44 protein-coding genes and 1 pseudogene are annotated in these 56,442 nt (G+C 64.9%); 33 read left to right on the top strand and 12 right to left on the bottom strand.

Annotated features, from left to right (window positions below; all coding sequences use genetic code 11):
• The 3 genes and pseudogenes from U4Y90_RS32730 to U4Y90_RS32720 form a co-directional block, all read right to left on the bottom strand.
• A pseudogene (locus U4Y90_RS32730) lies at window positions 1–123 on the bottom strand (peptidase M19); the annotation flags it as partial.
• A 40-nt stretch (window positions 124–163) separates the two neighbouring features.
• Window positions 164–1,525: an MFS transporter gene (locus U4Y90_RS32725; RefSeq protein ID WP_321800946.1), complete on the bottom strand. Its 1,362-nt coding sequence runs from the start codon at window positions 1,523–1,525 to the stop codon at window positions 164–166.
• A gap of 149 nt (window positions 1,526–1,674) precedes the next feature.
• A complete protein-coding gene (locus tag U4Y90_RS32720) occupies window positions 1,675–2,550 on the bottom strand; it encodes a glycine betaine ABC transporter substrate-binding protein (protein WP_321800945.1) in 876 nt (291 codons plus the stop codon).
• Between U4Y90_RS32720 and U4Y90_RS32715 the strand changes: the two genes are divergently transcribed.
• The 5 genes from U4Y90_RS32715 (at window position 2,519) to U4Y90_RS32695 (ending at window position 6,705) form a co-directional block, all read left to right on the top strand.
• A complete protein-coding gene (locus U4Y90_RS32715) occupies window positions 2,519–2,719 on the top strand; it encodes a hypothetical protein (protein WP_321800947.1) in 201 nt (66 codons plus the stop codon). The genes U4Y90_RS32720 and U4Y90_RS32715 overlap by 32 nt on opposite strands.
• Window positions 2,720–2,946: 227 nt before the next feature.
• Entirely contained in the window at window positions 2,947–3,867 is a 921-nt protein-coding gene (locus U4Y90_RS32710; protein ID WP_321800944.1) for a hypothetical protein, read from the top strand.
• Window positions 3,868–3,912: 45 nt separating this feature from the next.
• Window positions 3,913–5,916, top strand: a complete 2,004-nt coding sequence (locus tag U4Y90_RS32705) for a SpoIIE family protein phosphatase (protein ID WP_321800942.1) — start codon at window positions 3,913–3,915, stop codon at window positions 5,914–5,916.
• Window positions 5,913–6,341, top strand: a complete 429-nt coding sequence (locus tag U4Y90_RS32700; RefSeq protein ID WP_321800940.1) for an ATP-binding protein — start codon at window positions 5,913–5,915, stop codon at window positions 6,339–6,341. Before U4Y90_RS32705 ends, U4Y90_RS32700 begins: the two co-directional genes overlap by 4 nt.
• A gap of 28 nt (window positions 6,342–6,369) precedes the next feature.
• Entirely contained in the window at window positions 6,370–6,705 is a 336-nt protein-coding gene (locus U4Y90_RS32695; RefSeq protein ID WP_321800939.1) for an STAS domain-containing protein, read from the top strand.
• A 4-nt stretch (window positions 6,706–6,709) separates the two neighbouring features.
• Here U4Y90_RS32695 and U4Y90_RS32690 read toward each other — a convergent pair whose 3' ends face one another.
• Complete coding sequence (locus U4Y90_RS32690) at window positions 6,710–7,240, bottom strand: hypothetical protein (RefSeq protein ID WP_321800938.1); 531 nt, start codon at window positions 7,238–7,240, stop codon at window positions 6,710–6,712.
• Between the two features lie 478 nt (window positions 7,241–7,718).
• On the opposite strand from U4Y90_RS32690, the gene U4Y90_RS32685 reads away from it, so the two are divergent.
• The 5 genes from U4Y90_RS32685 to U4Y90_RS32665 all read left to right on the top strand — a co-directional run bounded on the left by U4Y90_RS32685 (window position 7,719) and on the right by U4Y90_RS32665 (window position 18,425).
• Window positions 7,719–8,573 carry a lipase family protein gene (locus U4Y90_RS32685; protein ID WP_321800937.1) on the top strand — a complete coding sequence of 285 codons (855 nt, stop codon included), beginning with the start codon at window positions 7,719–7,721 and terminating at the stop codon, window positions 8,571–8,573.
• A gap of 340 nt (window positions 8,574–8,913) precedes the next feature.
• A complete protein-coding gene (locus U4Y90_RS32680; RefSeq protein ID WP_321800936.1) occupies window positions 8,914–10,239 on the top strand; it encodes a metallophosphoesterase family protein in 1,326 nt (441 codons plus the stop codon).
• A complete protein-coding gene (locus tag U4Y90_RS32675; protein WP_321800935.1) occupies window positions 10,236–12,149 on the top strand; it encodes a CHAT domain-containing protein in 1,914 nt (637 codons plus the stop codon). Before U4Y90_RS32680 ends, U4Y90_RS32675 begins: the two co-directional genes overlap by 4 nt.
• A 55-nt stretch (window positions 12,150–12,204) precedes the next feature.
• The gene (locus U4Y90_RS32670; RefSeq protein WP_321800934.1) at window positions 12,205–17,025 is read left to right on the top strand and encodes a hypothetical protein; all 4,821 of its coding nucleotides are present in this window, start codon (window positions 12,205–12,207) and stop codon (window positions 17,023–17,025) included.
• The gene (locus tag U4Y90_RS32665) at window positions 17,022–18,425 is read left to right on the top strand and encodes a hypothetical protein (RefSeq protein WP_321800932.1); all 1,404 of its coding nucleotides are present in this window, start codon (window positions 17,022–17,024) and stop codon (window positions 18,423–18,425) included. The genes U4Y90_RS32670 and U4Y90_RS32665 overlap by 4 nt, the downstream gene beginning before the upstream one ends.
• A 12-nt stretch (window positions 18,426–18,437) precedes the next feature.
• On the opposite strand, the gene U4Y90_RS32660 is transcribed toward U4Y90_RS32665, so the two are convergent.
• Complete coding sequence (locus tag U4Y90_RS32660) at window positions 18,438–18,926, bottom strand: Hcp family type VI secretion system effector (RefSeq protein ID WP_321800931.1); 489 nt, start codon at window positions 18,924–18,926, stop codon at window positions 18,438–18,440.
• A gap of 118 nt (window positions 18,927–19,044) precedes the next feature.
• A complete protein-coding gene (locus tag U4Y90_RS32655; RefSeq protein ID WP_321800930.1) occupies window positions 19,045–19,389 on the bottom strand; it encodes an STAS domain-containing protein in 345 nt (114 codons plus the stop codon).
• 449 nt (window positions 19,390–19,838) lie between these two features.
• Here U4Y90_RS32655 and tssB point away from each other — a divergent pair, with 449 nt between their 5' ends.
• From tssB to U4Y90_RS32570, 17 genes are all read left to right on the top strand, one after another.
• Window positions 19,839–20,333, top strand: a complete 495-nt coding sequence (gene tssB / locus U4Y90_RS32650) for a type VI secretion system contractile sheath small subunit (protein ID WP_321800929.1) — start codon at window positions 19,839–19,841, stop codon at window positions 20,331–20,333.
• 1 nt (window position 20,334) lies between these two features.
• Window positions 20,335–21,822, top strand: a complete 1,488-nt coding sequence (gene tssC / locus U4Y90_RS32645) for a type VI secretion system contractile sheath large subunit (protein WP_321800928.1) — start codon at window positions 20,335–20,337, stop codon at window positions 21,820–21,822.
• Between the two features lie 198 nt (window positions 21,823–22,020).
• On the top strand, window positions 22,021–22,509 hold the full coding sequence (locus U4Y90_RS32640) for an Hcp family type VI secretion system effector (RefSeq protein ID WP_321800926.1): 489 nt from the start codon (window positions 22,021–22,023) through the stop codon (window positions 22,507–22,509).
• A 20-nt stretch (window positions 22,510–22,529) separates the two neighbouring features.
• Window positions 22,530–22,946: a type VI secretion system baseplate subunit TssE gene (gene tssE / locus U4Y90_RS32635; RefSeq protein WP_321800925.1), complete on the top strand. Its 417-nt coding sequence runs from the start codon at window positions 22,530–22,532 to the stop codon at window positions 22,944–22,946.
• Between the two features lie 51 nt (window positions 22,947–22,997).
• Window positions 22,998–24,716, top strand: coding sequence for a type VI secretion system baseplate subunit TssF (gene tssF, locus U4Y90_RS32630; protein ID WP_321800923.1), 1,719 nt, complete (start codon window positions 22,998–23,000; stop codon window positions 24,714–24,716).
• Window positions 24,713–25,663 (top strand): type VI secretion system baseplate subunit TssG, encoded by a 951-nt coding sequence (tssG, locus tag U4Y90_RS32625; protein ID WP_321800922.1) that lies wholly within the window; start codon window positions 24,713–24,715, stop codon window positions 25,661–25,663. Before tssF ends, tssG begins: the two co-directional genes overlap by 4 nt.
• Before the next feature lie 42 nt (window positions 25,664–25,705).
• Window positions 25,706–28,345 carry a type VI secretion system ATPase TssH gene (gene tssH, locus U4Y90_RS32620; RefSeq protein WP_321800920.1) on the top strand — a complete coding sequence of 880 codons (2,640 nt, stop codon included), beginning with the start codon at window positions 25,706–25,708 and terminating at the stop codon, window positions 28,343–28,345.
• Between the two features lie 114 nt (window positions 28,346–28,459).
• Complete coding sequence (locus U4Y90_RS32615; protein WP_321800918.1) at window positions 28,460–29,452, top strand: pentapeptide repeat-containing protein; 993 nt, start codon at window positions 28,460–28,462, stop codon at window positions 29,450–29,452.
• A gap of 36 nt (window positions 29,453–29,488) precedes the next feature.
• Window positions 29,489–30,163 carry a DUF3540 domain-containing protein gene (locus tag U4Y90_RS32610; protein ID WP_321800917.1) on the top strand — a complete coding sequence of 225 codons (675 nt, stop codon included), beginning with the start codon at window positions 29,489–29,491 and terminating at the stop codon, window positions 30,161–30,163.
• Between the two features lie 17 nt (window positions 30,164–30,180).
• Entirely contained in the window at window positions 30,181–30,576 is a 396-nt protein-coding gene (locus tag U4Y90_RS32605; RefSeq protein WP_321800915.1) for a PAAR-like domain-containing protein, read from the top strand.
• A 36-nt stretch (window positions 30,577–30,612) separates the two neighbouring features.
• Window positions 30,613–33,369 (top strand): type VI secretion system tip protein TssI/VgrG, encoded by a 2,757-nt coding sequence (gene tssI, locus U4Y90_RS32600; RefSeq protein ID WP_321800914.1) that lies wholly within the window; start codon window positions 30,613–30,615, stop codon window positions 33,367–33,369.
• A gap of 4 nt (window positions 33,370–33,373) precedes the next feature.
• Window positions 33,374–36,058 (top strand): DUF2169 domain-containing protein, encoded by a 2,685-nt coding sequence (locus tag U4Y90_RS32595; protein WP_321800912.1) that lies wholly within the window; start codon window positions 33,374–33,376, stop codon window positions 36,056–36,058.
• Window positions 36,059–36,084: 26 nt separating this feature from the next.
• Window positions 36,085–36,867 carry a hypothetical protein gene (locus U4Y90_RS32590; protein ID WP_321800910.1) on the top strand — a complete coding sequence of 261 codons (783 nt, stop codon included), beginning with the start codon at window positions 36,085–36,087 and terminating at the stop codon, window positions 36,865–36,867.
• 189 nt (window positions 36,868–37,056) lie between these two features.
• A complete protein-coding gene (gene tssJ, locus U4Y90_RS32585) occupies window positions 37,057–37,770 on the top strand; it encodes a type VI secretion system lipoprotein TssJ (protein WP_321800909.1) in 714 nt (237 codons plus the stop codon).
• A 17-nt stretch (window positions 37,771–37,787) separates the two neighbouring features.
• The gene (gene tssK / locus U4Y90_RS32580) at window positions 37,788–39,176 is read left to right on the top strand and encodes a type VI secretion system baseplate subunit TssK (protein ID WP_321800907.1); all 1,389 of its coding nucleotides are present in this window, start codon (window positions 37,788–37,790) and stop codon (window positions 39,174–39,176) included.
• Between the two features lies 1 nt (window position 39,177).
• Window positions 39,178–39,867, top strand: coding sequence for a DotU family type IV/VI secretion system protein (locus tag U4Y90_RS32575; protein ID WP_321800906.1), 690 nt, complete (start codon window positions 39,178–39,180; stop codon window positions 39,865–39,867).
• Window positions 39,864–43,724, top strand: coding sequence for a type VI secretion protein IcmF/TssM N-terminal domain-containing protein (locus tag U4Y90_RS32570; protein WP_321800904.1), 3,861 nt, complete (start codon window positions 39,864–39,866; stop codon window positions 43,722–43,724). The genes U4Y90_RS32575 and U4Y90_RS32570 overlap by 4 nt, the downstream gene beginning before the upstream one ends.
• Window positions 43,725–43,743: 19 nt before the next feature.
• On the opposite strand, the gene tssA is transcribed toward U4Y90_RS32570, so the two are convergent.
• From tssA to U4Y90_RS32550, 4 genes are all read right to left on the bottom strand, one after another.
• A complete protein-coding gene (gene tssA / locus U4Y90_RS32565) occupies window positions 43,744–45,348 on the bottom strand; it encodes a type VI secretion system protein TssA (RefSeq protein WP_321800903.1) in 1,605 nt (534 codons plus the stop codon).
• A 17-nt stretch (window positions 45,349–45,365) separates the two neighbouring features.
• On the bottom strand, window positions 45,366–46,100 hold the full coding sequence (locus tag U4Y90_RS32560) for a response regulator transcription factor (RefSeq protein ID WP_321800902.1): 735 nt from the start codon (window positions 46,098–46,100) through the stop codon (window positions 45,366–45,368).
• Entirely contained in the window at window positions 46,097–48,127 is a 2,031-nt protein-coding gene (locus tag U4Y90_RS32555) for an ATP-binding protein (protein WP_321800901.1), read from the bottom strand. The genes U4Y90_RS32560 and U4Y90_RS32555 overlap by 4 nt, the downstream gene beginning before the upstream one ends.
• 135 nt (window positions 48,128–48,262) lie before the next feature.
• Window positions 48,263–48,880, bottom strand: coding sequence for a VC0807 family protein (locus U4Y90_RS32550; protein ID WP_321800899.1), 618 nt, complete (start codon window positions 48,878–48,880; stop codon window positions 48,263–48,265).
• A 150-nt stretch (window positions 48,881–49,030) separates the two neighbouring features.
• Between U4Y90_RS32550 and U4Y90_RS32545 the strand changes: the two genes are divergently transcribed.
• From U4Y90_RS32545 to U4Y90_RS32525, 5 genes are all read left to right on the top strand, one after another.
• Window positions 49,031–49,477, top strand: a complete 447-nt coding sequence (locus U4Y90_RS32545) for an SRPBCC family protein (protein ID WP_321800897.1) — start codon at window positions 49,031–49,033, stop codon at window positions 49,475–49,477.
• A gap of 71 nt (window positions 49,478–49,548) precedes the next feature.
• The gene (locus U4Y90_RS32540; RefSeq protein ID WP_321800895.1) at window positions 49,549–49,881 is read left to right on the top strand and encodes a DUF2322 family protein; all 333 of its coding nucleotides are present in this window, start codon (window positions 49,549–49,551) and stop codon (window positions 49,879–49,881) included.
• A gap of 269 nt (window positions 49,882–50,150) precedes the next feature.
• A complete protein-coding gene (locus U4Y90_RS32535; protein ID WP_321800894.1) occupies window positions 50,151–50,780 on the top strand; it encodes a hypothetical protein in 630 nt (209 codons plus the stop codon).
• The gene (locus U4Y90_RS32530; protein WP_321800893.1) at window positions 50,781–51,581 is read left to right on the top strand and encodes a hypothetical protein; all 801 of its coding nucleotides are present in this window, start codon (window positions 50,781–50,783) and stop codon (window positions 51,579–51,581) included.
• A gap of 7 nt (window positions 51,582–51,588) precedes the next feature.
• Window positions 51,589–51,972, top strand: coding sequence for a hypothetical protein (locus U4Y90_RS32525; protein ID WP_321800891.1), 384 nt, complete (start codon window positions 51,589–51,591; stop codon window positions 51,970–51,972).
• 194 nt (window positions 51,973–52,166) lie between these two features.
• On the opposite strand, the gene U4Y90_RS32520 is transcribed toward U4Y90_RS32525, so the two are convergent.
• Both U4Y90_RS32520 and kdgD read right to left on the bottom strand, forming a co-directional pair.
• Window positions 52,167–53,534, bottom strand: coding sequence for an MFS transporter (locus U4Y90_RS32520; protein ID WP_321800889.1), 1,368 nt, complete (start codon window positions 53,532–53,534; stop codon window positions 52,167–52,169).
• 138 nt (window positions 53,535–53,672) lie between these two features.
• A complete protein-coding gene (kdgD, locus tag U4Y90_RS32515) occupies window positions 53,673–54,590 on the bottom strand; it encodes a 5-dehydro-4-deoxyglucarate dehydratase (RefSeq protein WP_321800887.1) in 918 nt (305 codons plus the stop codon).
• Window positions 54,591–54,793: 203 nt separating this feature from the next.
• On the opposite strand from kdgD, the gene garD reads away from it, so the two are divergent.
• A complete protein-coding gene (gene garD, locus U4Y90_RS32510; RefSeq protein ID WP_321800886.1) occupies window positions 54,794–56,386 on the top strand; it encodes a galactarate dehydratase in 1,593 nt (530 codons plus the stop codon).
• The last annotated feature ends 56 nt before the right edge of the window (window positions 56,387–56,442 follow it).

The following is a 56,442-nucleotide window of genomic DNA, read 5'->3' as shown; positions in this document are numbered from 1 at the left end:
CACCGACACCGTGCAGTTCACGGCGGTGACGCCGCCCTTTCTCATGTCTTCGAACACGGAGCGCTCGAACTTCGATATGTTCAGTCCGTCGATGATGATGCTCGAATCGTGGAGGCTGCTCATTGCTTGTATCCGCTCGGTATCGTGGTGAGGAGGCGCGTGTTCAGATGGTTCTCTTGATCGCGCGTTCGACGGCCGGACGATCGCTCGCGCCTTTGATCGAAGAGCCCGCTTCCTCCAGCGCGGTCTTCGACGTTTCGCGCAGCGAGAGGCCGCCGATCATCGCGAAGATCGACACTGCGATCAGGTAATACGCCGGCGACAGATTCGTTCCGGTCTCGGAGATCAGCCAGGTCGCGACGAGCGGCGCGGTGCCGCCGAAGATGGTGTATGCGAGGTTGTACGTGATCGCGGAGGCGGTGTATCGCGTCTTGGTGGCGAACACTTCCGACAGCAGCGGAGCCGTGACGACGCCCGACAGCACCGCGCCCACCGCGAGCAGCGCGACGCCGAGCAAGGACCGGGACAGGTCGCCCGATCCGCCGAGCGCGAAGGCCGGATACACCGAGACGATGATGAAGACGCCTGTCGTCGCGATCGTCCTGCGGCGGCCGACCCGGTCCGAGAAGAACCCGGCGAGCGGGCACAGCGCCGCGGCGAAGAAGAGCGCGAGCACGGTCACGAGCAGCGAGGTCGCGCGAGACAGATGCCCGGCGACCTGCATATAGGTCGCGAAATACGTCGTGAACGTGTAGAAGGACAGCGCCGTCACCGAGACGAAGGCGCCGAGCTTCAGGATGTTCCAGGACTGCGAATGCAGGGTTTCCATGAGCGGTGCATGCGCGACTTCATGCTTGCCTTCGAGCGCCTGGAACGCAGGGGTTTCGTGCAGATTCACGCGCAGATACACGCCGATGAGACCGACGGGAGCCGCGATCAGAAACGGCACGCGCCAGCCCCATTCGACCATCGCCGCGGGCGACAGCGACGATTCGAGCGCATAGGCGACCACGGCGGCGCAGGCGAACGACGAGAAGGTCGAGACCGGCACGAAGCTGCCGAAGAACGCGCGGCGACGGCGCGGCGCATGCTCCATCACATAGGCGCAGGCGCCTGCATATTCGCCGCCGGCGGAGAACCCCTGCACGCAACGGATGATCGTGAGGAAGAGCGGCGCCCAATAGCCGATGCTCGCGTAGGTCGGCAGCAAGCCGATCAGGGTCGTGGCGCCCGCCATCATCAGGATGGTGAAAGCGAGCGTGCGCTTGCGACCGATCCGGTCTCCGATGACCCCGAAAAAGAGGCCGCCGAGCGGACGAAATGCAAAGGCAACCGCGAAGACCGCGAAGGTCTTCAGAAGACCGACGGTAGGATCGCCGCTAGGAAAGAACTCGCGCGTCAGGATGGTCGCGAGAAATCCGTAGGCGGCGAAATCGAACCATTCGACGAAGTTTCCAATGGACGCCGCCGCGATGACACGTCGGAGCGTCCTGGTATCCACCTCTCGGGCTGCTTGATCTGGCATGGTCCTGTACCCCTTTCACATGTCGGTTTCGGTCCGGATTGAAAGGAGCGTAAGTGCTCAAATTACTTAGGTCCATACGTGTCGATTACCTAGGTAATCAGGCCGTTTCGCAGATACGAAACGGCCTGCCTGCCGGGGCGGTCCGGCGTCTATTGCTGAAGCCAGGCCTGCACTTTCTCGGGATGGCTGTCGACGAATTTCTTCGCCGCGGCATTCCAGTCGTTCGTCGCGTTGCCGTCGAGTTCGATCGATTCGACATCGGCGAGCGTCAGCTTGAAGTGCCGGACAAACACGTTCGCGCGAGGATATTTCGCCGCGAACTGCTTCGAGGCGAAGCCATGAATCTGCTCGTCGCCGCCCAGGACGCCCTTGGGATCTTTCAGATATCGCATCTTGTACTTCTGCCAGAGCCAGTGCGGGCTCCACACCGTCGCGACGATCCAGCTCTTCGACTGATAGGCGCGCGCAACCGCTGTCAGCATGCCGGCCTCGCTCGCCCGGATCAGGTTGTATCCGGCGAGGTCATATTCCTTCAGCGCCTTCTCCGAGGCGACCATCTCGCCGGCGCCCGGCTCGATGCCTTGAATCGTGCTGTTCAGCTTGGTCTTGACATCGGGCTTGTTCAGATCGGCGATCGACGACACTTCGTTCTCCGGCACGTAGTCCGGAACCGCCCAGCCGATCTTCGCGCCCGAGTAGATGACGCCGAGATCCTCCATGTCGTTCTTGTAGCGGGCGTAGTAGCTTGCGTGCGTGACCGGAAGCCATGCGCCCAGCATCAGATCCACGTCGCCGCGAGCGATGCCCTGGAACTCGATGCCGATGTCCGCGTTGACCAGCGTAACGGGCTGCTGCAGCTTCGTTTCGAGAACGTACTTCGCGGTATAGACGACCGCCTGAGTATCAGCCCAGTTGGCCAGTGTGATCTTGATCGGGTCGGCGGCATGGGCGCTCAACGCGATCGTGACGGCGGAGACTGCAACGGCAGTCTTCATGACGAAGCTTACGGACAAGGCATTCTTCATTGCACGTTCCTTGTATCGGGATGGTTTGATGAAGACCGGCGCGATCGATTCTCCTGATCTATGGTCACGTTCCTCTGCGACAGGCAGCACACTGCAGAGCGCAGTATTCGAGGGCATCGAGACGCCGTCAATGTTCTTCGCTTTTGCTGACGGGTTGAATCCCCGATGATCGCGAGAGGGTTTACGCCTAGCGCAACAGGTCGATGCATTGCTTCGCGTCATGCCTGCCTCGTCGTGCACGAGACAGGTGCGCCTTCGGGAAAGCCTGCTGTAACCGCGCGGCAAAGCCACGAATAGTCGCCTCTTTGGCGCTCTCTTCGGGCTTTTGACCGCGCCGGCCATCGATACACTCTCCGACGTATTCAACCCGGTTTAAAGCAAAAACAAGGAACGGCGATGGCCGACGCTGTGGACCATTACTTCGTTGGCTTGACGCAGCAGGCTTCGGCCGGCGGGCTCGCGCGCCTGCGCGGTCATGGCGCGACGACGATGCCGGCATCGCGCGTGTATCCGGTCGGTGCGCGCTTCAAGGCGTTCGTGCATCCGCTCGTCGCGTTGCTCAACGAGGACGATCGCGTGCGCGATGTCGTCTTGCGTCCCGTGCTCGGGCGTTATGGATCGAGTCAGGAGTTGTCGGTCGGTCTCGAAGTGAAGGCGGCGATCGGCTTCGATGCGGCGGCGCTCGCCGCGGCCGTGTTCTCGCTCGCCGATGCCGCCGCGCAAACCGATGCGTTCGTCGGCCGCGTGCTGCCGCCCGGCGAATGGACCGATAACGCGCGCCCCGGTCTCACCGTGATGTTCCGCGAGCCGAGACGCATCGCGGACACGGTCGAGCTGGTGCGCCAGATCGTCGAGTTTCCGGGCGAAGGCTGGGCCATCGACGGCTTCACGATGATTCCTTCGGCGCAGAGCCGGATCGGCATCGTGCAGGGGCTGCGCTACATCTTTCTTCCCGAGATCAGCATTCGCTGGGACCTCGGCTTGCGTGAACGGCTCGGCGCGAACGAGCACGAGATCGACGTGATCCTGCTCGATCAGGCGACGCGCATCGGACGGCTTTGCAAGACGCTTCAGCAGGACCCGACGATCTCGGCCGCGTGGCTGAGCTGGTTCGACATCATGGTCGCGGGCATCGAGGACTATCGCGAGGTGATCGGCGTGCTGGCGGCGGAGCAGGGCGCGCGCATCGCCGATCCGAAATCGATGACGCGCATGGTCTTCTCCGAAATCCTTCAATTGACGAGCGCAGGCGTGCTGCAAAAGCGCCTGGATCATCTCGGCTTCGTCGGCGCGGGCGTGACGGGCGTTGCAGCCTGAGCGGATGGTCGAACGTGAATGAACCTTCATTGAGCGAAACGAAGTATGTCTGATCTGACGGCGGCCTTGTTCGCCCGCTACAACCGCGTCATGCGCATCGCGTTCGTCGGCGTGCTCATCGTCGCGTGCGCGATCGTCTTCTTGCGCTACCGGCTGACGCTCGACGCGCAAACCTCGAGCGTGAGCCAGCGCATGAACGAGCAGGCGATCGCCCTCGACGCGCTCGTGCGAAGCAGCACCGACGCCGTCAACTCGCTGCGCATCCAGGGGCAGACGTGGTTTCGCCTGCATCCGCAAGGCACGACGGACACGCCGTTGCTCGACGCGCTGCGTCCCGGCAAGCAGCCCGACAGCATTCAGCTCGACGCGCTGCCGCCGCCCTATACGACCGCGGACGCAGGCAATCTGACGGGGCTCGTCGGACCGCGCACGCCGGCGCTCGATCGCGAGCTGGAGATGGCGCTCAGCCTGAACAGCACGTTCAAAACGATCATCGCCAATTTGCCGGGCGCAACGTGGGTCTATTACACGTCCGAGCGGCGCTTCATCAACATTTATCCGTGGGTTGCATCGAGCGATTTCTTTTATGCGGACTCGCTGAAGCAGAAGGATTTCTTCACCGGCGTGCAGCCCTCCGCCGATTCGAAGCACGAGATCATCTGGACCCCGGCTTACGTCGATGAAGCCGGCAAAGGCGTCATGGTGACCGCATCGGCGGGCGTGTACGACGGCGAGCAGTTTCGCGGCGCGGTGTCGCTCGACCTCACGCTCGGCTGGCTCAATCAGTTCGTGCGAAGCTGGCCGGAAGGACTGGGCACGGTGTTCATCGTGAACGATCATGACCAGTTGCTCGCGCATCCGACGCTGGTGCGCGAAGGCACGCATGAAGTGCTGACGGCGGCCGATGCCTTTCCGCAAGCGCTGCGCCCTGACCTGAGCGCGGTGCTGAAGGACGCCGACGGCCGCCTCACGCTGCACGACGATTACTACGTCGAAGCGATCGGCATTCCGCATGCGCCGTTTCGCGTCGTGCTACTGCTGCCGCGCTGGAACATGGTGCGCATGGCGGTGGGAACCGGCGTGCCGAGCATGCTCCTGCTGGTCGTGGCGCTGACGCTGATCCTCTTGATCGCGAGCCGGATGACGTATCGCGACGCCATCGTGCCCGCGCAAAAGCTGGTGCGCTATATCCAGGACGAAGACCGCGGCTCGGTCAAATCGATTCCGGATATTCCGCAGGCCTGGCGTCCGTGGTTCCTCACCATTCAGAACGTGTTCAACGCGCACACGAAGCTCGTGTCGATCCAGCAGGAACTCGACGTCGCGCGCCGCATGCAGCAGTCGATCGTGCCGACGCGCTTTCCGTCGCGCCCGGACTTGCAGATGTTCGCGCGCATGATTCCGGCGCGTGAAGTCGGCGGCGACTTCTACGATTACTTCTGGCTCTCCGACCAGAAGATCGGCATGGTGATCGCCGACGTGTCGGGCAAAGGCGTGCCGGCCGCATTGTTCATGGCGGTGGCGCGCACCTTGCTGCGCGCGATCGCGCCGAGCGCCGCGAGCCCGGGCGCGTGTCTCGCGCTCGCCAACGATCTGCTCGCGCAGGACAATGAAGCGACCATGTTCGTCACCTTGTTCTACGGCATACTCGACACGGCCACGGGCGAGCTCGAATACGCGAATGGCGGCCACAATCCGCCTTATCTGATCGGCCCGGACGGCGAGGTGTCGCAATTGCCGGGCACGGGCGGCATGGCGCTCGGCGTCATGGAAGGCACGCCGTTCAAGGAGGGGCGCACGCGTCTCGAAGCGGGCTCGACGCTGCTGCTCTATACCGATGGCGTCACCGAGGCGTTCAATCCCGCCGACGAGGAATACGGTGAATTGCGTCTCGCGCGGCACCTGGCCGGATCGACGCTCGCCGATGTCGAAGTGCTGCTGAAGCGCATTTTCGACAGCGTCAATCAGTTCGCCGATGGCGCGCCCCAGTCCGACGACATCACCTGCCTCGCGATTCACTACGGCGCGTCAGCGTCGACGACAGCATGAACGTGACCGACAACCTCGACACGCAACTGGATGCGAAAGCGCCGGACATCGACGAGCTGGTGAATCGTTTGCAGGCGCTTTTCGACGCGCGCGGCATGCCGCCCGCAGTGTTCCAGAGCTTCGCGATGGCTTTCGACGAAGTCATCTCGAACATCGCGGCCTATGGCTCCGCGCACGATCCGATCCGCGTCCGCGTGACGATCGGCGCGGACGAAGTGCGTGCCGAAGTCATCGATGACGGCGTGGCGTTCGATCCGCTCCAGTTGCCTGAGCCCGATGTGACGAGCGAACTCGATGATCGCGCGGTCGGCGGGCTGGGCGTTTATCTCGTGCGCAAGATGATGGATGGCGTGGCCTACGAACGCCGCGACCGTTTCAACTGTTTGAACTTTTACAAGCGCGTCGTCGCGAAGCCGGGCGCGTGAGCGCGTTCGAAGATCTATCGAGGAAGAAATGAATATCAACGAAATCCGCGAAGGCGAGGTGCTGGTGATCGCCGTGGAGGGACGCATCGACAGCACGACGTCCCGCCAGCTCGAAGACGTTTTGCCCGAACGCGTGCAGGTGAGCCCGCGCGTGCTGCTCGACATGAGCGAAGTGCAATACGTCAGTTCGGCCGGGCTGCGTGTGCTGTTGAAGGCGGCGAAGATCGCGCGCAGCACGGGGCATGAACTGGTGCTGACGGGCCTCTTGCCGCAGGTTCACGAGGTGTTTCAGGTTATCGGCTTCGATTCGCTGTTCCGCATTCTTCCCGATCGCGCCGCCGCGATGGCGGCGCTGGCGGCGTGAGGATTCAGCGTTCGGCGAGCATGCGCTTGACGATCAGCGCGAGCGGCACCGTGAAGCAGAAATGCGACATGAATCCGCCGATGATGACCACGGGATCGAAATAGTCCGGATGATTGTTCGACGCGATCATGATGGCGGCGTGCATCACGATCCACGCGACGATTGCGTAAAAGAGCGCGACGAAGGTCGCTTCGTAGCCGCGCCGGCGGAAGTGCGGCCAGATCATCGCGAAGAGCACGCCCCATGCGATCGCGAACACGAAGTGAATGCCGGTGCCGATGACGTATGCCCAGATGCCGATCGACTCCTGAAACGCCTTGCCGAACACGAGGCCCGTCGCGTTGCGCGGGATGCCCGCGAGCGGCATCAGATGTTGCGCGCCGACCCATATCAAGGCCTCGTAAACCCAGATGATCAACGCGCCCGCAAGGCCGCCCGCGATGCCGGCGCGCAGCGTCGCCTGCAGCGAGGCCTTCGACGCGGGCGTCGTCCCGCTTGTGAATGATTCGGTGCTGACGTGCGTGTTGGTTCCCATGTTCGCGTCTCCGGATGCGCAAGTAGGTGGCGTCGGAGAAGCAGGTTAGGACGCGACGCATAGTCACGAAAAGCATCGGGTTAACCAGATGCGATGCGCCTGGTTTCCAGTTTCAGTGGCGGCACGCGTGCGACGGCATCGCCGAATCGCGCTTCCCTGCTGCCTTTGAGCGTGCGATCGGCAGCCCGGGCGCACGAGCGTCTGCCATCGAAGGCGATAAACAAATTAGATAGGCCGCGAATACATTCGCATAGCCGCGCAGATTACAGAATTGCAGGAATTGCGTCGTGCGCCGGGGAAGCCGCGACGTGGGTGCTGCGTTGCGATAAGCCATCCGAATCGATCGGGAACCTCCGTCTGCTATGCCACACAACCGCGCCGGTTCTTGTTCCGTATCGTCTGAGCGCCGTCTATCCTGAAGCGTTCCGAAGCCGCGCTTCCTGAGCGCCGGCACGGCGTGACGAAGCGGGAGATGCGCATGCCCACCATTGCCTACGATGCGAGACGTGACGCGCTGTACTCGCCCCAAGACGATGAAACGATCTTCGACGATCGTGTGGAGTACAAGATTCCGGCGATTGCCGCGGAATTCGCACGACTCGCCTATGTCCACGCCGAAGACGCCGGGCCTCAGTTCGACCGGCTCACGCAGGCGCTCGCCAGGGTGCGTTTCGGCGAGCCCGTGCTGTTCGGTAACCCGGACACCGACACTCAGGGTTTCGGCGCGCTCCGCGCAGACGACGGGCTGGCGATCGTATCGTTTCGCGGCACGGAGCCTGGGAAACTGACGGATATCGCTGTCGATCTGAAGGCCAGCCTTACACCCTGGAACGAGAGCGCCGGGCGTGTTCACGATGGCTTCGCGACCGCGACGAGAAGTGTTCTTCCCGGCGTGACGCAATGGCTGGAAGCGACGAAGAACGGGCGAAGGCGGCTCGTGCTGACGGGTCATAGTCTCGGCGCCGCGATCGCGACGTTGGCCGCGAGCGTGTGCCGACCGAACGAGCTCGTTACGATCGGGTCGCCGCGCGTCGGGAATGCGGATTTCGTCGCGACCCTGGCCGGGGTCGCCATCACGCGATTGGTCGATTGCTGTGACCTCGTCACCGAATTGCCCCCCGAACTGGGCGGATACGTCCATGCGGGTTCCATGACCTTCATCGACGCCGACGGCACGCTCGATCCTTCACCCGATCCGGCGTTCGTGCAAGCCGACCGCGAGGCGGCGCGCATCGCTTATCTGCGCGCGTATGCATGGAAGATCGGCAATGTCATGATCCGGGATCTCGCCGACCATGCGGCGATGAACTACATCAGAAGTCTCGTTCCGTGATGAGCCGGCTGGCATGGTGCGGGCGCCGCCGCTCGCGGACCGATGGAGTCCGCGCCGAACGACCGGTTGATTCTTCGCAGGAAAGCGCCGTTCGCCGTTCGATCCGGTGCGCCGCGCTCGCACGTCCCCGACGACATGTTCCGGCGGGACCGTCCGGTGGTCAGGCCAACAGAAACCGAATGACAGGGATGACAAATAAGAATTACAGAATATTATTAGAAACGTCTCGCTGCCATGCGAGGCGAGCCGGCGTGCGGCCCGGTCACGCATCGCGCGGCGATGGGTCCGGCACGGACCAGGTCACGGCAAGCGGAATCTGATTGCTTCCAGGAGGCGTCGAATGATTCTCGAGATCCTGCAGCGACAGTACATGGCTCAGGCCTGCGATTACTTCTCCCGGCAACTCGGCTCATTCTGCGAAACGGCGCGGCGCGACGCTCAGTTGCGCGCGCAACTGGAGCACGAGAGCGTCAGTCTGCAGGACTTGCTCAACCTCGACGCGCAGGTGCAGAACACGGCGGCGTCCGTCGCGGCCCATTCGAATGCCGACGCATGCTACCTTCCCCGCGACGGCGCGGCTTCGTTGATGCAATCGCTCTTTCAGCGGTATTGCATCACCCATCGCCTGGTCGACCAGAGCGGCGTCCAGAATGCGAGCGAAGCGGATCATCCGATCAGCGATGTCAGTCTCGGTGAGAACGGGCTCGGCACGGCCGGCGAGGGTCTCTTCGAACGCATGGGACAAACCGACATCCGATGGCTGGCTTGCGTCGGCGCGAAGGTATTCAGTTCGTTCGGCGGCAAGCGGCCTTTTCCGCCGGATGCCGCGCCGCCTCGCACGATCGCTGCGAACGCGCGGGTATTTCTGGTGGGCGACTGGGGCAGCGGAGTCAGCCGGGCGCGCAAGATCGCAAGCCGGATCGCGACGATGCTGGAAAGCGAGCCCCAGCGCGATCAGCACGTCATTCATCTGGGCGACGTCTACTACTCGGGTTGGCCGGAGGAGTACGACGATCACTTCCTGCAGTTCTGGCCCGTGCGGCCAGGCAACGAGGGCCGCGTCGGGTCATGGTCGCTCAACGCGAATCACGACATGTTTTCGCAAGGCGCTGGCTACTTCGGGCATCTTCTCAAGGACGCGCGATTCAGCGGGCATCGGGGCAGCAGCTACTTCTCCCTGGAGTCGGACCATTGGCAGTTGCTCGGGCTGGATTCCGCGTTCGAGGATGGCACGCTGGCGGGCGAGCAGTTCGAGTGGGTGGAGCATCGACAGAAGACGCTGCCGAACAAGAAGCTCATCCTGTTGACCCATCATCAGCCCTTCAGCGCTTTCGAGAGCGAGTACACCGCTCTGCAGCGACTCTACGAGCGCAACGAGGTGACGGCGTGGTTCTGGGGGCATGAGCATCGCTTCGCGGTCTACGACCCGCGCCCGCGCCTGCCGTTCGGCCGCCTCGTGGGGCACGGCGGGGTGCCGGTCTATGCGCGCCCGGCGGCGGCATCCACTCCCGACGGCGTGCGTCACGTAGGAAACGGATTCTTCCGGAGCGGGCTCGACCGTTTCGCGTTGTTCGGCTTCGCTGTGCTGAATTTCGACGGACCTCGGATCGGCGTCGAATACATCGACGAGCACGGCAATATCGAGTTCTCGGAAACACTGTCATGAGCGATACCTTCGTATTGCAGATACGCGCGCTGGAGGACGCTGGCAGCTATCACGTTTGTCTGATGCACCGCGACGCGCAAGGACAGGTGCACACGCTGGAGCACGGTATCCCTTGCGTGATGACGCTGCCGGAAACCGAGGTGGCGCGCCTCGAAAAGGTGCTTCCGGATACCGGGGTTTCGCCCAGCGGTTTGCCGAAAGAGGGATTGCAGCTCTATGAACGGCTGCCCGCGGCGATCCGGGGCAGGATCGAGCCGTTTCTCATCAAGCGACAGACCACGATTCTGCTCGACATCGCCGATCGGGCCATGCAGCGTATTCCCTGGGAAATCATGATGTGGCGCCGGCCGCTCGCCGACGGCGAGCAGTGCGAGTCCATCGCCCGGGCAAACCATATTTCCAGAGCGTTCAAGCCGGACTGGAGCTGGTCATCGCCGCTGACGCGCGGCCCGTTGCGCGTGCTGATCGCCATAGGCGCGGCGAACGACGTGAAGGTGGAGGCGAAGGCGGAAGAGGAGGCCATACGCCGTGTGGTCCAGCCCGTGCAGCGCACGATCGATCTCGAACCGATTACGCCGGCGACGCGCGAGGAACTCTACGCCAAGATAGTAGAGTTCAAACCGCATGTGTTCCACTTCATCGGACACGGCTCGAATGACCCGTCCTATCTCAAGTTCGACAACTTCATATGGGATGGCGGTCTGATCAGTTCGGATATCGGCAACGTCGAGACGGATGGCTGGCTTCCCTATCTGGTTTTCCTCAACGGGTGCCGGACTGCCAATCCCGCGGGAAAGAATGCCTCACTCGCGGCGGCGTTCATGGACAGCGCCCGCGCCGTCATCGCCATGCAGGGCGACATCAAGGGCGAAGCGGCCGGCAACCTCGCCGGCGCGTTCTACAAGCGCATCGCCGAAGGCATGCCCGTGAACGAGGCGCTTTCCGCGGCGCGCAACGGCATCGGTTACATAGGCGGGGCAAATGGGAAACAGGCATCGTTCCCGGCGCTCACGACCCGCTGTCTTCCGGCCGTGGTCCTGCCGCAATTCTTTTCACCCGACGCGTCGTACAGCAATCGCGCCAAGAACTGCCGCCTCCTGTCGTCGCTTCCGGCATTCGTCAACCAGACGTCGAACCGGCGGGCGCTGTGCCGCAGTTTCTGGCCATTCCAGGAGCGCGAGAACGAGGATCACTTCGTCGTCGTGCGCGGCAGCCCCGGTTACGGCAAGTCGCTCCTGTGCGCGTGGCTGCTGGATCTCGCCTTGCGGGTGGGACATCGCGTTCGCTACGTGCAACTCGCCGATGAGCCCGGCGGTGTAAGTTGCGCGCGCGTCCTCGAGTTGATCTGGAAGTTCAAGTTCGCGGGCGTCGGCTCTCCGCTGGCCGACCCGTTGCCACCGCTTCCCGGCCATCTCGACGCGCTCGTGACAGACGAGCAACCGCTGGATGCCGGAAGCTATCGGGAGTTTCTGCTTCAGTTGCAGGAGATTTCCGCGAATACGCCCGTCACCATCGTGCTGGATCAGCTCCGGCAGAAACTGGACTTCGGCGGATTCTGGATGCTTTGGGAGCACCTCTTCGTTCCACTGTCGAATGGCGACTTGCCGAACGTGCATCTGATTCTCGCCCTGAGCGACGAGGACTTCGAGCATTACGACATCCCCAGGGAACCTGTCCGCCGGCCCGCGCTGGACATTCCATACGGTCAGGTGAACTTGCAAGCGATCGCGCGCAGGGAGTTCCTCGACCGCTTTCCCGAATACGTGCTTCACCGAAGCAATGACGTGGAACTTTCCAGGATGGCCGGGGATTGGGTCCACAAGATCGCGGGCAATGAGCCTTCGTTCCCGATTTCCTATTTCAACATCAAGTACAAGCAGTTGCACGAGCTTGTCACCCCGCATTCCTGAATTCATGGAACTCAATCCAGTCGGCGAGGGGCGCCTTGCCTTGCTCAGAGCCCGGATGGCAAGCGGGCAAAGCTTCGAAGATCTCGTCAGAGAGTTTTCGCCGGTATCGGAGGCCCATCTCAAGTTGATGCAGCGCGCGTCGGCGGCTTCGGTGTTCGATCGCGAACTGTATGAGCGGGTGATCTGCCCGGAAGGCTCGGAGTCTTTCGAGCGCTTCGTCGAGGACGACGACATCGCCATGATCGGCACGGAGAAAGAGGTGTATCGCGTGACCGACCTCGCCGTCGTGCGTCATATGGAAGCATGGCTGGCGGGTGGAGGGCGGCGCGGCGACGTGATTGCTTTCATGTCCGAAGTCCACAAGTTCCTGGAGCGCGCGGACGATGCACATTTCGATGCGCTGCACCGACTGCGGTTTCATCTTGTGGCGGAGCCGGAAGCAGGCCTCGCCGAATTCATGCGCCAGTTCCGCGCGGCGGACGACGAATTCCGGCTGGCGACGTGCAACGTGCTGCTGCTCGTGCTGCGCGATCTGGATCTGCTGAGCGCGGGCGCGAAGCAGATCGAACTCAGGCTGCTCAGCCAGGAACAGCGCGACAAGCTCGGCGAGCTCGGTCCGTATGTCGCCATTCGCGGCCGCTTTGCCGATGAGTTCGTGAAGTCGGCCCCGTACCTTCAGCGCGGCGAGATCGAGAGACGTCTCGAAGGCTGCCTGACGGATCCGGCGCAATGGATGTTTCCTGTTTTCGGCGCCGGCGGACACGGCAAGACCATGTTCGTTCGCTGGCTGATCGCGAGGCGATGTCTGCCCTATACAAAGCGTTTGCCGGTCGCGAAGCTGGACTTCGATGATGTCAACACGGCGAGGCTCGTGCAGTTCCCGTGGCTCATTCTTCTGACGCTCGCGGAGCAGATCAACCGGCAGGTCGCCGGGGCGCCGTACGGCGAATTTCTCGATAACTATCTGGTCTTCATGCCGCTGCTGCTGCCGAATTCCCGCTTGCCGCACGCGTTGTTGATCGACAGCGTCGAGGATCGCCTCGCCGGTCCGTCCTCGCCGGGGAGGGCCATCGTCCAGGAATTCGCGCTCAAGCTGGGCAGTGCGCCCGTCGTCGTGGTGCTCGACACGATAGAAGAACCCGTGCTGCATTTTCCGGGCGCACTGGATGGCGTGCTGGACATGTTCCGCGAGATCCGGGCCATCGGCAAGGGCGATCTCAAGAACGATCTCAAGCTCGTCATATGCGGGCGCTACGATCTGCGCGAGCGCAAATGCCTGAAGCCGGATGAACCCGACCCTGTCCAGGTGGGCCCGTTTTCGCCCGACGAGTCGCGGCAATATCTGTCCGAGCGCAGGCGCGTCAACCCGCTCCTCATCGACGCCATCGTCCAGAAAGCAAACGGCAATCCCTTCATTCTGGCGCTGATAGCGGATCTGGCCAACTCGAACCCGAACACCACGGTCGAAGACGTGAACGCGTTGCGGCCCGAGTACGAATATCTGATCGACCGCGTGATCAGGCGCATTCCGGAGTTTCAGTGGATGGTCCGATGGGTCGTCCGCTATGGCGTGGTTCCGCGGCGCTTGACGCGCAGCTTTCTCGAAGCCGTCATGAAGTCGCATATCCGCCGCGAGATCACGTCCGAGACCGAGGCCGAAGCCGAGCATCTCGACGAGCTCACGCTGTATGCCAGGGACTTTCCTCGCTCGGGCGGCATGGAAAGGGAAATCGATATCGGGCTGCTGTGGACGCAGTTGCGCGCTTACGCGGACTCCGTCGGCTGGCTGCGCGCGGGCGATGACGAGATTCGCTTCCAGCCCGATATCGTGGGGCCGATGCATGACCTGCTCAAGCGCGAGCGCATTTATCGCCGGCTTCACGAAGAAGCATGCCGATGGTTCGAGGAACTCGCCAGCGCGAAGAGCGCTGAGCCGGCCGCCTGGGCGAGCAGCGAAGCCGAGGTGTTCTACCACATGCTCAGGCTGCAGCGGCAGGACATACAGGAATGGTTCACCGCGCTGCTGGAGCGCCCCGAGGCACAAGATCCGCAGGCGCGCCACGCGCTGATCGAGATCGTCGTGATGCTGCTGCCCACGCCGGAGTCCGTGAAGGACGACCAGGGCCAGAGCCTCGTCTCGTATCGCTTCGTGTGGCAGGCGCACTTCGAGCTGGCGCGCCAGGCCGCGGGCATCGGATGGGGACCGTGCCGGCTTCAGCAGCCGCCGGCATCGGTGCGAAGACTTCTCGATTCCATGCGCTCGTTCGCCGAGGCCGACGGCGCGCTTTCGGTCTCCGAAGCCGACCGGCGCGCGGTGCTGCTCATCGAACTCGCGCTCGATGTTCACGAGCGCGATCACGCCCGCGCCATGCTCCGCTGGCAAAAGATCGAGCGCATGGGCATTGCCGGATTCGCGGACGCCGATGCGTACGCGTACTACCTGCTGCGGGCCAGAACGCTGATCGGACTGAACGATGATCGCGCGCTGGAGGGGTATCGCGATGCAATGACCCTCTCCTTGCGTGACGGCACGTCGAATTGGGACATCCTCAACGAGTGCTGCGTCCGGTTGATGATGTCCGGACGGGTCGACGCGAGCCTGGGACTGATCTCCAGCACGCTGCGCGAGTCGGCGTATGTCTCGCCGGAATTCCGGACCAGCGCTGCCGAGCTCTATCTTCGGGCCGGCGATTTCGCGCTCGCGGAAAGTCTTCTGCTGCAGCCCTACGTCGACGGGACCGGGCCTTCGTCCGCCAGCGCGCGGCTGGATGCCCGCGCGCAGCGAGTGCTGTCGCTTTGCTCGGTCGCGCAGGGATTCGCGCCGCGGCTGCCCGAAGCGCCGGAGATGCTGGCGGACGATCCGCTGTTCGATCCGGCGCGCCTGGACGAACTGAACGGCCGGCTGCTCGCCTTCGACTATCAACTCGACGAAGCCTGCACCTTGCTGCTGCGCGCGGCGCATCGTTATGCGGGCGCCGGCGACCGCGCCGGCGCGGCCGACTGCCTGTTGCAAGCGGTGCGTATCAGCAAGGAGCTGCGCGGCGATCTGACTGGCGCGCTGCAAATGCTCGATCGCTCCACCGCCGTGGACTCCGGGCCGCTGACGATCGAGCGCTGCCATCTCGCTTTCCTGTGCGACCGCCAGCCTCATTCGCAGCAGCCGTCCGATGAGTCCCGGCTCGCCTGGCACGAGCACGTGCTTGCGCTGCTCACCATCATGGACCGTCGCGCGGACGGATTTCATCTGGCTGCATGGATCGACTATGTCGCGTCCATCGAACATGTGCCGTTGCGCTACGCCGCGCTGCACTGGTTCCGCTGGCTGCCGCGGCTCGAAGGGGTATCGCATTTCGAGGACGAGCTGTTGAGACTCGCGCCACTGCCGCAGCCGGGCACGCGCGACTACTTCGTCCGGGTGCTGGTTTGCATCGACATGTTGCGCTGTCTCGGTTCGACGCGTACCGCGACCCTGATCCAGGACGCGATCAAGGAAGCGCTCGCCGTCGGCGCACAGGTGATCGAGCGCCTCATCGATGCGGGCTATCGCGCGGGCCATGTCCCGCAGGAGCTTGCGCCCCTCCTCGAACGATGCCGGGATGACGCGAGCGCACGCGATGTCGCCACCCGCATCCGCCTCGCTCATGCGCTCCTCGAGCGCGGAAAAGGCCGCTTGCTGGACAAGATGCAACCCGTGCCGCCGTCATTGCCCAAGGGGCTGCCCGGCTCCTACTTCGAGGCGCTCGCGGCGCACAACCGCTGGCTGTCCGGCCGCGACGAAGCTCAGGCGCGGGCGGCGCTGCGAATCCTGCTTGCGCTGGGACGCGAATCGGAGGCCCGCAGAATCGCAACGGGGGTCAGCACCGGCTTGACAGAAGTGGCCCCGGGCGCCGACGACCGGTACTCCGTCTACATGGACGGCTTGCCCGATCCCGTGGAAGATCTTCGCGGGAGCGAAGCGGGTTCGATCGCCGTGGCGCGCCATCTGATCGGCGAGAGCAGGGAGCAGTTCATACGCCGGATGCGCGAGGCGGTGCCTCTTCCCGCGCTTTCCTCGCCGGTAGTGGAAATGATCACGGGCCGCGAGGCGACTCAGTCGATTCCGTGGGAACTCGCTTTGCCGCGCGACAGCGTATGTTTTCGCTCGACCCGCGATTTTCGGCCCACGGCGCGTACGCACTGGGGCGAACAGGTGATCGACGTGATGCCGCAAAAGCTGCGGCGCATGATGAATTATTTCGCGCCCCTGTCCGTCGTCATCCTTCGGCCTCCATCCGTACTGCAACGCAAGAATCAGCGCGGCTTCGACGTGCTGGCGAGCCGCACGCTGGCGGAGATCCTGCGCGCGCATGGCTCGAAGGCGTACGAGCCGGACGAGCTCACCCTGGAAGCCGCGCTCGCGTTGCTCGAAAAGACGCGTCCGAGTCTCGTCGTCATCCAGGCGTCGATCGTCGAGCGTCGCGGGCAACTCTGGATCGATCTGCCGCTTTCCGACAGCGGCGCCACCGGATCGCCCATGCTCGACGCGGACCGGTGCGCGAGCCTGCTGCGCCATGCGCGCACGGAAAGGGAGCCCGTCGTGATGCTCGCGCCGCCACGGCCTTCGACGGAAATCGAGACGGCCCGCCAACTGCTCCTGCGCAACCAGTTCGCGGCCGATCTCGCCCGCAAGGCGCATATTCGCGCGGTCCTGGGTGCGGGACTCTTCAAGCCGAACTACGTCGAGCTCGCGGCGGAGCGCCTGGCCTTCATGATCGCCGGGCGTCCCCGGCTGAAGGATATGTTGATGCTGTATCGCAAGGAGCTGCGCGGCGTAGACGTGTTCTGCACCGAAGCGGCGATGCTGCTCACGTCCGATCCGGAGTTCGTGCTGAAATGACGACCGGACTCGCGGAGCGCCGGATCATCGCGCTGGAGCAAAAGATTCAGGCGTTGAAGGCCGAATTCGATGCGTGGCTCGACGAAAGCGCGAAATCGGGCATATTCGCCCGCCATCGCTCGCAGATCGTCGCGTTGACGGGCCACCTCGCCGGCCTGTCGTCGCAAACGCAGCAGGTTTTCGACGAGGCCAGAAGAGAAGGCAGCGTTCTGGCGGAGGGCCGGAATATCGAGTCGCTCGTATTGGGTATCCGGCGGATCTGGGAGTTCTTCCGCGCGAAGCTCATACAGCGCCGCGATCTTTCGATGTGCGCTTTTCTGCAAGCCGCCGACGAAATCGCGTGGTACTGCTACAAGCCGATGCTCGATCGAAATCCGGAAGCGCGTCGACAACCGCCGCTCGTTTTTCTGAACGGCGGCCTGTCGCCGTATGCGCTGAGCCGCGATCACGCATTCAGCGCCGAGGCGGTGCCGGGGCAGGGGCTCACCGGCCCCTCGTATGACGCGATTCTGCAAAGCCTGCCGATTCCGGTGATCGGCGTGCCCTGGTCGCAACTCGCGCATCTGCCGGATCTGCCCGTGGTCGCGCATGAAACGGGCCACGCGGTCGAACACGACTTCGGGCTCCGCCCGGCGGTTCTGCGCAACCTGGAGGGGGCGCTGGCCGAGGCGCCGTTGCGTCTTCGCGCGTGGCTCGCCTGGTCGGACGAAGTATTCGCGGACCTGTGGGGCTGTCTGACACTGGGGCCGGCGTACGTGAGCTCGCTGGTGGATTTTCTCGCGACCGACCGCTCCCGGATTCAGCACGAGATTCCTGACAGCCACGGCCGTTATCCGACCCATCGTTTGCGCATCTCGCTGGCGGCCGAGGCGCTCAGGCGCATGGACTTCACGGACGATGCGCAATCGATCCTCGGCTTGTGGGCCGCGGAATACGACCCCGCGCAGCCGGGCGATTACGAACGCGACGTCGCCGGCGTGGTCGATGCGATCATCGGACAGCCGCTGTCCGGCGCCGGCTCAACCGTGACCTTGCTGGAACTCGGATCGGCGCGGCTCAACGCGGACGATTGGGATTACGCCCGGCAGGGCGCGAGAGAGATCACGCAATTCGGCGAAGCGCCCCATTCGGCGAATCAGATTCTTCGTTGGGTGGCGGCGGCGCGCTATCTCTACGATCTCTCGCCGTCGGACTACGCACTCAACGGCTATGGAAAGATTCTGCTCGATCACAGCGCCGAGCTGATCGATCCGAGAACACGCCACGCCGAAGCCGCCCTCGACGAGGCAGACGAGGAGAAGCTGACCTCGGATTCGCAACTCGACGCGCAACGGTCGTTCGACGCATTCGTGCGCTGGTCCACCGCCGATGGCGAGGACCAGCGCCGACAAGCCGGCTGAGCCCGCCGCCGATTACGACTTCGGCGCAAGCCACGAATCTTCGGCTTCGATGCCGTCCGGCTCATACGTCCACGTGATCTTCTCGTACGTGAACGACACGTCTTCCATATGCCCCATCTGCTTGTTGTCGGGCGACAGGCAGTTCGGCGTCCACGACTTCATGTTCGTCAGGATCGCGTTCGACAGGTTCACGGTGTAGTACTTCTCTTCCGTGCCCTTCGGCGAGATGCGATAGAACTCGAGCGAGACAGTCTTCATCTGCTCACCGGACGTCAGCGCCTGATACAGCTTGGGCGACGACTTGTCGATTTCCTTGGTGAGCGTCATCGCCTGATGCACGCGCTTGCCGGTCGGCAGGCCCGTCTGCGGGCTCTTCGGAATCTCGATGGTGTGATCGACAGCCTGAACGAGGATCTTTCCTTCATGACCCTGAACCTTGGTCGAGCCTTCGATCTTTCCCTGGTTCTGGCCTTCGAGTGAGAGGTAGCACGGCATCGGCATGATTTTGTTCTCCGGTTGTCTTGCGCAGTTCGTTCTGCGCATGGGATGAATTCTGTGCGCGCGCCGTTACGGCCGCGTTTCAGAAAAGCGGGCTCGGGTTACGAATGAAATACGAGGCTCACGCCACTTCGTCGAAGCGTTCGAGCGCCGACGCGCGCGTATCGGTGACGTTGAGAATGTTGAGAAATCCGCTGACTTCGAACACTTCGCGGATCTGGTCGTGCATGCCGCACAGGACGAGCCGTCCCGCGGATTGCTTGAGGCGCTTTGCCGCGATCAGGACGACGCGCAATCCCGCGCTCGAGATATAGCCGAGTGCGCTCAGGTCGAACAACACCTGATTGGTGCCCTGGTCGAGACGGCGCTGGATTTCGGCCTCGACCTGCGCCGAGTTCGTGCTGTTCAGCGCGCCTTCGAGACTCACGACGAGCACGTCGCCCTGGACTTCATACTGGTTTGCCACGATGGTCTCTCACGCAATGGCGATGTCGTTGTGCCGCATGTCCCGCAGGCCGGTTCATGCGGCGTGCTTCGAAGCGTTAACGGCAGAAATCGAAGGAACCTTATGGCGTGTTGCATCGCCTTGCCGCGATCCGCGCGCCGAAAAATCAGCTTCAAGAATCCGGACGCGGTGTCGTTAATGTCCTGAGCGACAGGAAAGCCAGCGTATCACCAGGGTCGTGCGCCTAAGCCACGAATAGAGCCCGGAACCCGGCTCTACTTGCGGCAATGACCGGCGATGCCGCGTGAGATCGTTCCCTGTCGCCAGCAGCATGCGATGACACCAGCGTGACGGCATTCGCGCACGATCGTGCCGAAGCGGATGCATGACTGTGTGCCGCCATGCTGCGACGCTATCGAAGCGGCCTGATTTTTTCATCAACACTTTTGGTATTGGGTTAGGGGGTAGGCATGGCATCTGACGGTTCAGTCGCTCCTAAGGAGCGGGTCAATATTGTGTATCGTCCGGCCACCGGAGATGCCAAGGCGGAAGTCGAATTGCCGCTGAAACTGCTCGTGCTCGGCGACTTCACGTTGCGTGACGACGATACGCCGATCGAAGACATGAAGCCGGTCAACGTCGACAAGGACAACTTCAACGAAGTGCTCAAGGGCCAGAAGCTCTCGCTCGATCTCGCGGTGCCGAACCGCCTCGAAGCGAACGCCGATCCGGAAGCGCAGATCGCGATGAACCTGAAGTTCGAGTCCGTCGACGATTTCTCGCCCGACGCGATCGTCGAGAAGGTGCCCGAGCTGCGCCAGATGATCGCGCTGCGCGACGCGCTCAAGGCGCTGAAAGGTCCGCTCGGCAACATTCCGGATTTCCGCAAGCGGGTTCAGGAACTGATCGAAGACGAAGGCGTGCGCGCGCGTCTGATGAGCGAACTCGGCATCGAGGACAAGTGACATGAGCGACATGGAAAAACAACAGACGGCGACCGCCGCGCCCGAGGCCGACGCAAGCCTCTCGCTGCTCGACTCCCTGATCGAGTCGGCGCGCATCAAGCCGGGCGACGAAGCGTATTCGATCACGCGCCAGGGCATTCAGGCCTTCATTTCGCAGTTGCTCGAGCCGCAGAACGCGGTGGAGCGCATCACGCAGGCGACGGTCGACAGCATGATCGCCGACCTCGACCAGAAGCTGTGCGCGCAGGTCGACGCGATCCTGCATCACGCCGACTTCCAGAAAATGGAATCGGCATGGCGTTCGCTGAAGTTCCTCGTGGACCGCACGAACTTCCGCGAGAACGTCAAGATTCAACTGCTGAGCGTGAGCAAGGGCAAGCTGCTCGAAGACTTCGAGGATGCAGCCGACATCACCAAGTCCGGCCTCTACAAGAATCTCTATACCGCTGAATACGGCCAGTTCGGCGGCCAGCCGTTCGGCGCCATCGTCGCGAATTACGAGTTCGGCCCGGGCACGCAGGACGTGAAGCTGCTGCAAAACGTGGCGAGCGTCTCGGCCATGAGCCACGCGCCGTTCATCGCGGCGGCGGGTCCGCATTTCTTCGGCGTCGATACCTACGATCAACTGCCGAACCTGAAAGACCTCTCGTCGATTTTCGAAGGCCCGCAGTTCGTCAAGTGGAACGCTTTCCGCGAGTCCGAAGACGCGCGTTACGTCGGTCTCACGTTGCCGCATTTCCTGCTGCGCGTGCCCTACGGGGCGGATACCGTGCCGGCGAAGAAGTTCAACTACAAGGAAGACGTGTCGGGCGGCAACGGCCAGTTCCTGTGGGGCAACGCGGCGTTCGCGTTCGCTTCGCGCCTCACGTCGAGCTTCGCCGATTACCGCTGGTGCGCCAACGTGATCGGCCCGCAAGGCGGCGGCACGGTCGGCGATCTGCCGGTGTACACGTACGAGTCGATGGGCGAGCTCCAGAACAAGATCCCGACCGAAGTGCTCATCTCCGAGCGCCGCGAGTTCGAGCTTGCGGAGCAGGGCTTCATCGCGCTGACGATGCGCAAGAACAGCGACAACGCCGCGTTCTTCTCGGCGAACTCCGCGCAGAAGCCGAAGTTCTTCGGCAACACGAAGGAAGGCAAGGAAGCCGAGCTCAACTACAAGCTCAGCACGCAACTGCCGTACATGTTCGTCGTGAGCCGTCTCGCGCATTACATCAAGGTGATCCAGCGCGAGAACATCGGCACGTGGAAAGAGCGCGTCGATCTGGAAAGCGAGCTCAACACGTGGATCCGCCAGTACGTCGCGGACATGGACAACCCCGCCGAAGGCGTGCGCAGCCGTCGTCCGCTGCGTCAGGCGGAGATCGTCGTGGCCGATGTGGAAGGCGATCCGGGCTGGTATCGCGTGGATCTGAAAGTGCGTCCGCACTTCAAGTACATGGGCGCGTCGTTCACGTTGTCCCTGGTTGGCAAGCTGGACAAGAAATAAGCAATACGTCGTCGAAGAGCGGGCCGTGTTTCATCTGTAACGCAGCGCGGGAAAACTGAAACCGGCCGGTAACGGGCCTCCCGCAACATGTGAAACATGCGCAGCGCACACAAGAGCTGAGCGACACCGCCGGGGTCGAAAGACCTCGGCGAAACGACCGAAACCCAACACAGTTTGCTACCCAACAGGGGACTTATCATGCCGATGCCGTGCTACCTCACTCTCGAAGGCCAGAACCAGGGAAAGATCGAAGGCTCGACCAAGGTTCAGGGTCATGAAGGAAAGATTCTCGTCCAGGCCGTCGATCACACCATCGAAATTCCGAAGAGCCCGCAAACGGGCCTGCCGACCGGCAAGCGCGTGCATCTGCCGATGACGCTCACCAAGGAAATCGACAAGTCGTCGCCCAAGCTGTTCCAGGCGCTGACCTCGGGCGAGCAGATGAAGAACGTGACGCTGGAGTTCTACCGCATCTCGCCGAAGGGCACGGAAGAGAAGTACTACACCGTGAAGCTGTCGAACGCGATCCTGACCAACATGAAGTCGTGGACGCCGAACTGCCTGTCGCCGGACAACAAGCAGATGGGTCACATGGAAGATATCTCGTTCACCTACGAGAAGATCACGTGGACCTTCGATCCGGACGGCATCGAAGCCGAAGATTCGTGGCTCGCGCCGAAGTCCTGATGCGCGTCTGAGCGGGAGCAATGGTGAGAGAGCGCCGGCTGCTGGAGCGAATCGCGAGTTGGGGCACGGGTGAAGCGCGCTCCAACGAGACCCGGGTGGATGTCCTCGTCAACTCGGTGATGAGTCATCTCAGCCGGCTGCTCAACACGCGGCAAGGCAGCGTGCAGATCGATCCGCTATTCGGCGTGCCCGATTTCACGAACCTTGCCGGCACCACCGCGATGGGTTCCACGCGCGAGATCGAAGAAGAGATCCGTCGCATGGTGCTGCGCTACGAGCCCCGCATCAAGTCGCCGCGCGTCACGCTCAATCGCGAGGAGACCGACGTGCTGTCGATCCGCTTCGCGCTCGAAGGCTCGCTCGAAGTGGACGACCGCGAGATCCCGCTGCGCATATCGACGACCGTGGGCGCGAATGGCCGCGTGAGCGTCGACTGATTCAACGTTTGCACATCCTCATTCACTTCCGGATTCAGCCGAGTCGGCCGCATGTTCAATCGATACTATCAGGATGAGCTGAACAAGCTGAAAGGCCTGGGCGCCGAGTTCGCGCGTGCGAATCCGGCGATCGCGCCGATGCTCTCGGGCACCTCCGCCGATCCGGACGTCGAGCGTCTGCTCGAAGGCGTCGCGTTTCTCACGGGCCTCACGCGCCAGAAGCTCGACGACCAGTTTCCCGAGTTCATCCAGGAACTCACGAATCTGCTGTTTCCGCACTATCTGCGGCCGGTGCCGGCGTCGACGCTGATCGGCTTCTCGACGAAGGGACAGCGGCCGCAATCGGCGCGTGTCGCCGCGGGCACCGAGCTCGCGTCGGTGCCGGTGGACGGCACGTCGTGCCGCTTTCGCACGACCTGCGATCTCGACGTCGAGCCGTTGCGCATCGCCGAAGTCAATCTGCTGAGTCATGCGGGCGCCGCGCCCGTGCTGATGATCGATTTCGACATGGACGGCGCGACCATCGCGCAATGGAACGGCGATTCCGTCCGCCTGTTTCTGAGCGGCGGGCAGGTCGACGCATCGAAGCTGCTGTTGCTGTTGATGAACCACGTCACGGACGTGCGCGTGTCGAGCGGCGGCGAGCGGCTGTCGCTGGGCGCGAAATGCCTGCGCACGAGCGGATTCGATGCCGATCTGCTCACCTATCCGGGCCATGCGCCGAGCGGGTATCGCACGATCCAGGAATTCTTCGCGCAGCCCGAGAAGTTTCTGTTCGTCGATATCACCGGGCTCGGGCGCTGGACCGCGAACGCGCAAGGTTCGAGCTTCAGCATCGTGATGACGCTCGACGCGCTGCACGACTGGATGCCGGAAATCGGCGCGCAAAGCTTCATGCTCAATGTCGTGCCGGCGATCAACGTGTTCTCGCATGTCGCCGATCCGATCACGCACGATCATCGCGCGACGGAATATCGCGTGAATCCCGAAGGACGGGACCGTCGCCACTATCAGGTCTATTCGGTCGATCAGGTGCTCGGCTATCAGCAGGGCAGCGCGCAGGAACGCCTCTATCAGCCGTTCAGCATGTTCCGTCACGACGGACGCGGCGCGCAACTGAGCTATCGCACGACGCTCAGGAGCGCGAACGTCGAGCGCGGCAGCGATGTGTATCTCTCGCTGAACTATCCGCCGTCCGAGACGCCGCTGCCGGAGACGCTGTCGATCCGCGTCACGTGCACCAACCGCGCGCTGCCGGAAGGCCTGAAACCGGGCGATATCAACGTGCCGACCAGCACGTCGCCCGATCAGATGAGCTACACCAATATCCGCGCGATCACGCCCGCGCAGGACCCGCCGGCGGGCGAGGAACTGCTGTGGTCGCTGCTCTCGCACGTCTCGCTGAATCTGTTGTCGCTCGCGAGCGCCGATAACCTGCGCAAGCTGCTCGGCCTCTATGTGTTCGCCGGGCGGCAAGGGCAGGAGCTGTCGAATCGCCGGCGCATCGAAGGCATCGTCGACGTGACGGCGACGCGCGAGACGCGTCTCGTCGGCCGCGGCGGCATGCAGCGCGGCCAGTCGATCCGAATCCGCTGTCGTGAGGACCATTACGCCGGCATCGGCGATCTGTATCTCTTCGGTTGCATGCTCGAGCGATTTTTCGGCGATTACGCCGGCATCAATTCCTATACGCGCGTCGAGCTCGAAGACACGCTTTCGGGCAAAGTATTCAAATGGCCGCCGAGACTCGGACAACGACCGATGCTGTGAAGGCGCTGCTTCTCACCAACGGTGAGAAGTACTCGTACTTCCAGGCGATCCGGCTGCTGCGGCTGTACGACCGTCACACGGGCCTGAATCAGGAAAACCTGCGCGTGCGGCCGCGGCTCGGGCTCGGCTTTCCCGAGAACGACATCGACCGCATCGAGGCGACGCCCGAGGGCGGCTATCGCATCACGGCGAACTTCTTCGGCCTGTACGGCGTGGCCTCGCCGCTGCCGACGTACTACACCGAAGATCTCTTCGAGGAAGAGCGCGAAGGGCATCACGTCACGCGCGATTTCCTCGATATCGTGCATCACGCGCTGTATCCGCTGCTCTTCGATGCATGGGCGAAATACCGCGTCGAGCAGCGCATCGTCGAGGACCGGCACGAGGCGTCGCTCGATCAGCTCTACGCGTTCGTCGGCCTGCACGATCCGGCGTTGCGCGTCGACCTGCTGCCGGGCAGCGCGGAACTGTTGCGTTATGCGGGACTGTTCAATCAGCGGCCGCGTTCCGCGCTCGGCTTGAAGACCCTGCTCGCCGATGCCTTCGCGCCCGCCGAAGTCGAGGTCGTGTGCGGCGTGCCGCGCGCCGTGCCGATCCCTCACGATCAACGCTGGCAGCTCGGGCAGCAGCAAAGCTGCCTCGGCGAGGACGCGTGGCTCGGCTCGGAGATCGACGACTACGAAGGCAGCATCCGCATCGAATTCGCCGGGCTGCCGCACACGCTGTTTCAACACATGCTGCCGGGCGGAAGCGCCCATGCGCGCCTCGCCTTTTTCACGCGCTTTTATTTGACCGATCCGCTCGATGTCGAAGTCGAGTTGCAACTGCGCCACGACGAAGCGGGCGCCGCGCGCACCGGACGCGGGTCGTGGTCGCGCCTCGGCTTCGATACGTGGCTCAACCCCGGCGAGGCGGATCGGCCGACCCGGGTCAAATACGCTCTTTAACCATTGCTGGCCGTTGCTGGAAAGACTAAGAGGAAAACATACATGCTGCTGGTCGAACTGAAGCCCCTGGTGGGCCGCCTCAACGGCTTTTGCAAACAGGCGCTGGAAGACGGCGTCGGGTTGTGCGTGTCGCGCGGTCATTACGAGATCACGGTCGAGCATCTGCTCGCGAAGCTGTTCGGCGATCAACAGGCTGATATCGCGCTCTTGCTGCGACAGCAGGACGTCGAGGCGGCGCTCGTGCAACGTTCGATCAACCTGTCGCTCGAACAGATGAAGACCGGCAACGCGGGCCGTCCCGCGTTCTCGCCGCTGCTGCTCGAACTGCTGCAGGACGCGTGGCTGATCGCATCGGTGGATCTGCAGGAGCCGCGCATCCGCTCGGGCGCGGTGCTGCTCGCGTTCCTCGCGCGCCCGACGTACTACGCGACCGGCGACTATGCCGCGCCGTTGCGCGCGCTCAACCGCGAAACGCTGATCCGTTCGTTCGATGCCGTGTGCGGCGGCTCGGTCGAAGCAGGCACGCGCGAAGCGATCGGCGAGCACGGTTCCGATTCCACCGCGCCCGCCGGCGGCGACGGCAGCGCGATTGCGCGCTTCTGCGAGAACTTCACCGAGAAGGCGCGCGCCGGCAAGCTCGATCCGGTGTTCGGCCGCGATGCCGAGATTCGCCAGATGGTCGATATCCTCGCGCGACGCCGCAAGAACAACCCGATCTGCGTCGGCGATCCGGGCGTCGGCAAGACGGCGGTCGTCGAAGGGCTGGCGCTGCGCGTGGTCGAAGGCGACGTGCCCGACTCGCTCAGGGACGTGACGATCCTCGGCCTCGACATGGGCCTGCTGCAAGCGGGCGCGAGCGTGAAGGGCGAGTTCGAGAACCGCCTGAAAGGCGTCATCACGGAAGTGAAGGCATCGGCGAAACCGATCATCCTGTTCATCGACGAAGCGCACACGCTGATCGGCGCGGGCGGTCAGGCGGGCACGTCGGACGCCGCCAATCTGCTGAAGCCGGCGCTCGCGCGCGGCGAGCTGCGCACCATCGCCGCGACGACGTGGGCCGAATACAAGAAGTACTTCGAGAAGGACGCGGCGCTCGCGCGGCGCTTCCAGCTCGTCAAGCTCGACGAGCCGGATCTCGACACCGCCGTGCTGATCCTGCGCGGCCTGAAGGAAAAATACGAGGACGTGCACAAGGTCGTGCTGCGCGACGACGCGATCGTGGCCGCCGCCGAATTGTCGAGCCGCTACATCATGGGCCGGCAACTGCCGGACAAGGCCGTCGATCTGCTCGATACCGCCTGCGCGCGCGTGAAGGTGCTGCAAAGCGCGAAGCCGGACGTGCTGGAGAACACCGAGCGCCGCATTCAGGCATTGCAGCGCGAGAAGAGCGGACTGGAACGCGACGCGGACAACCAGCAGCCGGTCGATCTGGCGCGTCTTCGCGAGATCGATGAGGAACTGCCGAAGCTCGACGCACAAGCCGAAGCGCTGCGCGCGTTCTGGCAGAAGCAGCGCGACGCGGCCCGCGTGCTGCTCGACGCGCGCACCGCGCGCCACGAAGCGAAGGCGAACAACGCGTCCGAAGACACATTGCAGGCGCTGTCGCGGGACATCGCGGTTGCGGCGCAAGCCTTCAAGGCGGCGCAGGGCGACGAGCCGCTGGTTCATATCGACGTCGATCCGGATGTGGTCGCCCGCGTGATCTCGGACTGGACCGGCATCCCGGCCGGCAAGATGCTGCGCGATCAGGCGCAGAGCGTGATGCGCATGGCCGACACGCTGAAGGCGCGCATCCGGGGTCAGGATCACGCGATGGAGCAGATCGCCGAAGTGCTCAAGACCGCCAAGTCGGGCCTGAAGGACCCCGAGCAGCCGATGGGCGTGTTCCTGCTCGCGGGGCCGTCGGGCGTCGGCAAGACGGAGACCGCGCTGTCGGTGGCGGACATTCTGTTCGGCGACGAGAAGTCGACCACCGTCATCAACATGAGCGAGTTTCAGGAGAAGCACAACGTGAGTCGCCTGATCGGTTCGCCGCCGGGATATGTCGGCTACGGCGAAGGCGGCGTGCTGACCGAAGCGGTGCGCCAGCGCCCGTATTCGGTCGTGCTGCTCGACGAAGTGGAAAAAGCCCACCTCGACGTGATGAACCTGTTCTATCAGGTGTTCGACAAGGGCATGTTGTCGGACGGCGAAGGCAAGGAGATCGACTTCTCGAACACGGTGATCTTCCTCACGTCGAATCTCGCGACCGATGTCATCACCGAAATGACCGCGGGCGAAGAGAAGCCCGACGCGGCGACGCTGCTCTCCGCCGTCAGGCCGATTCTGTCGAATCACTTCAAGCCCGCGCTGCTCGCGCGCATGACGGTGATTCCGTACTTCGCGCTCGCCACCGATGCGCTCGCGGGCATCGTGCGCCTGAAGCTCGACAAGATCGTGCGGCGCGTCGCGCACAACAACAAGATGCGCTTCACCTACAGCGATGCCGTGGTCGCGCAGATCGCCGCGCGCTGCACGGAAGTGGAGACGGGCGCGCGCAACATCGACTTCATTCTGCGCGGCACGGTGTTGCCGCTGATGTCGCAGGAGATCCTCACGCGCATGGGTGAAGGCGCGGCGCTGCCGGAAGTGGCGCTCGACGTGAACCAGAGCGGCGATTTCGTCGTGAGCTTTCCGGGCTGAAGGTTACATCGGTAACGCGTGGACAGCCGGCTGAAACATGGCGGAAGCCGGCCGCCCGCACACTGGCTTCAAGGCAGCAGCGACGAAGCGTGAAGACGCAACGAGGGAGACACGGTGAGCACGGAACAACTGGCGACGGCGCTGGCGGGCGGCAGGATGATCGTCGGCGCGGATCTGTCGGGCATCGATCTGTCCGGGCGGGATTTGTCGGCATGCCGGTTTCGCGGCGTGAAGTTCACCGGCGCGAATCTGGCAGGCGCGAATCTGGCGGATGCGGACTTCGAGCAGAGCGATTTGTCGGGCGCGAATCTCGCGCGCGCGAACGCCGGCGGCGCGTCGTTCGCCGATGTGTCGTTCGCCGGCGCGACGGCGCAAGCCATGGATTGCTCGAAGGCGTATTTCACCGCGTGCGATTTCACGAAGACCGTGTTCGCGCAGGCGCGATTCGTCCGCACCGACATGCACGCCTGCACGTTCGCGCAGACGGATTTTTCGCGCGCCGACCTGACGCGTCTGTCCGCGATGAACGCCGACTTCGCCAGCGCGATCTTCAGCGGCGCGCGGCTCGTCAACGTGTTCTTCAAGGCATGCGTGCTGACCGGTCAGGACTTGCGCACCTGCGATCTGACGATGGCGATCTTCAACGAAGCGAAGCTGCAGGGCGCGAACTTGAGCGGCGTGGCGCTAGACCGCACGAGCCTGATGGGCGCGCAACTCGACGGCGCGACGCTCGCCGGCGTGCGTGGCACGTACACGGCGCTCATCGGCGCGCAGCTCGCGAACAGCGATCTTCAGGGCGCGAGCTTCATGATGGCCGATGCGAGCGATGCGGATTTCGCCACGGCGCGCGCCGACGGGTCGCTGTGGGAGCAGTCGGTGCTGCAATCGAGCCGCTGGCCGCGCGCATCGCTCAGGACGGCGCGGCTGATCCACTGCGACCTGTCGCACGCCGATCTTTCCGATGCCGACCTGTCGCGCGCGGACCTGAGCGGCGCGAACTTGCACGGCGTGAGGCAGCAGAACACCCGCTGGGACGGCGCGAACCTGGCCAGCGCGCGCAAGACCGACGAAGCCCTCGCACGCGCCGAGCAATGGCGCGCGGCCTGAGCGAATGAAACAACAATCGAATCAGCGAGCAAGCACATGAAGAGCACACGGGTTCCTCGCGCGCGCGCGGGGCACGAGCACGCCGTCGGCCTCGCCTATGCGACGGTCACGGGCCGCGCCGGCAAATGGTTTTTCGTCAGCGCCGCCGATGCATCGGCGGACCGCGCGCTGCGCGCCGAGAGCTGCCTCATCGAACCCGATTGCGGCGACACCGTGCTCGTGTGCCGGGGCGGCGCGATCGGCGCGAATGCGGCGGCGTACATCGTCGCGGTGCTCGCGCGGGCCGCGGCCGACAGCGCGCGTCTGCTGCTGCCGGGCGATGTCGCGCTGCATGCGGCAGAGGGCGCATTGCAGGTCGAGGCCGAGCGCATCGAACTGAAGGCGGCGCGGGTCGTGTCGCTGGAGGCGCCCGTCGTCGCGATGGAAGGCGTGCGCGGCGAGCTGAATTTCCATCGCGTGGATGCGTCGGTGAGCGAGGCGCACGCGCGCTTCGGCGTCGTGAGCGCGATGGCGCAACAGATGACATCGACGGTCGGACGGCTCGTGCAGAAAGCGCGCGACAGCTTCCGCTGGATCGAGAAAGTCGATGAAACGCGCGCCGGCCGCGTGCGCATGAAGGTGGACGAGCGTCTGCACGTCACGGCGCAACACGCGAGCGTGCTCGCCGAAGGGCACGTGAAGATCGACGGCGAAAAGATCGACCTCGGCTGACAGACAGGGAGCACGCCATGTTCGCAGTGACCAAGGAAAACGGGCAATGCATGGGCATGCCCGATACGTGCCTGACACCCGCGCCGCCCGCGCCGCCGGTGCCGGTGCCGTATCCGAACATCGCCATGCCGATGATGGGCAACCCGGCCACCGTCAAGGTGCTGGTGCACGGCATGCCCGCGCTCACCAAGGCATCGAAGATTCCGATGTCCAACGGCGACCAGGCCGGTGCGAGCGGCGGCGTCGCCTCCGGCGGGATCATGGGCGAAGTCGAATTCGTGATGAGCAGCCAGGTCGTCAAGTTCGAAGGCAATCTCGCGGTGCGCCTCGGCGACACCACCAAACAGAACGGCGGCAATACCGTCGGCAACGTGCTGGCGCCGAGCCAGCCCGTCGTGATGATCATGAGCTGAGCGCGCACGGTTTCGCGCGACGAACAGGGGAACAAGATGGAGATGCTGTCCGACAGGCTGCTGGCCAACCAGCGCTTCGATTTCACGTCGACCGCGAAGGGCGGCGGCTACAAGTTCGATGTCGTGGAGATGGAAGGTTTCGAGGCGCTCTCGCAGCCGTTTCGTTTCACGCTCACGCTCGTGTGCAGCGACGCATCGATCGATTTCGACGCGATGCTCTCGAACCCGGCCACCTTCACGATCCGCAGTCCGGAAGGCGGCCTGTCCACGCCTTATCACGGCGTGCTCGCGGAGTTCGAGCAGATGCATCATGCGGGCGGTTACGTGTTCTATCGCGCCGTGCTCGTGCCGCGCCTCTGGAACCTGTCGCTGTCGCGCATCTCCGAGGTGTATCTCGACGAGCAGCCGATCACCGATACGCTCAAGACGGTGCTGAAGAACGGCGGCCTCACGACGAACGATTTCGAGTTCAAGCTGACCGGCACGTACCGCAATCGCAGTTTCGTGTGCCAGTTCGAGGAGACTTACCTGGAGTTCGTCTCGCGCTGGACGGAGCACGAAGGCATGTACTTCTGCTTCGATCACAAGACGGGCAGCGATCGCCTCGTCGTGGTGGACAGCGTCACGATGCTCGACAAGGCGCGCGCAAGCGAAACCGATGAGCTGAAGGTGGTGCCGCTCGCTTACCGGCCGGACGACCGGATGAACACCGGCCTCGCGCGCGACGCCGTGCGCAACTTCGTGCTGCGCGCGCGGCCGCTGCCGAAGGAAGTGATCCTGCAGGACTACAACTATCGCAAGGCGGCGGTCCAGTTGAAGGCGAGCGCGGTGGTGTCGGCGCAGGGCCGCGGCGAGGTGATGATCTACGGCGAGAACTTCCGCGACGAAAACGAAGGCAAGCGCTACGCGAAGCTGCGCGCCGAGGAAATTCTCTGCTCGGGACGCGTGTTCTCGGGCGAGGGCACCGCGGTGGGTCTGCGCGCGGGCTACTTCGCGAAGCTCGCCGGGCACTATCGCGAGGACTTCAACGCCGAGTATCTGGTGACCGAGATCCATCACCGGGGCTCGCAGGCGGGCGCGCTGCTCTCCGGCGTGCGTTCGTCCGGGGGCGACGGCGGCGCGGGCGGCGAGACGTCGTACAGCAACAGCTTCCGCGCGATCGCCTCGGACATCCAGTTCCGGCCGGAGCGCGTGAGCCCGAAGCCGCGCATCACGGGCACGATCAGCGCGACCATCGACAGCGAGGGCGACGGCCCGTACGCGGATCTCGACGAGTCCGGCCGGTACAAGGTGCAACTGCCTTTCGATCTGACCGACAAGCGGCCGAACAAGGGCTCGGCGCGCATCCGCATGGCGACGCCTTATTCGGGCAGCGGCTACGGCATGGACTTTCCGTTGCTGAAGGGCGCGGAAGTGCTGCTCTCGTTCACCGACGGCGATCCGGACCGGCCCGTCATCATGAACGCGGTGCCGAACTCGGAGAACACGAGCGTCGTCACGCAGACCAACCCGCAGCAGAACCTCATCGTGTCGGCGGCGGGCAACAAGCTGTGCATCGACGACACGCGCGGCAGCGAAGTGATCACGTTGTCGTCGCCGTACAAGGACAGCAGCATCAGCGTCGGCTATACGGTGGACAAGGGCGGCTTCTTCGTGAAGACGTCGGGCAGCTCGCAGTCCGCGACGGCGGGCGTCAGCAATTCGCTGACAGCGGGCGCCAAGAACTCGATCTCGCTGACGGCGGAAAGCTCGCTCGCGGCCGGCATCTTCAGCAAGTACTCGCTCGGCCTGAACACGAGCTACAGCGCGAGCGCCGATGTCAACTGGAAGGTCGGCCAGAGCATCACGCTCGACGATGCTTCGAGCTCGGTCGTCATGAAGGCCAACGCGAACACCAAGGCGAACGAGAAGGTCACGCTGCAGGGCGGGCAGACGACGGCCATCAGCGCGCTCGTCAACCGCGCGAAGCTGGCCGTGCGCGGCGCGGTCGTCGCGAGCCTGGCGGCCAACGCGGCGGTGGCGGCGTCGGTCGCGGGCAAGATGCTCAAGGTCTACGACGACGGCAAGACCAACTACACCGACGACAAGAATCGCGACGCGACGCTCATCAACTCGCTTTCGGGCGCGGCCGTGGGCGTGGCCGTGCAGGCCGTGGTGCAGGGGCTGGCGAGGAGCATCGCGAAGACGCTGGAGGACGGCGCCAACACGCATACGAGCACGATGGAGCTCGACCGCAACGGCATCATGATGAAGATCAGCACGCCGACGCCCGGCGCGAAGACGCCGTGCCTCGCGCATCTGGGTTTCGCGGTCGACACCACGGCCACGCCCGGCGATACGTCCGTCTCCCAGATCAAGCACGACTGGACCGGCACGGCAACCGGCCAGCTCGCGATGACGCAGGCGTCGACCGCGCTCTCCTACGCGATGACGGCGGGCGGCGCGGGCGGCACGGTGACGCTGTCGTCGACGGGCGTGAAGGCCGAATCGGCGCAGGCGGTGGAGGCGGTCTCGGCGGCGACGAGCGCGAAGGTTTCGCCGGGGCAGATCGCGCTGGCGGTCGATGCCGCCGCGACGGTCGCGATCACGATGTCGGCGCAACAGATCGAGGCGAAGGCGGGCTCCACGCTGACGCTCGAACCGACCGAAGTGAGCCTGAGGTCCGCGGACGAGACGAGCGGCGTCGAATTCCTCGCGACCAGCGCGGCGTTCGCCTTCAAGGGCACCTCCGGCATGACGTGCGACGCGAGCGGCACGAAGGTCTATTCGAGCGGCATCATCAAGTTGGGCTGACGCGATGAAAGTCCTGAAACCCGACAATCTCGCGCTGCTCTATCGCGCGTATCGCTTCGACCGGCGCAACCTGCTCGCCGTCGCGATGATGGGCTATTTCGATTTCGCGCACAGCGACCTCGGCCATCTGCTGTCCGAGGCCGACATGTGGAAGGCCGTGCCCGATGCGCTCGGCGCCGACACGCTGCTCGACGAAGGCAACGCGAAGCCGCGCGCCGAGTTCAAGGTCTACGGCGCGGCGCACGCGCCGTTCGGCCGCGAGGTGACGGAGCAGCGCGTGACGGTGCGCGTCGGCGGGCTGGCGAAATCGCTCGTCGTGAGCGGCGAGCGGCAGTTCAACGCGCTCGGCATGCCGTCGTCGCCGAAACCGTATGCGCGCATGGCGATCGAGCCGTCGACCGCGTTCGGCGCGCCGGACTGCGCGGACAATCCGCGCGGCATCGGCGGTGCGGCCATCGAGCGCGACGGCCGTGAGATGTGGCCGTTGCCGAACGTCGAAAGCGAAGCGCAGCGGCTCCTGAAGCGCGGCGAACGCGTCGCGCCGGCGGGCTTCTGGGGATCGGGCATCGATGCGCCGCGGCGTCAGCGTTTTCTCGGCGCGTGCGATCAGCGCTGGCTCGCGTCGGAGTGGCCGCATCTGCCCGCCGATACGCGTCTCGAATTCTTCATGAGCGCGCCGCAGGATCAGTGGCTTTCGGGCTATTTCAAGGGCGACGAGGCGTTCGAGATTCACGGCATGCATCCGCGCGAGGCCGTGTTGAAGGGCGGCTTGCCGCGGCTGCGCGCGCGCTGTTTCGTGCATGACGGCAAGCCCGGGCACGGCACGCTGCGCGAGATCGAAGCCCGCGCCGAAACCGTGTGGCTGTTTCCGGAGCTGGAGCGCGGCATCGTGCTGTATCGCGCGCTCGCCGATGTCAGCGATTCCGACGCCGCCGACGTCTCGCATGTGATGGCCGAATGGGAGCCGCTCGACGTCGCGCCGCTTTCGTTCGAGCACTATCGCGAGCGATTCGGCGCGCAGCTTTCGCACGCGTCGAAGGCCGCGCCGGCCGCGCCGGCCGCGCCGGCCGATCCGCAGCCGGCAGCGCCGTCATCGCCCGCTGCTGCTGCTCTGCCGCTGGCGGTTCCGGCCGGACCCGTCGCCGAGGCCGCCGAGGTGTCATCGCCCGAACTGGCCGAGGTCGAAGCGATGGCGCAGCAGCTCGACCAGCAGACCCGGACGTTGATGGCGAAGCACGGCGTCGCCGAACAGGATCTCGCGCCGTTTCTCCGGCAGCCGCAGCCCGAGGCGGTGCCCACGCTGGAAGAAGTCGAGAAGATGGCCGAGGCGCTGAACGCCGACACGCGCGCGCTGATGCAGAAGCACAGCCTGACCGAAGCCGATGTTTCCGCGCTGCGCGGTCGTCTCGACGCGCCGTCGCCGGAGCGCGACGCCGACCTGCCGCAGTTGCTCTCGGATCTGCACGCGCACACGCAGGCGACGCTCGCGCGAGGCGGCCTCACCGAAGCGGACGCGCATGCGTGGGTCGCGGCTCAGCCGGAACTCGCGGCGCTCGCGGGTTCGCTGCCGCCGCCCGGCGCGTCGCCCGCGCCCGATCTGGCCGCGCTCGCGATGCTCGCCCAGCCGCCGAAGGCCGTCCAGCCGCCGGCGCCCGCCGCGAAGGCAGAGCCGTTACCGGAGCCGGCAGCGCCCGTCAAGCTCACGCGCGAGGACATCGTCGCGATGCATGCCGCGCGTCGGGGCTTCGCGAACCGTGATCTGTCGGGCATCGATTTGTCGGCGCTCGATTTGTCGGGCGGCGACTTTTGCGGCGCGCTGCTCGACAAGACATCGTTCGCGAAGAGCCGTCTCGAAGGCGCGGATTTCTCGCAGGCGCTGCTGAAGGAAACCGACTTCACCGAAGCCAGTTTGCAGCGCGCGCGGCTCACGCTCACGAGCGGCGGCGCGGGCCGCTTCGCGAAGGCGGATTTGAGCGGCGCGCATCTGGCCGACGGCGATTTCACCGGCGCGGATTTCGCCGGCGCGTTGCTCGAAGGCGCGGACCTGAGCCGCGCGCTGTTCGAGCGCGCGTCGATGGGCGGCGTGAACGCGTCGGGTTGCCGCGCGACCGGTGCGCAGTTCATCGAATGCGCGCTCGATGGCGCGAATTTCGCGGCCGCGTCGCTCGGGCAGGCGAGCTTCGAGCGCAGCAGCGTCGTGGGCGGCGATTTCACGAAGGCCCAATGCGAGCAGGCGGATTTCCAGGGCACGCAGGCATCGGGCGCGATCTTCGCCGACGCGAACCTGAGCGCCTCGCGCGCCGATGCGCAGACGTGCTTCGACCGCGTGCAACTGACGCGCGCCCGTCTCGCGCGCGCGAGCTGGGACGGCGTGCAACTCAACGCGGCCGTGCTCGATGACGCACAACTCCACGACGCCGACCTGAGCCGCGCCGCCGCACGTGGCGCGACGCTGCGCCGGGCATCGGCGAAAGGCGCGAAGTTCGCGAAAGCCGATCTCGCCGGCGCCGATCTCACCGGCATCGACCTGTTCAGGGGTTCGCTGCGCCAGTCGACGCTCGAAGGTACGTTTCTGATGCGCGCGAACCTCTACGGCGTCGATTTCGAGGACGCCCGGCCGACGCTCGCGAGCGTCGAAGGCTCGAACATCGAGCGCACCATTCTGAAGTTCAGGCCCCCGGCGGTCTGAGCCGGCCATCGAAAGGAAAGACCCGCATGAGCACCAAAACCGTCTGGATCACCGCGTTCGACAAGGCGAAGGACGCCGCGCGCGTCGCGGCCGTGTCGCAGTTGCTGAAGCGCTACGGCCTCGCGACACAAGGCCATTTCTGGGTCGACGATCCCGCGAAGCTCGCCTGGCGCGCCGGCCTCGACGCGCTGAACGCCGCGCGCGCCGATCTCTGGCTGATTCTCGCCGATGACGCCGCGCTCGCCCGGCCGTCCGTGCGCTACGGGCTCTCGGTGTTTGCCGCGAGCCTGCGCGAGGCGCGCGGCCTCGGCTTTCCGATGGTGCTGTCCGGCGCGGCCGGCGTCGAAGCCATGCCGGCGCTGCTCGGCAATGCGGCCGTGCTCGTCGAGAGCCATCCCGCGTGGCCGGCGAAGATCGTCGCGCGCGCGAATCTCGCGAAAGCGGGCGAGCCGCAGGACTATCGCGTCGAGATCGTCGGCGAGGAGCAGCTCGGCCAGTGGTTTGCGATCGGGCCGCGCGAGGGCGAGTGGCAGGGCGTCGTGTTCGGCGTTCACGGCGACGGCGCGACGATCGATTTTCAGGCGGTCGGCCCGCGCGGCAAGCTGCCCGAGAAAACCGTGCTCGAGTATGCGCAGGAAGGGCTGACGCTGCAGGTCGGGGAGCGCGAATTCACCGCGTGGGCGGTGCGCAACCGGCTCGGCCCGGACGACGCCTATTACGCGCGCGTGAAGGGCACGCCCGCGTCGATTCTCTTCATGCCGTACACCGAAGACAGCGAAGCCAGCGCGACGATCCTGCCGCTGGTCTGACGCCCTTTTCCTCGCAGACTTCGAATAAGGCCGGAAATCCGCCTTTTTTCGCCGTATGAGCGCGACGCAATATCCGGACAATGAGCGGCAACAGGTCGTGCTCGACGGCAAATGAATGAGGCACCGGCAATGGCTGTGGCTGTGATGAAAAACGATGCCGCGAAACGCGGCGCAAACCGTGGACGCGCAATGCGGCGGCTCTCGCCGCTGGCGTGCGTCGCGACGGCGCTCGCGCTGACCGGATGCGGCAGCGCGCCGCCGAAGGACCCGCTCGCCGACGTGAGCTGGAGCTACGCGACCGACGCCGTGATGTTCGAGATCACCGCCGATCCGGGGCTCAACCAGTACGACGGCCAGTCGCACACGCTTTTGCTCGGCGTCTACGAAACCGGCGATGCGCAGGCGTTCCGCAATCTCGCCGCCGACCCGAACGCGCTCGCCGAAACGATGGCGACGGGCAAGGTGCCTCAGACCTTCTCGCAGTTCTCGCGCTACGTGGTCGCGCCGGGCCAGCATTCGTATCTGATTCTCGACCGCGCGCAGAACACGCGCTCGATCGGCCTCGTCGCGGGCTACGCGCAGTTCGGCGTCGCCAACGCGGCGCGCCAGTTCGACGTACCCGTCGTCACGAAGACTTCGGGGTTCATCTTCCGCACGCACACCAAGCTGCCCGGACCGCTCGTCGTGCGCCTGAACCTCGGCGCGCAAGGCATTCTCAACGCCGAAGTCCAGCCCGGCGGCCCCGACGCCGCGACGCTCGCGCGCGCGCAGCAGCTCGAAGGCGGCGGCAAGGAAATCCGTCTGAGCGACAAGCCGGCGAACCCGGACGCATCCCGTGCGACGACAGGCGTCGTGGGTGCGGCGAGTCCGCAGGACACGCCCTTACGCAAGCTCAGCAACTAGCACATCGATTCGATCGTATGGACCACAACAAGGGCATCTACTGGTATCAGGGCATGTTCATGCAGCCCCAGCACTTTCAGCTGGCGTCGCTGCACGAGCAGTTCCGCGACAAGCCTGTCGTCGAGACGGGCTTGCCGCATTTCTGGGGCGCGGGCGCACTCGATATCGCGACGGGCGCGATCGCCAGTCAGACCGTCGAAGTGCGGTCCGCCAAGCTGATCTTTCCGGACCGCACGTATGTCGAATATCCCGGCAATGCGGTGCTCGCGCCGCGTTCGTTCGACGCCGCGACGATCGGCGAAGGCCGCGCGCTGACGGTCTATCTCGGCGTGCGCAAGTTCGCGGCCGAAGGCAACAACGTGACGATGTGCGCATCGGCCGATGACGCCGCCGCCGTGCAGACGCGCTACGCGAGCCTGGAGCGCCCGTCCGACGTGCCCGACCTGCATTCGAACGGGCCGGCCGCGCCGGTGCATACGCTGCTGCACGTGCTGAAGATCTTCTTCGAAGGCGAGACCGCCAATCTCGGCCAGTACGATCTGATTCCGATCGCGCAGCTCGCGCGCATCGGCGACACGGTGACGCTCTCGGAGCGCTTCATCGCGCCGAGCTATGCGCTCGCGGGCTCCGATGCGCTGCTGCGCATCGTGCGCGAGATTCGCGATGACGTGGTCGGGCGCGCGCATCATCTGCAGGAGTTCAAGAATCCGCGCGAGCTGCAAAAAGCCGAATTCGATCCCGGCTACATGATGCTGCTGCTCGCGATGCGCACGCTCTCGCGCGCCGCGCCGAAGCTCGTGCATCTGACGCAGACGCCGACCGTGCATCCGTGGCATCTGTACGGCGAGTTGCGCAGTCTCGTCGGCGAGCTGAGTGCGTTTTCCGAGCGCTTCGACATGCTCGGCGAGGCGCAGGACGGCACGCCCGGGCTGCCCGCCTACGATCACGCCGATCTTTTTAGCTGCTTCTCGCGAGCGCAGGCGCTGATCGGATTTCTGCTCGGCGAGATCGCGATCGGCCCCGAGCATCTCGCGGTGCTCGACTATCGCGACGGCCTGTTCGCGGGCGATTTGCCGCGCGCGTTCTTCGACCGGCGCAATCGCTTCTATCTCGTGCTGCGCACGGAGCAGGCGGCCTCGCAGGTCGTCGACGGCGCGCTCCACGATGCGCGTCTCGCCAATTCCGCCGATGTCACGCGGCTCATCGCGCACGCGCTGCCGGGGCTGGAGCTGATCCATCTGCCGAACGCGCCGCAAGGCATGCCGCGGCGCGCGTCGTCGAATTATTTCCGGATCGAGCAGGTGAGCGAGCTATGGGACGCCGTCGAGCGCGACGAGAACATCGCGCTGCAATGGCCGGACGCGCCGCAGGATCTGCGCGCCGAAATCGTCGTGCTGCGGAGATAGCATGACGCTCGCCGATACCCTCATTTCCCTTTTCGCGCAGGTCCGCGCGTTCTCGCGCTCGCCCGCGGGCGACGCCGCGAGTCTGACCGCGCAACTCGACGGCGCGATCGCGTCGGCGCGGCTGCGTGCGCACGACGCGGGCTTCGCGCAGGCCGACATCGACGAAGCGCTGTTCGCCTTCAACGCCTGGGCCGACGAGCTGCTGCTCACGACGCCGTGGGAAGGCGCGGCGCACTGGCAGCGTCACCTGCTGCAACGCCGCTATTCGAACGTGAGCAACGGCGGCGTGGTCTTCTACGAACGTCTCGCGCAGCTCGCGCCCGCGCAATTGCAGGTGCGCGAAGTGTTCTATCTGTGTCTCGCGCTCGGTTTCGGCGGGCGCTATGCGTACGACCGCAACCAGAAGACGCTCACCGATATCCGCCGCTCCAATCTCGCGATGCTGTTGCCCGATGCCGATCAGCTCGGCGCATCGGCGCGCGCGTTTCTGTTTCCGGACGGCTATCGCGTCGAAGGCGACGCAGCCGCGGCGCACGGTCCGACCGCGCGCGCGCGTTTCGCCACGCGCTTCACGCGCGGCAGGCTGACCGCCGTCCTGTTGCCGCTGTTCCTGCTGGCGCTGCTGTATGGCGTGTATCACACCGTCGTCGCGCAGTCCGTCGATACGCTTCTCGCGCAGATCCATCCATGAAAACGCTCGGCACCGCATTGCTCTGGCTATTGACGCTGATCGTCGTGGCGCTGATCAGCTGGGGCGTCGTCCTCTATTTCGGCTGGCCGCTGTGGGTCGCGCTCGCGATTTTCGTCGGCGTGTTCGCTGCTTACTTCTTCGTCGCGTTCGCGCGCCGCGTGCTCGTGATGATGCGTTCGCGCAGCCGGCTCGCGGCTCAGCGCGCCGCGATCAATGTCGAAGCGCCGGCGGCGTCGGCCGAAACGGTCTTGCGGCGCAAGTGGAAGGCCGCCGTCGCGACGCTGCGCCAGTCGAATCTGCGCAGCAAGGGCGATCCGCTCTATGCGCTGCCGTGGTTCATGGTCGTCGGGCAATCGGGCACCGGCAAGACCACGGCGCTCACGCGCGCGCGGCTCTCGTCGCCGATCCAGAAGATCAGCCAGCAGGCGAGCATCGGCCAGACGGCCAATTGCGACTGGTGGTATTTCGACCGCGCGGTGGTGATCGATTGCGCGGGGCGTTACGTGCAGGCGGAGGATATCGAGCAGGACCGGCGCGAATGGGAGCTCGGTCTCGACCTGCTCGGGCGCTACCGGCCGCGCGAAGGTCTCGACGGGCTCGTGCTCGCGGTCAGCGCGGACCGGCTGATCGTGCCCGACGCCGACACCTTCGCCGACGAAGGGCGCATCGTGCGCGCGCGCATCGAGCAATTGATACGCATGTTCGGCAAGCGCTTTCCGGTGTATGTGCTGATCACGAAATGCGACCGGCTCTACGGCTTCGAGGAATGGGCGAAGACGCTGCCCGCCGATGCGCTCGGCCAGGCGATGGGCTATCTCGCCGAAGAGGGCGAGGCGGGCGCGCCGGGTGAAGGCGCGTTCGTCGCGCGCGCGTTCGATTCGATCGGCGCGCGTCTCAAGGCGCTGCGTCTCGCGCTCGTGTCGCGCGAAGCGCAGCCGTCGCCCGAACTGCTGATGTTCCCGAACGAGTTGGAGCAGTTGCGCGGCGGCCTCGCGATGTTCCTCGGCACCTGTCTCGCCGACAGCCCGTATCTCGAACGGCCGCTGTTGCGCGGCATCTTCTTCAGCAGCGGTCAGCAGGAAGGCGGCGCGATGTCCGCGCTGATGGGCTCGGTGCTGCCGGCATCGCCGTCGCATGCGAGCGACACGGCCGGGGTGTTCCTGCACGACTTCTTCGGCCGCATTTTGCCGCAGGACCGCAACGCCGCCAGGCCGGCCATGCTCGTGCATCACTGGCGGCGCGTCACGCAAAGCGTGGGCGTGCTCGCATGGGTGCTGCTGCTCGCGATGTTCGGCATCCTGCTCTCGGTGTCCTTCGCCGGCAACAAGCAGACGCTCGCGCTGGTGCAGAGCGCGCGTCCCGACAAGATCGCGCTCGACGGCAACCTGTTCCACGACGCCGCCGCGCTCACCTATTCGAACGACGTGCTCATGCAGGTCGCGCAGAACGACCGGCGCTGGCTCTCGGGACTGCTCGGCAATGACGCGGGACTCGCGGCGCTCGAAGCGCGTCTGCATGACGTCTTCGTGCAACAGTATCGGCAGGCGATCCAGCCGGCCGCGGACCAGACGCAGCAGACGGCGCTCGCGACATCGGCGGGGCAGGCGGGGCAGCCCGTCGAAGCGGCGCGGCAGGTGCTGAATCTGGCGCGCTCGGTCGCGTTGCTGCGGGCGCGCATCGGCGGTGCGGATCGCGCGGCGCTCGAAGCGATGCCGCAGCCGGTCGCGTCGCCGCTCTATCCGGCGCAGTTGAACGACCAGCTCAATCCGCTCGCGATTTCGTATCTCGTCTGGTCACCGAGGGACGCCGGCTATTTGCAGGAGCGCCTGAAGAATCAACGCGCGCTGCTCGATCAGACCGTCGCCGCCGATCCGCAGATGGCCTGGCTCGTCGGTCTCGTGCCGGACGACGGCGCGCTTGCGCCGGTGCGCGCGGCCGATTTCTGGGGCGGCAACGCGCAGCCCGCGAACCTCATGGCCGACGCGAACTCGCGCACGGCGAAGGGCAGCGTGACCGGCGCAAGCATCGCGCGCACTTCCGATGTCACCGTGCCGGCGGTCTACACCGTCGCGGGCCGTCAGTCGCTCGACGAACTGGCGAAGCAGATTCGCGCGGCCGTCAGCGATCCCGCGCGTTTCGACCGGCAGCGAGCCTCGTTCGACGACTGGTATCGCACGCAGCGCGTGATGGCATGGCAGAACTTCGTCGAGGCGTTCGCGGGCAACGCGACGCCGTACACGGGCGAGGCGGGCTGGCGCGCGGCGCTCGGCATCGTCAGCGGCCCGGCCAGTCCGTACTTCCGCCTGATCGCGCGGCTCGACGAGGAATTCAGCGGCGAGCGCGCCGATGCCCCGTTGCCCGGATGGATCGTCCTCGCGCGGCAATTTCAGCAGGTGCGCGGCCAGGCGACGCGCATGGGCGCGGCGAATCGGGCCGTGAAGATGGCGGGCGCGATCAACGCGGTCGGCGGATCGGCGCTCAAGGACGTGCTCTCCGGCGCACCGCAGCGCGGCGGCCAGACCGTCGCCGACAACCTCGGCGCGGTCGATGCCCTGACGCTCTATCTCGCGGGCCTGAACAAGCTCGCGCTCGACAGCAGCGCGGGCAGCGGCAAGACCTATCAGCTCGCGGCCGAGTTCGCGCAGTTCGCGACGAGCCCGCAGCCGCAGCCTTCGGAGATGATGAACGCGCTGCAGCCGCTCACGCAGTTGCGCACGCTGATCGGCACCGGCGATGGTTCGGACACGCCGACGTGGCGTCTGATCCGCGGTCCCTTCGATTTTCTCGCGGCGTATATCGAGCAGCAGGCGTCGTGCGAACTGCAACGCGGCTGGGAATCGGGCGTCGTGTTTCCGTTGCAGGGCGCGACCGACAAGAGCGCGGCGATCGATCAGCTCTTCGGCGCGAAGGGCGCGGTCTGGGCGTTCGCCGACGGCGCGGCCAAGCCGTTCCTCACGCGCAATGCGAGCCGCTACGGCATCGTCGAGACGCAGGGCTTCAGCGTGCCGTTCACGTCGGCCTTCGTGCCGATGCTCAACGGCGCGTTCGGGCGCGAGCTCGCGCAGCGGCAATCCGCCGCGCGCAGCGCCGCCGACAAAGAGGCGCAGCAGCTTCAGGCGCAGAAGGCGCAACTGGACGCGCAGCAAGCGCTCGATCAGCTCGACCGCGCGCTCGCGACGGCCAGGCAGCAAGCCGATGCGGCCCGCGCGCTGTCGGTGCCGCTCACGCTCACCGCGCAGCCGACCAACGTCAACGCCGGCGCGCAGGCGAAACCGTACGCGACGATCCTCACCGTGCAATGCGCGGCGGGCGTGCAGACGCTTAACAACTACAACTTTCCGGTCAGCACGAGTTTCGCGTGGACGGCGGGGCAGTGCGGCGATACGCGCTTGCAGATCAGGATCGGCAACCTGACCTTGAGTCGCAGCTATGCGGGGCCGCTCGGCGTCGCGGCGTTCCTGAAGGACTTCGCCGACGGCCAGCGTCAGTTCACCCCCGCCGATTTCCCTGCGAGCGAATCGGCGCTCAGGGCGCTCGACGTGCAAACGCTGACAGTGAGCTTCTCGGTGACGGGCGGCGAACAGGTGACCGATGCCGCGCGCAGGATCGAGCTGTACGAAACGCTGCAGAAGACGACGGCGCAACAGAAGCAGCAGATTCAGGACGCGCAGATGCAGCGCCAGCAGATGAACATCGTCGATCAGCTCGCGGTGATGAGCCCGGGAATGCCGCCGCTGCCGGCCATCGTGCCGACCGTGGCGAGCAGCCCGGTGACGCTCGCCGAACTGGGACTGCCCGCGACGATCGGCGCGTGCTGGCGCGGCCAGGCGCCGCCGATGACGATGACCGGCCTCTGAGCCGGTCGCTTCGGGCGGCTCAGGTGATCAGCCGCACCGCGATGGCGACATCGAGCGGTGCGATGCGCGCGAGCAGCGCCGCCGTCTCCGCCTCGTTCTGATCGTTGCGGCTCAGGATCGCGTAGGCGGCGCGCAGGGCATCGGCGGTCAGCTCCGGGTCCCACGCCGCCACGCCGTAGCGGTCCACTTCCTCCACGAGCGCGCGCGCGAACGCATCGAGCCGCGCGCCCGGACGATTTTCCAGCAAGAGGTCGCACATCGCCGTGCGCAGGCGTAGACGCGGGCCGACGGCGGCGGTCTTGTCGATGGCGTCCTGCAAGCATTGCGCGGCGGCGCGCAGATCGTTGTCGGCGGCGAGCGCACGCGCGCGGGAAAGCACGGCGAGCAGCGGATCGGGCGCGGCGGCCACGCCCGCATCGCCGCCCGACGACGCCAGGGAGGCGAGCCACTGCACCGTGTCGGCGTTCGCGAACGGCACGCCGTTGGCGAATTTCAGACGTTCGATGCCGTCGATCCGCGCGACGAACTTCGCGGTTTCGCCGCAGACTTCGCGACGCGCGGCGCTCCACGCATCGCCGAGCAGGGCGAGCGACGTCGCGGCGGCGTGGTTCAGATCGAGCCAGAACGGGTAGGCGAGCACCTGCGTTTCGGCGAACCCGACGATATCGCCGTGCGCCGCGCGCGACTGCAGGTTGCGCAACGCATCCTGCAACGGCGCGATGGGCCCGGGAAGCTGCGTCTCCGCGCCGTTGGCGAACGGCGCGCGCTCGATGCCCGCCCACACGCCGATGCGCCGCAGCCGGAAGCCGAGCGCGCTCGACGGCTCGTTCTGCGCGTACCAGCCGCCGATGGCGGCGAGCCGGTCGAGCGCTTCATCGGTGGCGCGGCTTGCGCCGTCGGAAGAATCGACGGCGAGCGGCGCGAGCGGATCGGCCTGCATTGCGGGAGCGGCGGGCGCTGGCCGGGGTGCAGACGTCGGTGCAGACGTCGGTGCTGGCGCGGGCGCGGCGGGCGGCTCCGGTTCGGCTGCCGGCGCAGGCGCAGAATCAGCCGCGGGCTCCGGTTCAGGCACGGGCTCGGCGACCTGCACCGTGCCGAGCAACGCGCGCAGAGGCTGCATCGAAGGCGCGTCGTCGTCCTTGTCGGCGAGTACGCTGTCGATGCCCGCGAGCGCCGCGCGCAAGTCATCGACGAGCGCGGCGTCCTGCGGCGGCCAGCTCGACCAGTCGTGTTCGTCGGCATGCGCGCGCACGCGATCGATCAGCCATTGAATCGCATTGCGCCGCGCACGCAGCCGCGCGACCGGCGGATAAAGCTGTTCCCAATGCGTCGCGACCAGTCCTTCGAGCACTCGCGCACCGTCGCCCAGACCGGCGAGGCCGCGCGTGATCAGCAGCCCGCCCGCCAGATAGCTCGCGACGAGAATGTCCTTGCCCTTGTCCGCGAGCAGCGCGGACGACAGCTTCACCACCTGTTCCCAGTCCGGCGCGCCGCTCGCGGCCGGATTGGTCAGTTTCGCGATCTCGTTTTGCAGCAGGTCGAAGTCGGGGTCGTCGCGCACGTCGACGCCGCACGGCGCTGCGTCGCTGATGGGTTGCGTGCCAAGGCGCCTGAAGTCGTTCACGGCGTTTTTCTCCAAGCTCAGGTCCACAGATGTTCGATGTCGGTGTCGAAGATATAGCCCGCGCCGCGCTCGGTGCGCAGCAGCGCCGGCTTTTTCGGATCGATCTCGATCTTGCGTCGCAGCCGCAGGATCTGCACGTCGATGGCGCGATCGTAGATGTCGTCGAAGGCGCGCGTGCTTTCGAGCAGCTTCTCGCGCGTGATGATACGGCCCGGCGCGCTCAGGAAGGTGACGAGCAGATTGAACTCCGAGTTCGTGAGCGGCACCGTCGACTGGTCGGAGGCGCTCAGGCGGCGCGTGTTCAGGTTCAGCGTCCAGCCCGCGAAACGATACGCGTTCGGCAGCTTGCCGCGGGTGAGCGGCGCGGCCGAGCCCGCACCGGCGCGGCGCATCACGGCGCGCATGCGCGCGAGCACTTCGCGCAGTGAAAACGGCTTGACGATGTAATCGTCCGCGCCGAGTTCGAGTCCCATCACGAGATCGGCTTCGTCCTTGCGGCCCGTGATGTACATGATCGGCACCTGCGCCTGCTCGCGCCAGCGGCGCGCGAGCTCGGTGCCGTCGCCATCGGGCAGGCCGAGATCGAGCAGCACGAGGTCGTAGCGCTTCGCGGCGAACACGCTGATCGCTTCTTGCGCGCTCGCCGCGCCGTCGGCCTTGTAACCGTGCCCGGAGAGATATTCGATCAGCAGGATGCGCATCGAATGATCGTCGTCGACGACGAGGATGCTGTGTTGCGGCTGCAGGGTCATGAGCGGTCCTTCAAGGCTGAGGCGGCGGCGCGTCCGAGCGACTCGCGGTCGACGGGTTTCGTCAGGACGACGATGCGCGCGGCGAATGCCGCGTGGTTCGGCGGCAGGCTGTCGGGGACGGCGAGCACGAGCGCGAGGTCGTCCCCGGCGTGCGCGGCTTCGTCGAGCGCTTCCTGCGCGTTCGCATAACCGAGCGGCTCGAAGCCCATCTCGGCGAGCCAGTCCTCGCAGCGTTCGCGCGAATCGGGATCGGCGTCGATCAGCATCACGCGCTCGCCGTTGCCGATGGCCCCGGCCGCATCGGGCGACGCATGCGTCGACGCGGGCGCCTGCGTCAGCAGCGGCAGGACGAGCCGAAAGCGCGTGCCGCCCGGTCCCGTCCTGATCGCGACGCCGCCCTGATGCTCGCACGCGACGCCCGCGACGATCGCGAGGCCGAGGCCCGAGCCGCCGCCTTTCGCGCGCACCGAGAAGAACGGTTCGAAGAGCTGCGGCAGATGTTCGGCGGGAATGCCCGGGCCGTCGTCTTCGACGTCCACCCACGCGACGGAGCCGGGCGGCGCATCGCCGATGGCGAGCGGTTCGTCCATCGACGGCGCGCTGCCGACCCGCACCCGCACGCGCGAGCGCGCCGCGAGGCTGGCGTTGCTCGCGAGATTCAGCACGGCGCGCACGAGCTGGCCGCCGTGCGCCGCGACGAAGAAACGCGCATCCGCCGGTTCCATCTCGATGACGATCCCGTTGCGGCACAGCGGCCGCGCGAGCGCGACGCTCTCGCGCACGATCGCGATCAGATCGAGCGATTCGCGCACGCGATCCCCGCGCCGCGCCGCCAGCAGGATTTCCTCGGTGAGCGCGTAGCCGCGCGCCGATGCGGCCTGTACTTCGCGCAGCGGCTTGCGCGCGGCGGAGTCCTGCGCGAGCCGGTCGCGGGCGATTTCCGCATAGCCGTCGACGGCCGCGAGTATGTTCTTGAAATCGTGCGCGACGCCGCCCGCGAGCAGCCCGAGCGATTCCATGCGGCGCGCCCGTTCCAGACGCAGCGCGAGTTGCCGGCGTTCGCGCACGGCGACCGCGACGAAGAACGTGAGAATCGCGAGCCCCGCCATGTCGATCTGCAGATGCCACGCGCTCTCGGCGTTTTCGTAGTGATACGGGCCGAGCTTCATCAGCGTCAGGCCGACGCCGAACACCGCGGCCGTGCCGAGCGTCGTCGCGGCAGCGGCGAGTCCGCCGTAGATCGCGGTGCCGGCGAGCAGCAGCGAGACGACGGCGCGCTGCACCTGTTCCGACACATGCAGCGCCGCCGCCGCGGCGAGCAGGCCCACGGCCGCGACGCTGCACGCGAGCGCGATCCATGCCTCGGCCCGCTGCGCGCGGCTCGCGGTCTGCGATGAACGCACGCGCCACGCGAGCACGGCCGGCGCCAGCACGAGCACCGCGACGCCGTTGCCGACGAAGAGCGTGCGCCATTCGCGCCACCAGCCGTCGTGGCCGAGATCGCTGGCGAGCGTCGCGCCGAGCATCGACGTGACGCCGATGCCCGCGAGCGGAAGCAACAGCAGGAAGCGCATCAGGCTGTTGGTCGAAACGATAGCGCCGTTCGCATCGACGTAACGCCGGCCGAGCCACGCGCACAACGTCACTTCGAGCACGTTCAGCACGCAGAAACCGAGGTCGCTGCGCCACGACGCGCTGCTGAAATCGCCGGTCGCGGCAATCGCGATGAACAACGCCAGCAGATGCGCGGGCCAGCGTCGCGGCGGCATCGGCCAGAGAATCGCGATGGCGATGGCCGGCGCGGGCCACGCGATGGCGGCAAGCGTGCCCGCGCTTTCCAGATGCGCGACGGGGCGCGCGAGCAGATAACAGAGAATGCCGAGCACGACGGGATCGGCGAGCGCGCGCAGCGTGCCCGTCGATGGCGACGTCGACGATTGCGGACCCGCGCGGGGCAGGCGCGGGTCGCGACCGCCGGTTGCGCGGAAAAGGTTCGCCAGGAAGTGCTGCCGGATTGAGATTGACATGTGCAGTGGGCAAGCGCAGGCCGATTGTCGCCGCGATGAAAGCGTCGTCGGATGACGATTCCTCCATGCTGATTTCGGCAGGAAAATCGTGAACTTGAATGCTTGCCTGCGTGGCTTCCCGCGCGGCCGGATCGGCTACGGCCGGGCGCGTCTGATGTAGCGGCGGCGGTAGAAAACGGTCCAGCCGGTCAATCCGGCGTAAGTCGCGTATCTGACCCAGGTGGAGAGCCGTGCCGCGTCCGGTTCGGTGAGGGCGAGCGTGATCCAGAGACGCGCGAGATTCTCCCCGACGAGTCCGACGCCCCATACCGCGGTCATTAGCCGGATGGACCTGGCGAGCGTGGGGCGCGAGTGCCACAGCGCGTCGAATTCGGTTTCGCGGCCTTGCGTTTCGCGCGACATCGTCGAGCGCGCGAGGTAGTAGACCAAGGGCCGCTCCAGAAAGAGCGAGAGCAGAAACAGCACGCCGATGATGCCGCTCACGGCGGGCTCGCGCGCGGCGCCCATCCAGCGCGCCGCGCCCGACAGCAGGAGCATCAGCGACATGGCGATGCCCGCCAGCACGATGGCGCTCAACGCGTCGAAGTGGCGGAACCGCACCACGTCGAAGATCATCCACGCGATCAGCGGCACGGCCGACGCGATGAGCGCGTCCGCCACGCCGAAATGGCCGATCGCGATCCTGTATGCGAGCGCGGGCAACGCCACGTTGACGACGAATGCGAGGGCGTATCGTGCGGATGGAATTTTCATCGACGTCTCACTGGTCGCGCCGATTCATCGGACGGGTGTCTCGCCGCGAGGGCCATCGAGGGTTTTCCCGATATCCTGGCATGTCGATCCACGAGTCGATGCATCGTCGTAGGGATGTGTCCCATTTTTCCAGCGAAAGGAGAGCACGTCATGGCTACCGGAACCGTCCGCCTTCACCGCGTCCTGCGCACGACGCCCGAACGTCTTTATCGCGCGTTCCTCGAACCCGATGCGATCGCGAAATGGCTTCCGCCCTTCGGGTTCACCTGTCAGGTCCATCATATGGATGCGCGCCCGGGCGGCACGCACAAGATGTCGTTCCGCAACTTCGGCACGGGCAACGGTCATTCGTTCGGCGGCGAGTACGTCGAACTGGTGCCGTTCGAAAAGATTCGCTACACGGACCGTTTCGACGATCCGAACCTGCCCGGCGAGATGCACGTCACGGTCTCGTTGCGGCAGGTCGCGTGCGGGACCGAGCTGAGCGTCGTTCAGGAGGGCGTGCCCGAAGTCATTCCGGTGGAGATGTGCTATCTCGGCTGGCAGGAGTCGCTCGTGCAACTGGCGCGGCTGGTCGAGCCGGAGATTCCCGACTGACGACCGACCGGCCAGGCGATCGGATAAGATTGGCGCCCCGCATCATCAACCCATAACGTGGAGTGCTTTTCGTGATCCAGCCGAGCAACGTATTCAAGGACAACCTCGCCCAATTGCCCGCCATCGACGGCATCGAGCGCATCGATCTGGTCGACGGCAAGGGCGAAGTGGTCGCGAGCATCGAGAACAAGCCGGGCAAGCAGGGCTCGCTCGCGGTCTACCACTATCTGAAGCAGGCGTTCGGCACGCTCGATGCGAAAGCGGCCGGGCAAGGCCTCGCCGTGTTCGCCGAACATACCGCCGATGCGCGGAATCGTCCGGGCGCGCATCCGAACGTGGATCGGCTGATTGCGATCGTCGACGGGGGCGAGGCGCTGCGCATCGAGGTGGTTCGGGCGGGGTGAGACGCCGCGATGCACGCGTAGAAGAGAAAGGTCCGGGCGCGTTTGCTTTTGAAGCTGTTGGACATGAGCTCGGGCCAGAACATCTGGCATCTTCGAATCCCCCTATGATCGCGAGTCGATATTCGGAAGGTCAAGATTGAAAGGCAGGCGCAAGAACACCGAGTGACTTTGAGGCGAAATTTCTGAATTGCGCTTTATCGCAGAAGCGCAACTTGAAATCACGAAACGCCGGTGGATAATTAGATATGCAAATCTAATTCGGTCAAGTGATGAGCGTCTACTACGCGGCAGTTGACGGTGATCCGCTTACAACGGGTAATGGGAGTTATACCATCGCCGGACATGCCTGGAGCACGATCAAAGACGACGCTGGAACGTACCGGCGCATGATCGTGATCGGGGACCGTGCGTATTGTTCGGTTTGCCGATCGACAGGCGAAATCGATTACGGTGTCGCGATTCGACCGGGCGGCCGTATGAATCATATGGGCCGGGAACAAGCGGTCGGCGGTGATCTCGTGATATGCAACTGCGCCGAAAAGCCACGCATTTATGCACGGTATGCGCGGCACAAATGGACGATTCTGGACAACGGCGAGTCAAATTCAACTGGACAGCGCTCGACCAGCGCGTCTTCCGCCGCATCGCTTGCCGCTGTCCATCCATCGCATTGGATCCACTTCACACTGAACGAAAGCGGAAGTTGCGAAGGTCTATCGTGTGTTGCGCACTTCACGGACGGCTCGACTGAGCGAGGCACGGTCGATTCGAACAATCAAATTCGATTCACTCGAAGTAACGACAGTGCGTGCTCCGCTTTGGAGCTTGAAACGCAAGGATCCGACGCGATGCTCGGCAGTGTCACGCAAGCGATTCTCGGTCACTCGGGAGCACTGTAGATGTCAACGCTCCCGCGACAGTCGACCGACAACATCATTCACCGAGGCGAGTTCCGAACGGGAATGGAGCATGGCCTAAATAGCGGTGTGATCGAAACTGCCATACAGGGGTGGGAATCGTCGGCAATCAATATTGCGCTCGGCATCATCAATGATGCTGACGTTCGTGTGAAATATGCCGCTCATATCAAAAGTATCTCTAAGGAGGTTCGTAATTCTGTCGTAGCGGGAACGATGACAGTCAAGGAAGGAGCCGAGTTCTGCAACATGATGCGGGACAAACTGGTCATTGAATATCGTGCGTACACATCTGCATTCGGTGTCGCCAGTACCGAATTGATAAAGGCGAAGGCACGCGGGCTGGATTTCTATCTCAACAAATACGCGCAGAATAGCTTCAGGAAGGATTTTCTTCAGCTTTCCGCGGGGGAACGCAAAGCGGTATATTTCGAGGTGATACTCGCGGCGGGCCGTGATAACGCCACGGTGACAAAGGGCATAAAGGAGCTACGCAGTAAAGGAACGATGATGCTGCTTTTAACCGGCACGCTGATCGTCGGTGAGATCATCAACGCGAAAGACAGAATTCGTGAGATGGTGCGACAAGGCAGCATAGTGGCTGGCGGTATCGTTGGCGGAACGGCGGGTGCTTCGCTCTCGTTCTTATGTGGTCCGGCCGAACCGGCCTGTATAGGTGCGCTTATGATCCTTGGGAGTGATGTGGGGTCCAAGGCCGGACTGAAAGCCTATGAGGTCTACAGCGAAGAGTGGCAGCATTTCCAGGAATGGATGCGCAACTAAAACGCCAATGGAAGACTTGATAGACGGCGATGAGCGGGAAGCGATCTGGATTGTGATGGCCGAATTCTTCGTTGACACCGAGGTCGACTACGATTGTTACGCCGGGAAGCTCACCGCGTACCCGCTTCCTGAACTGAAGCGAATTTTCTTTCGTGAAGTGGCACCCGTATGCGGTCCCAATATGTTCACGGCGATTCCCCCGGTTTGGCTTTCATTTGACGATGATTGGGTCGTTCGAGAAATCAGGTCTCGCCTTCAGGGAGAGGACACCGGGCTGAATAAGCTAACCAGCAATCTTACGGCGCTTTACTACCGGTTTCGAATTAACGATGTCTGGAAGAAAGTCGAAAGCGCTATTCGGCGTCGTCAGGAAGCAGATCGAAGTTTCTAGGAGATGAAGGTCGAATTCGTCTGATGTCACGCAGCCGGTTCTGGCGAGGCTGACAGCTTGGATTTTCTTTAGTGAAAACGACACAGACGGCGGTTCCCTAACAGAGACGTTGCTATCTGCGTTGCGCGATTGGAGCTGCAAGGCCCGTTCTGCCATGAACAGAACGGGCTTGCTCACCCATCGATCGCCTCGAATCACACCCGCAATTCGACGCGCCTGATGTCCTTCACGATCACGAGATAACTGAACACCGTGATCAACGCATTGATGCCGACGAACGCCAGCGCGCCGTTGAACGAGCCCGACTGCGCGACGAGATAGCCGATCACGATCGGCGTCACGATCCCGGCGACATTGCCGAACATGTTGAAGATCGATCCGGACAGCCCGATGGCTTCCTTCGGCGACGTATCGGCGACCACCGCCCAGCCCAGTGCGCCGATACCCTTGCCGAAGAACGCGAGCGACATCAGCGCGACCACGACCCAGTCCGTATCGACGTAGTTGCAGCCGATGATGCACGACGACAGCAGCATGCCCCCGACGATCGGCACCTTGCGCGCGACGGTCAGCGACTTGCCGCGACGGATGAGGCCGTCGGAGATCACGCCGCCGAGCACGCCGCCCGTGAAGCCGCAGATGGCCGGCAGCGACGCGACGAAGCCCGCCTGCAGAATCGTCATGTGACGAGCCTGCACGAGATAGATCGGAAACCACGTCAGGAAGAAGTACGTCAGCACGTTGATGCAGTACTGCGCGAGGTACACGCCGAGCAACATCCGGTTCGTCAGCAACTGCTTCACGACCGGCCAGCCCACGCTGTTCGCGCTTGTGTTCGTGCGCGCGCGTGCCGCGCCGCCGCCCGCGCGCTGATGACCGTGCACGAGGCCGCCGCCTTCCTCGATGTACTCCAGCTCCTGACTGTTCACGCGCGGGTGGTCCGCCGGATTCTTCATCACGGAGAGCCACGTGAGCGCGAGCAGCAGACCCGCGATACCCATCACGATATAGACGTGATGCCAGCCGAACGCGTGCGTGAGCCACGCCATCAACGGCGTGAACACGACGGCCGCGAAATACTGGGCCGAGTTGAAGATCGCCGATGCCGTGCCGCGCTCCTTCGTCGGAAACCAGCTCGCGACGACTTTCGCATTGGCCGGGAACGCGGGCGCTTCCGCCGCGCCCATCGCGAAGCGCAGCACGAAGAGGGCGGTCACGGCCGTCGCCGCGCTGCCTAGCAGGCCGATCGAGCTTTGCAGCAGCGTGAACAGCGACCACAGGAAAATGCTCGCCGCATACACGCGCCGCGCGCCGAAGCGATCGAGCAGCCAGCCCGCGGGCATTTGCGAGAGCACGTACGCCCAGCTGAAGGCCGAGAAGATATAGCCCATGCGGATCGCATCGAAGCCGAATTCGGCGCGCATCGCCGAGCCGGTGACCGACAAGGTCGCGCGGTCCGCATAGTTGAACGTCGTGATCACGAAGATCAGCAACAGAATGAGATAGCGCACCTTGGTGCGCTTCATGACGTCCGCGGGATTCGCGGCGCGGCTCATCGACATGGACTTCCCCTTTTCGATCGTGCTGATGCACGGAGGGCCGCCCGATTCGTCCTCGAGCGGCCCTCGTGTGCGAAGCGACGCGCGGCGCCTTTGCGGCGCCGCGCGCTCCCGCGCTTCGCTTGTCTCCTGCCAGTGCTCTTACTGTGCGCCGAGCTTCTTGATGAGCACGTCGAGCTGCTCGAGCTCTTCCCCGGTCAGATCGGTCAGCGGTGCGCGCACCGGACCCGCGTCGTGGCCGACGAGTTTCGCGCCCGCCTTGACGATCGACACCGCGTAGCCCGCCTTGCGGTTGCGGATCTTCAGGTACGGCAGGAAGAATTCGTCGATCAGCTTGCCGACCGTCGCGTGATCGTCGGCGGCGATCGCGCGGTAGAACTGCATCGCGGTCTTCGGGATGAAGTTGAACACCGCCGACGAGTACACCGGCACGCCCAGCGCCTTGTACGCGGCTGCGTAGACTTCGGCCGTCGGCAGGCCGCCGAGGTACGAGAAACGCTCGCCGAGACGACGGCGGATCGTCACCATGTTCTCGATTTCGCCGACGCCGTCCTTGAAGCCGATCAGGTTCGGGCAGCTGTCCGCGAGTTGCTCCAGCATGTCGGCGTTGAGCTTCGAGTTCGCGCGGTTGTAGATGATCACACCCATGTTCGGCACGGCGCGGCAGACCTCTTCGGCGTGCGCGCGGATGCCTTCCTGCGACGCTTCCGTCAGATAGTGCGGCATCAGCAGAATGCCTTGCGCGCCCTGACGTTCGGCTTCCTGCGCGAACGCGATCGCCGTGCGGGTCGGGCCGCCCGCGCCCGCCAGGATCGGCACCTTGCCACGGCACACTTCGGTGGCCGTCTTCACGATCTGCGAATATTCGGGTTGCGTCAGCGAGAAGAACTCGCCCGTGCCACCCGCGACGAACAGCGCCGAAGCACCGTACGGCGCCAGCCATTCGAGGCGCTCCGCGTACGTGTCCGCGCGGAAATTGCCTTGTTGGTCGAAGTCCGTCACGGGGAAGGAAAGCAGGCCTTCGGAAACGATTTGCTTCAGTTCTTGCGGTGTCGTCATGGTGATCTGTCTCGTTGGTCAGCGACCGGCGGGTGCCGAGCTCGTAAGTCATCGTACAACATGAGCGGTCATCGTACAATCAGGTTAGGCCAATATATTCAACGAATAAGGGTAATTACTGACCAATTGTGCCCTTCTATGTTGTAGGATGACATAACTCCAGTCGCGGTCATGCGGCGTGTTTGCTCCGAGGATTCGTCAGAATGAATCAGTCCCCTCTCTATATCCGCGTCCACCCGGACGACAACGTCGCGATCGTCGTCAATGACGGCGGTCTCGGCGAAGGCGCCACGTTCGCCGATGGCCTCGTGCTGCGCGAGCGCGTGCCGCAGGGCCACAAGGTCGCGCTGAAGGATCTCGCCGAAGGCGACGCGGTGATCCGCTACAACGTGGTGATCGGCTATGCGACGAAGGCGTTGCCGAAGGGAAGCTGGATCAACGAGCACGTCACGCGCATGCCGGCGTCGCCCGAACTGCACGACCTGCCGATCGCGACGATCAAGGCGCCGGACGAATCGCCGCTCGAAGGCTTCACGTTCGAGGGCTATCGCAACGCGGACGGCACGGTCGGCACGCGCAACATCCTCGCGATCACGACCACGGTGCAATGCGTCGCGGACGTCGTGCAGCACGCGGTCACGCGCATCAAGGCGGAGTTGCTGCCGCGCTACCCGAATGTCGACGACGTCGTGAGCCTCGGCCACACCTACGGCTGCGGCGTCGCCATCGACGCACCCGACGCGATGGTGCCGATCCGCACCGTGCGCAACATCGCGCTGAATCCCAACTTCGGCGGCGAAGTGATGATGGTGTCGCTGGGTTGCGAGAAGCTTCAGCCGGAACGTCTGATGCCGCCGGGCACGATTCCGATTGCGGCGGCCACGGCGGAAACGGAAGACGTGGCCGATATCGGCGACAACACGCACGACGACAACGGCGGCACCGTCGTGCTTCAGGACGAAGCGCATGTCGGCTTCGGGTCGATGATCGAGTCGATCATGCGCATGGCCGACACGCATCTGAAGCGCCTCAACAACCGCCGTCGCGAGACGTGCCCGGCGGCGGATCTCGTCGTCGGCGTGCAGTGCGGCGGCAGCGATGCCTTCTCGGGCCTGACGGCGAACCCGGCGGTGGGCTTCGCGACGGACCTGCTGGTGCGCGCGGGCGCGACGGTGATGTTCTCGGAAGTGACGGAAGTGCGTGACGGCGTCGCGCAACTGACGGCGCGCGCGGCCAACGGCGAAGTGGCGCAGGCGATCATCCGCGAGATGCAGTGGTACGACGATTACCTGAAGCGCGGCGGCGCGGACCGCAGCGCGAACACGACGCCGGGCAACAAGAAGGGCGGACTGTCGAATATCGTCGAGAAGGCGATGGGGTCCATCGTGAAGTCGGGCAGCTCGACGATTTCCGGCGTGCTGTCGCCGGGCGAGAAGGTGAGGCAGAAGGGCCTGATCTACGCGGCGACGCCCGCGAGCGATTTCATCTGCGGCACGCTGCAACTCGCGGCGGGCATCAACCTGCACGTATTCACGACGGGGCGCGGCACGCCGTACAGCCTCGCCGAAGTGCCGGTGCTGAAGGTCGCGACGCGCTCGGATCTCGCGCGCCGCTGGCACGATCTGATGGACGTGAACGCGGGCACCATCGCGACGGGCGAGGCCACCATCGCCGATGTGGGCTGGGAGCTGTTCCGCCTGATGCTCGATGTCGCGAGCGGCAAGACGCAGACCAAGGCCGAGGCGTTGAAGCTGCATAACGCGCTCGTGCTGTTCAACCCGGCGCCGGTGACCTGATTCGCACGGCGCGTGTCATCGCAGAAATCGCCCCGCATCGCGCGGGGCATTTTTTT

This window comes from Caballeronia sp. J97, from assembly GCF_905220305.1.
Classification (GTDB): Bacteria; Pseudomonadota; Gammaproteobacteria; order Burkholderiales; family Burkholderiaceae; genus Caballeronia.
This window is presented reverse-complemented; position numbering and strand designations above follow the sequence as displayed.

What these genes read in the sequence shown, in the direction of transcription:
- U4Y90_RS32550 (WP_321800899.1), bottom strand. Translation starts at nt 48,880, where the DNA reads ATGAAAATTCCATCCGCACGATACGCCCTCGCATTCGTCGTCAACGTG.
- tssH (WP_321800920.1), top strand. Translation starts at nt 25,706, where the DNA reads ATGCTGCTGGTCGAACTGAAGCCCCTGGTGGGCCGCCTCAACGGCTTT.
- garD (WP_321800886.1), top strand. Translation starts at nt 54,794, where the DNA reads ATGAATCAGTCCCCTCTCTATATCCGCGTCCACCCGGACGACAACGTC.
- U4Y90_RS32590 (WP_321800910.1), top strand. Translation starts at nt 36,085, where the DNA reads ATGAGCACCAAAACCGTCTGGATCACCGCGTTCGACAAGGCGAAGGAC.
- U4Y90_RS32725 (WP_321800946.1), bottom strand. Translation starts at nt 1,525, where the DNA reads ATGCCAGATCAAGCAGCCCGAGAGGTGGATACCAGGACGCTCCGACGT.
- U4Y90_RS32595 (WP_321800912.1), top strand. Translation starts at nt 33,374, where the DNA reads ATGAAAGTCCTGAAACCCGACAATCTCGCGCTGCTCTATCGCGCGTAT.
- U4Y90_RS32710 (WP_321800944.1), top strand. Translation starts at nt 2,947, where the DNA reads ATGGCCGACGCTGTGGACCATTACTTCGTTGGCTTGACGCAGCAGGCT.
- U4Y90_RS32670 (WP_321800934.1), top strand. Translation starts at nt 12,205, where the DNA reads ATGGCAAGCGGGCAAAGCTTCGAAGATCTCGTCAGAGAGTTTTCGCCG.
- U4Y90_RS32530 (WP_321800893.1), top strand. Translation starts at nt 50,781, where the DNA reads ATGTCAACGCTCCCGCGACAGTCGACCGACAACATCATTCACCGAGGC.
- U4Y90_RS32575 (WP_321800906.1), top strand. Translation starts at nt 39,178, where the DNA reads ATGACGCTCGCCGATACCCTCATTTCCCTTTTCGCGCAGGTCCGCGCG.
- U4Y90_RS32680 (WP_321800936.1), top strand. Translation starts at nt 8,914, where the DNA reads ATGATTCTCGAGATCCTGCAGCGACAGTACATGGCTCAGGCCTGCGAT.
- tssC (WP_321800928.1), top strand. Translation starts at nt 20,335, where the DNA reads ATGAGCGACATGGAAAAACAACAGACGGCGACCGCCGCGCCCGAGGCC.
- kdgD (WP_321800887.1), bottom strand. Translation starts at nt 54,590, where the DNA reads ATGACGACACCGCAAGAACTGAAGCAAATCGTTTCCGAAGGCCTGCTT.
- U4Y90_RS32525 (WP_321800891.1), top strand. Translation starts at nt 51,589, where the DNA reads ATGGAAGACTTGATAGACGGCGATGAGCGGGAAGCGATCTGGATTGTG.
- U4Y90_RS32520 (WP_321800889.1), bottom strand. Translation starts at nt 53,534, where the DNA reads ATGTCGATGAGCCGCGCCGCGAATCCCGCGGACGTCATGAAGCGCACC.
- U4Y90_RS32545 (WP_321800897.1), top strand. Translation starts at nt 49,031, where the DNA reads ATGGCTACCGGAACCGTCCGCCTTCACCGCGTCCTGCGCACGACGCCC.
- U4Y90_RS32610 (WP_321800917.1), top strand. Translation starts at nt 29,489, where the DNA reads ATGAAGAGCACACGGGTTCCTCGCGCGCGCGCGGGGCACGAGCACGCC.
- U4Y90_RS32665 (WP_321800932.1), top strand. Translation starts at nt 17,022, where the DNA reads ATGACGACCGGACTCGCGGAGCGCCGGATCATCGCGCTGGAGCAAAAG.
- tssF (WP_321800923.1), top strand. Translation starts at nt 22,998, where the DNA reads ATGTTCAATCGATACTATCAGGATGAGCTGAACAAGCTGAAAGGCCTG.
- tssJ (WP_321800909.1), top strand. Translation starts at nt 37,057, where the DNA reads ATGCGGCGGCTCTCGCCGCTGGCGTGCGTCGCGACGGCGCTCGCGCTG.
- U4Y90_RS32695 (WP_321800939.1), top strand. Translation starts at nt 6,370, where the DNA reads ATGAATATCAACGAAATCCGCGAAGGCGAGGTGCTGGTGATCGCCGTG.
- U4Y90_RS32690 (WP_321800938.1), bottom strand. Translation starts at nt 7,240, where the DNA reads ATGGGAACCAACACGCACGTCAGCACCGAATCATTCACAAGCGGGACG.
- U4Y90_RS32605 (WP_321800915.1), top strand. Translation starts at nt 30,181, where the DNA reads ATGTTCGCAGTGACCAAGGAAAACGGGCAATGCATGGGCATGCCCGAT.
- tssB (WP_321800929.1), top strand. Translation starts at nt 19,839, where the DNA reads ATGGCATCTGACGGTTCAGTCGCTCCTAAGGAGCGGGTCAATATTGTG.
- tssK (WP_321800907.1), top strand. Translation starts at nt 37,788, where the DNA reads ATGGACCACAACAAGGGCATCTACTGGTATCAGGGCATGTTCATGCAG.
- U4Y90_RS32660 (WP_321800931.1), bottom strand. Translation starts at nt 18,926, where the DNA reads ATGCCGATGCCGTGCTACCTCTCACTCGAAGGCCAGAACCAGGGAAAG.
- tssI (WP_321800914.1), top strand. Translation starts at nt 30,613, where the DNA reads ATGGAGATGCTGTCCGACAGGCTGCTGGCCAACCAGCGCTTCGATTTC.
- U4Y90_RS32640 (WP_321800926.1), top strand. Translation starts at nt 22,021, where the DNA reads ATGCCGATGCCGTGCTACCTCACTCTCGAAGGCCAGAACCAGGGAAAG.
- tssE (WP_321800925.1), top strand. Translation starts at nt 22,530, where the DNA reads ATGGTGAGAGAGCGCCGGCTGCTGGAGCGAATCGCGAGTTGGGGCACG.
- U4Y90_RS32705 (WP_321800942.1), top strand. Translation starts at nt 3,913, where the DNA reads ATGTCTGATCTGACGGCGGCCTTGTTCGCCCGCTACAACCGCGTCATG.
- U4Y90_RS32535 (WP_321800894.1), top strand. Translation starts at nt 50,151, where the DNA reads ATGAGCGTCTACTACGCGGCAGTTGACGGTGATCCGCTTACAACGGGT.
- U4Y90_RS32560 (WP_321800902.1), bottom strand. Translation starts at nt 46,100, where the DNA reads ATGACCCTGCAGCCGCAACACAGCATCCTCGTCGTCGACGACGATCAT.
- U4Y90_RS32675 (WP_321800935.1), top strand. Translation starts at nt 10,236, where the DNA reads ATGAGCGATACCTTCGTATTGCAGATACGCGCGCTGGAGGACGCTGGC.
- U4Y90_RS32700 (WP_321800940.1), top strand. Translation starts at nt 5,913, where the DNA reads ATGAACGTGACCGACAACCTCGACACGCAACTGGATGCGAAAGCGCCG.
- U4Y90_RS32720 (WP_321800945.1), bottom strand. Translation starts at nt 2,550, where the DNA reads ATGAAGAATGCCTTGTCCGTAAGCTTCGTCATGAAGACTGCCGTTGCA.
- U4Y90_RS32715 (WP_321800947.1), top strand. Translation starts at nt 2,519, where the DNA reads ATGACGAAGCTTACGGACAAGGCATTCTTCATTGCACGTTCCTTGTAT.
- U4Y90_RS32570 (WP_321800904.1), top strand. Translation starts at nt 39,864, where the DNA reads ATGAAAACGCTCGGCACCGCATTGCTCTGGCTATTGACGCTGATCGTC.
- U4Y90_RS32685 (WP_321800937.1), top strand. Translation starts at nt 7,719, where the DNA reads ATGCCCACCATTGCCTACGATGCGAGACGTGACGCGCTGTACTCGCCC.
- U4Y90_RS32555 (WP_321800901.1), bottom strand. Translation starts at nt 48,127, where the DNA reads ATGTCAATCTCAATCCGGCAGCACTTCCTGGCGAACCTTTTCCGCGCA.